This window comes from Legionella sp. W10-070, from assembly GCF_900640175.1.
Taxonomy (GTDB): domain Bacteria; phylum Pseudomonadota; class Gammaproteobacteria; order Legionellales; family Legionellaceae; genus Tatlockia.
On record NZ_CAAAJC010000014.1, the window covers coordinates 1 to 57,671 of the forward strand.

The following is a 57,671-nucleotide window of genomic DNA, read 5'->3' on the forward strand; positions in this document are numbered from 1 at the left end:
ACACACATAACCCTTATAGTAGATAATGTATGCATTTGATCATAATTTTAAACAAATGTCGATCTGTTTAAATTTTAATCGATCGCTGCTCTAGTAGCTTAGCAACAATCAATTTGGCTTTAAAAATTTTCATTAGTTAATATTTGCTTAAGCTTGGTACTATAAAGTAGTGTCCAGAAATTGTGCTTTATTCTGGGGTTTCAATGGTAAAAGTCGCTGGTAACTATACTTCTTTTGTAGAGAGTGAACTAGGCAAAATTTTCTCTGGATTTGAGGAGATTGTCAGTAAGTATCAAGCGTCATTCAAGACGTTGAATTCTTCTGATGAAGCAACATTATTTGCCAAAGAACAGGTGGAAGCGCTTTCTGCCCTGATTAAGATGGCCAAAGGAATCATACCTCATTTTGATAACGGTAAGACATTAGGGATTGGTACAGCAAAAAGCTTATGGGGCTTGAGAGAGGTTATTGAGAATTCTGTTAAAACCTTGTTTCCTCCGAAGCTTAGTTTAATTCTTTTAGTTAAGCAATCATTGGGCGACTTAATTGCTGAAAGTTTAAAAATTACAGAGGGATACAAGCAATTAGAAAAAAAATCACCTGGATTTATTCAAGAACAGTTTAAAAAAGCATTAAGAAGCGGACTAAGCAATCGAAGGCAGTCTTATCTGGATCTTACTGGTTATAGGGCACTTTTTACAGAAGAGATGGAAGCGCTGGAAAAAGACATTGGAACGCTTATCGATGACTATGATTTTACTCATTATTTTTCTGTTGATGGTAAGAAAGGATTAAAAGTAGACTTAAAAAATTTAGAGAATGACTTTAAAAAGGTTCTTCTTACTCTGAATATCGACTTTGAAGTTAAAATAGCTCATCCACTGTCATATCAATTGATGATGGAAGTTTTGGCTTTAATTGAGCAGGTACCTGAGGAACTGCAAAGCCTTATTTCTTTTTTTAATCCAGATTCTATTACGTTATCTATACCCTTTCTTATAGACATAACGCGTGATGGTTATCGTTATAAAATCGATAATAAAATCGAAATAGATGCTGAGCAATTATATAAGGAATATAAAGGAGAGCGATTTCAGGTATTTCTTGAAAGCCTGGCAAATTATTTTAATGACTATACAGATGCCGATCATGTGCAACAAGAACTTGCTAAAATGGCTCTGCCTCAGCAATTTGTTGATTTAGAGAAGAAACTTATTGACGCACGAATCGAAGAAATCCGGCAGCAACAGCAAGAGGTTAAAGACGTACTTGCCAATAGTGTGAATCTGACTTCTATTGAGAATGCCAGACAGCAACTTAATCAAATTCACGGGTTACTTGAAGAAATAGAGAAAAGGGGTAACTCCTACACAACTGAACCATTTAGCAAATTGCTTCAAGCGCACGCCTCTATTGATAAAATGAATGTTAAGGTTGATTTTGATCTTGAAAAGCCGTTGCCAGCCAGGGTAATTATTAAAACAGAATCAATCTGTGGATTTGGATTTGCACAGGAAATTATTCGTGAAAATTGGAACTGGCAACAGCTAGCGCTTAAGGAATTAAGAGCAGTCGAAGCGCAGTTATCCCTAGAATATAATGAAGCGTTGATTTCCCTACATCTCAAAAATGGTGAAGAACTCTTTTCAAACTTTGAGAAACTGCATGATAATATAAACGATCTGGGGGCAATTGAAGTAATTGAAGATTCGCCTAATAAGCTCGAACAACTTGAAGAGCAATTACAGCGCCTGGCTAAAGACGATGAAGCGTTAACCCAGTTGCAAGCAGAGGCGGAAGCGCAACAAGAATATCTGGCTCAGCTTGTCTCATTCCCGACTTTGCTGAGCGAACACCGAGAACATGCCAAGATAACCAAAGAGGCTGTAAGTAACTGTTATGCTGAAAGTGAGGATAAAATTAAGCAGTGCATGCAGTTAATACCCAAAAAACGACAAGAATTAGCAGAAATAACAAAGCAGTTGACTCTAAGTTTGCAGAAAGAAAAAGAAGCACAAGCTTATGCTGAGATAATGAAATCAGCTAATCCAGAGGTCATCAGAGAACAGTTGATTGCAACTGAAGAAAAAATTAAAGAGGCTGAGGTAAAATTAAATGACTTTAGGGTATTACTGAGTACTAAAAAGGAAAATGGCTATCTGGAACCACGTCCTTTGAGTGAGGATCCGTTACTGAAGTTAGAGGAAGAGCAAGGTTTATTAATCAATAAAATTCAGGAAATTGCAGGAGCTGAAAGCGATATTCTAAGTCTGGTTGTTCAGCAAATGGAGGTGGATTTATTATTTTCTTCAGATTTGAAAATTTCATCGAACATTGAATTGATTTTATCAACAGTAACTAATTTGATGGATACGAAAGGGGAATTGCCAGAAAATATCTTCGAGGAGGCCGAGCTTAAACAAATTCTTCAAGCGTTAGAAGCTTCTAAAGCACTCATACAAACTGCTTTAAATGAAATGGATAAAAGGGGAGATAAGAAGATTAACTTTCCTTTTAAATCAATGGATGAACTTAAAGCGTTACACGATTTAAAGACTATTAAAGGACTAGAGTTAACCGAAAAGGAAAAAGGTTTAGAAATTTTATTAAGATTAGTGGATCAGGAAGAAATATTAGCTGACTGGAAAAAATTAAATAGTTTGATTTTATTTCAAGAAGAGAGACAAAAGCTTACAATTCGCACTGAAGTTTTGAAACTTGACCTTGAAGAAAAAATAAGAGGGTATGCTTATCTGATTGCAAGGCCAAAATTAATTGAAATTCAGGAGTTTTTAGGCAAATTAAAAGTAATCAATTTGGATATTAAATACGAAAAAAATAAGCGTCAAAAATTGGCTGAAGAATGTGAAGAGTTAGCACCTCAGATCAAGGAAAAAGAGGAAAAAATTGCAGAACTAAACCAAACAGCCAGAAATTTAGCGATTAATATCCAGGTTCTTGAAGCGATTAACGCATTGCTTGAAGCAAATAAGGAGTTAAGTGGTACGCTTGACTCTTTAGAAATCAGTACAGCAGAGGAAAAATACGAAGGGTTGCTCGATAATTTATCTGAACTAAAGGAGTTAATGGTCAAATTACCTGCTTCAACTTATGCAGAAACCCTTGAGTCGATTATTTCGCAACAAGCAGCAATTGGTCAGAGGATGTCAAACCTCATTAAAACAGATTTTAAAAATCGATTCGATGCTGTTATTGAGGATGTAGACTCAATAGAATTAGATAATTTAAATATGCGATTGGATGATTACACAAACATAAGCGGGGCAATTGCCCCTGCTTTCCAAAATGTTAATCGTTTGCGAAACAGATTAAAAGAGCTTGCCGAATCAGAAATTGATGTCACTTCCGATAATGAAACAAGTTTAAGGGTAACCCAAAAGGCGCATCAAGATAAGTTATTAGAGAGATATAAAAGAGATCTGGATAAGCAATTAAAATTACTGCCTTCAAAGTATGACGAGAGTCAAGATAATCTGGTGCAATGCAGTGTAGCTTATAACAATGGATCAGCTTATTTGCAAGCGCTTCCTTTAGATAAGCTAAGGGTTTTACCCGATGAGACAAATCAGTCTATTGAAAGTTTGGAAAATGATTTACGGAATCGTATTAAATCATTAAACGAGATCCAGCAAGGCCAAAAGGAGCGATTTGATGCCAGAAAAGAGTTGGCAGAAAAATTTGAATCAGCACTTGACCGTTATCTTGAACAGCGCAAGAAAAAATACCCGGTTAAGGACAGTATCAGTCGAAGTGATTTGATTAAACGAGCGCAATTTATTACTCGGTTACAAAACGAATTGGCAACCTACATTAATACAGGTAATAGTCAGCCGATATTGGAATTAATAACTGCTAATAAAACACAGTTTTGTGGATTGCATCTCCGGCCAATTCTTAACAGGCTAGTAGTGGCAATTAAGGCATTAGATGCCCAAATCCCGCAGGACAAAGCAACTTATATTACGGAAGAAAAAGTAATTCATGATCAAGATTTACATGATGAAGCATTAGCAGTTTTGGAAACGCTTAACGATAGGCCTCAATTTGTTTCGGCAATGAAAAATTTATACGCAAGAATTGAGAAATTAAAAGCCCATGATGGTGATGAAGGAAAAATCGCACAAGACTTGGCAGACTGTTTATGTGCCAGGGCGGATAAGTTTGTCATCGATTCAAGCCAAGCAGACAATTTCTCTGATAAAGAGGCATTTAAGGCATTTCATAGTGATTTCATGACAGAACTGCATAGTCAGGATGATGTAATGAGCGAGGATAAAACATGGAAATCTTTTATTCTCAATCTTGCCATTGGTCTCTGCACGGTTGGGATTGCCTTGGGCATCAAACTTGCTGTGTCCAAGATTTCGACAGGTTATGCTACTTTCTTCGGTGAAACCAGGCTATTTAAGCAAGTGAAAGAAGTAGATGAAGCACTCTTAGATTTGACTGCTGCAGCGCCTGCCGCCTAAAAATTCAATTAGCTGGCAAGGCCGCCTACGCTTGTAAACCAATTTATAGATTAGGAAGAGGGGAGTTAAGCTTAACCTCTCCTGGGTCCGAATAAGTCGCGGGAGGCTGGCTGTAAGGATGAACTGAATATGCCCATAAAAAATAGATACTGCCTAATATCATAATAACTGTATAATTAATCCAGGTTTGAATTAGGTTCTGTGCACTTATCTACTATCTTGGCCAAAAAGCCTTGATTTTCTGTGCTCCGATGCTCACATACTTCTATGTATGCTCCGCTTCGGTGCTCGCCAATCAAGGCTTTTTGATTCAAACTAGCGATAAGTGCACAGAACCTAGGGCGTGTTTTCATTCATTGAAGCGAAAATGTGGGCAGCTGAGCGCCAAAAGCGAATAGCCGGTTTTATTGAACGAATTCATAACTATTTTGGTGCCAATTAATCGCATTTGCAAAGACACGCCATGAAATAAGAGAAGTATTAATGGCTAAAAGACGTCAAAGGGTACCTGCTGAAGCGCAATTTGCAGTGATAGAAAAGTTCAGTCATGATGGTCGCGGTATAGCTCGGATTAATGGGAAAACGACCTTTATCCAGGGTGCATTGCCCAATGAGGAAGTTTCTTTTCAATACACACGAATAAAAAGTGATTTTGATGAAGGGAGAATTCTTTCTGTACTTTCCCCCTCCACATCGCGTGTCGAGCCACATTGCCCGCATTATACGCTGTGTGGCGGATGCTCATTGCAGCATTTAGAGGCTCACTCACAGATTCATGAGAAACAGTTGCTGTTATTAGATCTGCTAAAACGGGTTGGTCATTGTGAACCCCAAACAATCCTGGCACCACTTACAAGTGATAGTTGGCATTACCGTAATAAAGCAAGGCTCAGTGTAAGGTTTGTGGAGAAGAAAAAAAGCAGTCTGGTTGGATTCAGAGAGAAGAATAACGGTCGTTTTATTGCAGAAATTAATCAATGTTCAATTATAAATAAACAGATTGATGAGCAGATATCCAATTTGCGTGCACTTATCGATTCATTCGATAATCCTGATATCATTGCGCAAATTGAGGTGGCTGCTGGCGATCAGGATGTGGCGTTAATTTTTCGCAACCTAAGTGCCCTGAGTGATGCAGATAAAGAGAAACTTCGTGAATTCGGCAAACAGACTAATTTTCGCTTATTTCTCCAACCTGGTGGTGTTCAGAGTGTCGAACTGTTCTACCCCGAAGAGGCATCTGAATTTTTAACCTATACTTTACCAAGGGAGAACCTGGCATTTCAGTTTCATCCGACAGATTTTACACAAGTCAATGCAGGTTTAAATCAACGTATGGTTGCCCTTGCTCTTGATTTGATGGAGTTGACATCCGACGATGTAGTGCTGGATTTGTTTTGTGGTTTAGGTAATTTTTCATTACCCCTCGCCAAATATTGCGCCAAGGTAGTTGGCATAGAGGGTAGTGAAGCAATGGTAGAGAGAGCCTATATGAATGCTAAGGCAAATGCTCTGACTAATGTGGAATTTTTTTGCGCCAATCTTGAAAAAATTGAAGAAGTACATTCTAAGTTGACCCCTTACAGTTTTACCAAGATGCTCCTTGACCCACCACGCTCTGGGGCATTGGAAATAGTAAAACACATCGATAGATATGATCCCAGGCTAATTGTTTACGTTTCATGCAATCCGGCTACTTTGGCAAGGGATAGTGATATTCTGGTAAACCACAAGGGGTATAAATTAATAGCTGCTGGTGTTATGGATATGTTCCCACATACTGCTCATGTTGAATCCATTGCTTTATTTAAAAAAGGATAAACAACAATGGTCAAAGTTAAAGAAAATACTCCCTGGGCTGCTGATGGTACCATTGATGTCGAGCAGTGGTTACATCAGTTAGGAAGCAAAGGCTATTTTCAGGATCTGGGACTAATTCGTCATGCCTGTAATTTAAGCCAGCTGGCAGGGCAGGAGCATGCCACAGAAACAGGTGTTTCCTGTTTGCAGCAAGGATTGTCAATGGCTGATGTGTTAGCTGACCTGGAGGTTGACCAGGAAACTTTGGCTGCTGCAATAGTCTTTGAAAGCGTTCACTATGCTGAATTATCATTAGATGATGTAGAAGAACAATTAGGCAACTCTATTGCCAAACTGGTCAGGGGTATTGAAAAAATGAGTGCCATGCACAATTTGCAGGCACTTAACAAATATCCTCAGAATAAACATCAGATTGATAACATCCGTAAAATGCTGTTAGCGATGGTTGATGATGTACGCGTTGTACTCATTAAATTGGCAGAGCGACTCTGTGTGTTACGTACTGCATCTCAGCTTCCAGAAGCTATACGGCAACAAATTGCTACAGAAGCGATGGAAATTTATGCCCCTTTGGCAAACCGTTTGGGGATTGGTGCAATTAAATGGGAGATGGAGGATCTGGCATTTCGCTACTTGCATCCAGACGATTATAAAGCGATAGCCAAGGGGTTAAAAGCTAAGCGTCTTGAACGTGATCGCTATGTGGATTTTATTGTCGAGGAGCTAAATAATCGAATCAAGGCGGCAGGTATTCACCATTTTGCTGTTTATGGACGGTCGAAGCATATTCATAGCATCTATCGCAAAATGACACGTAAAAATGTATCCCTTGAAGAGATCTATGATGCGACAGCAGTAAGAATCCTGGTAGAAACCCAGGAGCAATGCTACGAAGTGTTGAGTATGGTTCATTCTCTCTGGAAGCAGATTCCTGCTGAGTTTGATGATTATATTACTAACCCTAAGGCCAATGGTTACCAATCATTGCATTCTGCGGTGGAGGGGCCTGAAGGGCGCGTTTTCGAGGTTCAGATTCGGACTTTTCAAATGCATGATCTTGCTGAAATGGGGGTTGCCGCTCATTGGAAATACAAAGAAGGTGGTTTAACCCATAAAGAAAGTCATGAGCGCAAAATTGAATGGTTGCGGGATGTATTGGCCTGGCATCGGGAAATGGCGACCTCCAGTGGTGTTTCTGAAGCGATAGAAACTGAATTTCTCGAGGATCGGGTATATGTTTTCACACCAGATGGTGATGTGCTGGACTTGCCTCAGGGGGTTACTCCTTTGGATTTTGCTTATCATGTTCACAGTCAGGTAGGCCATCGTTGCCGTGGAGCCAAGGTTAATGGCTCTATTGTTCCTTTAACCTATCAATTAAAAACGGGTGATAAAGTTGAAGTGTTAACTGGCAAGAACGAGCGTCCCTCAAGAGACTGGATTAATCCTCACCTGAGTTATTTAAAAACATCTCGTGCTAAAGCGAAGGTTTTGCATTGGTTCAAAATGCAGGATTATGATAAAAACAGGAATGATGGCTTTGATATTCTTGATAAAGAGTTAAAGAACCTTGGTATTAAAACCGAGCGTCTGAGCGAGGTACTTGCTACTTTTAATTTTAAACGCCTGGATGATTTATATGCGGCCCTTGGGCGGGGTGATATTAAGTTAGGCCAACTGCTTAATAAGTTGTCTCCCGCTGAGGCAGAGTCTGCTACCATTCAAAATATTGTAAAGCCTTTGGTCAAGCCAGAAATCACAGGGAGCGATTTACGTATTGAGGGGGTAGGAAATCTTCTGACCCATATGGCACGTTGCTGCCAACCCGTGCCCGGTGATGAAGTAGTGGGGTATATTACGGTAGGCAGGGGAGTCTCTGTCCACAAGCAAGACTGTCCTAATATCATTCATGCAGGCGAGAAGCAGCGACAACGTTTTTTACAAGTCAGCTGGGGAAATTCCACCAAAGAGCATTATGCAGTAGATATACTTATTAAAGCGTTTGACCGCTCAGGTCTTTTAAGGGACGTTACCTCCTTACTTGCCAATGAAAGGGCGCATGTTTACGCACTTCAAACCCAATGTAATAAACAGGATAATACCGCTTTTATTAAATTGACTGTTGAAATCGACGGCTTGAACAGCCTGTCACGATTATTAAGCAAAATAGAGCAAGTCCCTAACGTATTAGAAGCAAGACGTCAGGTCTAGTACTCGGTTTCTGAAAATTGTTAGAGTCTGTTGACATTTCAACTTAAACTGCCCACTTCCCGCGCTTTATGCGCGGGATCTACGCAAACCACACGAAACTGACCATCCTCTTGACAAGGTTTGAGAGTAGATACCGCGCATAAAGCGCGGAACGTAGGCTCTGGCTCCAATTGTCAACAAACCCTGGATATTGGTAAGAAAAAGGCATATTTTCAAAAAATAGAATATGCTAATAGATACCGATGTTGACAAGGACCGGTTAATGAAAAAAAGGGTGCTGCTGATTGCAATTACTTTATTATTAGATAGCAATCTTATCATGGCGGCGAATAATAATACAGATAGGGAGATTAAAGAACTTGTTCGTTTTCTCATTTCAGATAAGTTACTGACACCAGGTAAGGGTTCTCAGTTAATCCCTTTAAGTTATTATGTAGGTGATAGTGAGGATGTTGCCCGCTATTTTGGTGATTATATTTGTGCTGCTGATGATACCTGTTCTGTCATTGATAGCTTATATGTAAGTCCTTACTCATTCTTAGCCAGTCCCTATGTTATCTTAGGTCGCGGCCTTCCACCCCAACAAGGGAGTGTGCAGGAATGGTTTCAAGCACAGGCCCAAATTGAACGTACTAATTTGAAGTATGGTATGGATATTTATCAGGCATCTACCTGGCAAATTGCGCTGGCGCTGGCAGCCAGGAATGATTATTTGAGCTTGGGCACTGCCCAGGGATTAATAGCAAATCAACTGCAGTCGATCTTAAATCCAGCCAATAGGGCAACAAGTACTTTATTCAGTTATGGTTATCAACAACCGGTTAATAATCCGCGGAAGGCATTCGTTTTTCGCTCTATTGCAACTGATTATTACAATAAAGATCCCTTTTTTCGAGGCAGGTATCAGAATTTCATCAGTTGGGATTATGATCCTTATCATTTAGCACAGAATGATCCTGAAAATCATCCTGCGGATTTTTTTAAATATGTGACTACCTGGCCTGACTGGCAACCATTAACTGGGGAAAACGCCTGGGCTCAGCTTATCGGCCCTCTTCAAGCTGAATATCTATTGACAGAAGGAAGGATCACAGCAAACTCATTGCCACTTATCAATGCTATAAATAGCCTTCATGCATTCTCTGCGATGCAAACTGGAATTGGTGCATTTTATTATGCCCCCGGCGGCACATTAGGTAGTCAAGGATTGCTTCCTGTAGGAGAAATTTCCTTGGAAGATAATTTTTCCATGCTGGCTGGGCTGCAAATTTTGAAAAATATACTTGAGCGTGTTGAACAAAGCCCGATAGTGATTGAAGCGTTAAATACCATCCATATTATGTTAAATGGCGGCATGACTGTGAATGGTTATGAAACGCTTGGTTTGCTGAGTTTTCTTTATAATGGGGCTTTCTCTACATCAAAAAGTGTATTTTATACCCGCGGCATCGCTGATATGCCTTCGTCTCAAAATGACTGGGATCCCGATATTTCTGATGAATTAAGTGCAATGTCTGTAAAGGTGAATCTATGGGGTATCGCAGCTTTAGGCGCAGAGACAGTTGATAACTGGTATGGAGAAGGCACTGCCCTTAATATTTGGCGAGTTGTTCGCAGGCAAGGAGGGTATTTTGAAAATGATCATTTATGGGGGGTAGGTTATACATTGAACAATAATGCCAATTTCCAACCTGAACATGTTATCTCAACCGATAATACCGCCAGTGCAATTAATACATTGCATATGTTAATTGATTATTATTCCCAAAGAGAAGTTGATACTACCGAGTTAGAAGCTGATTTGGGCAGTATGCAGAGCAATATCAGTCGTTTACGTAATGATGAATATCTCAATACGCCATTTTTTGGCGCAACGCCTAAAGAATTTTTTGTGGTATTACCTCCGGAGAATGGACAGGCATACCTTTATTCAAGCCGGCGTTTGGCGCTTGCCTCTTTGTGGAATGCGAACACCTTATCGGCAACCAGTTCGACCTCCTGGTTATTGATTAATAAATTCTTTTTTAATCCTTTTCAATATCAGGGAAAACACTCAGGAGAAGATTATCTCACGCCAGCAAGCATTGATATCTTTCTGAATAATAATCAACCTAAAGGGCGGGCATTACCAAGAACGTTAAGGGTAAAATTTACTGCCGGTAATTTGGGAAATATTAAAAAATTAATTCTAAGTTATAATCTTGATGGTTCACAATCGAGCTGGGTTGTTGCGGCTGTGGCTGAAAGGCAGCAAGGAGTAGCCTCTTTACCTGGAGGAGCAAGAGCCATACTTGTCAGTTTTTATAATGGCGGATGGGCTGAGGCCTGCCAGATTGAGCCTGCTGAAAAAATATGCAAGGATGCTGCCTGTATGACCACTTTCACCATCAGAGCTCGCTGGAACTCTGATGGAAAAGGGCAGTGTGATTTAATCGATTGATTTGTATATTTTCTCTCTGCTTTATAAAACTCACTGAATTTGCCATTACCAACAAGTATGCCTGCTAACTCGAACAGCTCATCATGGTTTTTTGGTTCTCAGTATATTCATTTATATAGCGCTCACACTCCTTTTGCTCATCCAGAGGTACTGGAATAGGTATCTCTTCATCCGAAGATATAATTTTGTTAAGTTCATCGATGGTTGCTTTGAAGGATGGCATGCCCACTAATTTGGAATTAGCATCAGCATTAAAGTGAATCTTCCTTGCTTTAAATGTACGCCAATAATAAGCATTGTTTAAAAAAGAATTCCCTTGTACCCGCTCAATTTCGACTGCAGCCAGTATATTTTGGGGGAGAATGGTTTTATCGGTAATGATTTCTTTAACCCATCCTAGTCTCACTGCTCCAATTATCTCCTGTTTTGTGAGTGTCTTAACCCCATGATCGAAGACATCAAATCCATTTTCCATATAAACAAGATAAATATAAGTATTTTTAATTTTTTTGAAAGGAAAGAAAGCTGCCGATTTAAAGTTATCGGATGCGCAGATAACATTTTTTTCATCGGAGACAAAAGGTGAGGTGACACGATTTTTACCATTGGAGCGAGGTTTAAGCCCCTCGGAAAATATAACGTCAGGTTTTCTGCTATCACCGCGAAAGCAAAGCTTTTCGAGAGGTTTTTCAGTATAGCTTTTAGTGTCCACCCTTACAGGGGTGAGTAGCAGGTCAATGTTCATGCCTAATTTTTTTGCCAAAAGAATATAACATTCGTCCGTTAATTTATCTTTAGTATTCATATCTCTAAAGGAGTTTCGCATTCTTTCCAGACGTAAAAGGATACATTTCTTTAATATCTCTTTATGGTCCGAAGTTAAATCTCCATCTTTAATGTTTTTCTGTAAGTAATTATAGATCGCTGTTAACTGTATAATTCCTTTTGATGCATCAAATCCGCTACTGTTTTTAGTAAAAAAGCCAGCTAATTTTCTTACCTTACCTTTTCTTTTATGATAGTTATCAATAATCTCTTTAATATCTTTGATGTTCATTGGTGACTTTATATTAACTGCTTGTGATTAAAATATACACAAATTTCCTTAAGAAAATATGAATTCAGAGTGAACGAATTGTATTTAGAGTTTTCTAAAGTCATTGTGGAAGTTGGATTTGTCCCTTTCTACTTAAGTCAATAACTATCATTAATTGACATATATTTTTTCATGAGCTGGACAATAAAAATAACAAACAAAGCCGCTAGCCAACTTACGTCTATTGTTGGGAAGTTGTCGATAAACAAATAAAAATTGTTGAGGTATATTATGTCGGAACACATGAAAAAGCCCCATCTTGAAGATATTGCTTTAGCTTTGACCAAAGCTTGTCATTGAGCATCAGTCTAGCCATAGCAAACTCGTTTTTATTTTGATGTTAGAATCATTGAATTACGATTTTTCTTATAAATCAATTGGATAGGTGGGTTTGTCGAGTTCATCTTTAATTCGATCATTTTCTGGATACCGCGAACAAGTCGCAGCACGTAGGCCGTGGGAATGAATTGTAAGCACACCTTAAAAAGACTATTACAATTATTTTTAGGGTTATTTAAAAGTGAAGTGATCCATTTGCACTCATATCCTTATTTTCCCCGAAGATGCCTAAGTCCAAGCATTCTTGAAGTAAATTGGGTTTAAGGATATCCGACTAAAAAACTTAATCTAGAAGACTTGACTGGTGAACAAAAGACGATTCCCAGTAACCTTTAATACTAATCCATATCGTGTAGATACTACAGTCGCAGGGTAAACGCATCTAAAAGAAAGATATATAACCAAAATGTCTGCGCTCCAATCTTTATGCATATAATCTATGTGCTTGCTTTGGTACAAATCATATGGATACCGTGCATAAAGCACGGCAAGTAGGCAAGATGAAGCAAATTTATGTTCAAAGAGTAGATGCGTTTACCCTGCTATAGTCGTAATTTAACAAATTGGGCTTCACTCCTTAAATTACAACTGTAGTTCTAGGTTCTGTGCACTTATCGCTAGCTTGAATTAAAAAGCCTTGATTGGCGAGCATCGAAGCGGAGCATACATAGAAGTATGTGAGCATCGGAGCGCAGAAAATCGAGGCTTTTTGGCCAAGATAGTAGATAAGTGCACAGAATCTAATATCTATTGAGTCAATACGGAGGTAACTTCAATTACACCTGCTGTACTACTTGCTTTCAAGTCAGGATTGTACATGGACTCAGCAAAAATTGGCGGCACCGTATATTCTCCGATATTAGTTGCTTTTATCCGATAATGAAGTTGTCTGACCCTTGGTTCAATGCTGGTAAAAAATACAATGCGATCTTCCCGTATATCCACGTAATCGATACTCTCAGCACTCACTGAATCCTGTACTACTTCAAATCCGCCAGGTAATAAATCAACAATAGCCACATTATCAAGGTAAAGATCGTCCAACGACCGTACCTGAATATGAACTTCAACTTCACTGCCAAGAGGGATAGCCTTAATCTTATTGCCTTGACTATCACGATACTCACGATAGATTGTCAAACCTTGTTTTATTTCTTTTTCAGGCAGTTCTTTATCAAAGCCTGCCTCAATTAATTGATAAAAATACGTTTGCTTATTGAGATTATCGTAAGTGATTTGTCTGGCCTCCTCATCAATACTTACTTTTCCGTAAGCGTTATCGAACGTTGCCAGTAATTTTTGACTGTTATCAGCAAGTAGCTCACTGATTGAGAAACCTTTTGCTTTATCCATCGGTGTTACCTCTCCATAGGCACCCAGCGCCAAGCTAATGTAACCGGAAAAAATGGTATTCATTTGCTCAGTATTGATGGCCGATATTAATTGCATTACTAGCGAAGGACCAACGGTTGGCAAATAATCAGGAAAATGGCGTGCAATTAAATATAAATATTGCGCATTGGCACTATTGTTATCATAAAAATTCATCGAAACTTGATCTTTGCTGCGTATTTTATATTGCCTGATTAATTGATTGGCAACCCTGTCACTTTTTAATAGTTGATAAGTTGCGGCAATATAGGCGCCTGCAATGTCTTGTTGCCAGGATTTTGGAAAGTGATTTTCTAAATATAATTGTAGGTTAGTCAGATAATTGGTAGTAACAATTTCGTTTCGCGTCAGAATATAAATAGCATAGGCCTGGATTCGAGCAGCTTCTAATGAAGTCGGGTTTTGCGCAGACAAGTCTCGAAGGTAACCAAGTCCCAGACTAAACATTTCGCCAGGTACATTATAACCTTGCATTTTTGCCTCTGTTAAAAATTGCATGGCATAAACAGAAGCGAAATTATTACTATAGCTATCACCAGTCCCTGGCCAATAACTAAAGCTACCGTTTGACATTTGGCGCTGTCCGATGAGTCTAATAGTCGTTAGAATTTTTTCATTAATTTGCGGTTGTTCATTGGCAAACCAGGGTTGTCTGCTCATGGCTAATAATGGCAATGCTTTGCTGGTTAGCTGCTCAGTACAGCCATAAGGAAAATTCTCAAGATATCGCTGTAAACCGGGCAGCAAAATAAGCGGACTTGAGGAGATAGAAGCATCTACTTTCCGATAGTCAGGATACAATCTACGTTCGATAGGCAATGTTTTACTGGCGTTACTACTGCCGCTAGTGATTGATGTTATATAAGTTGTTGCAGGGCGAATACTAAGCGTTGTGTCCATGGTACTGGATTTTTCTTCAGTATTCGCAATGATTGTAACCTTGGCTGATCCTAAAGAAGCGTTGGCTTTTAATTTAAACCGGACAGTCTTCTCCTGTCCTTCACTGATAGTTAACGATTCATTGGCAGATCCAATGATCTCCAGATCAGGTGTCACATTAAGCTGAACAGCGATTTTTGCATCAGTACCAGAGCCAGTTACGTTATTAGCAATACTGGCTGATATTTCAAATATATCACCAGGCGCAATGAAGGTAGGAACATTGGGATTGATTACAAAATTACCGCGAATCTCGGATTTTTTATCCCTCGACCCTACCGCATTATCAGCTACGGCAACAGCCATCACTTTTAATGTCCCATTAAAATAATCGGGAATATTATAAACTAACTGGCGCGGAGTTGAGTCGGTATCAACAATACCAGACCAATAAGCTACTGGTAAATCAGTTTTTCGTTTAAAGGGATTAAGATGTTTCGACAATAAGGCTTCCCCTCCGTCTCCACCCACAGCGGAAAGCTCTCTTTCTCTGATAAACTGCGGCAAAATCTGATCAACAGTTTGTTGTGTTAACACCTCCAGGGCTTTTTTCTGGAAGAAAAAAGCAAGTGGATCAGGGGCTGCATAATTAGCGACTTGCAATATTCCTTCATCGACTGCAAAGATAATGATTTTTCCTGGTTTATCGCTACTGTATTCAATGGAGAAGGGTTCTCCGGGATGGGCTAAACTGGCGGTGTTTAAATTGATATTAATGTTATGCTTCTCATCATCCACTTTAAACGCAGCGATGCTGTAGCTTAGCGGGCTGATGAAAATGTCCGGTGAACTCCAGTCACGAACAAATGTCACGTTGACATAACCATTGCCTTGAAAATCTTCAGGAATATGAATTCGCTGTGTGGAACTGGTAGCACTGGTTTTAAACCATTGGACTGAATAGAGTTTGTCACGTTCGATGGTGATTAATCCTGAGCCAGTATAGGGGGCTGTAATTTGCAACTCGATATCATCGCCAGCATGATATTCAATCTTGTTTAATTTTATATTCAACTCAGCATTGTGGGCGAGAGGCTGTTGACTATCCCCCACAATACTAAATTTAAACTGGCTTAACTCCGTATTGTTTTGATCTAAAATTTTAACTGAGAAATCACCAATTTGCTGAGTAGGTAATGCAAAATCAGTTCCTTGCTCGTTAACATTAAAGGGTTGAGTATTAATTACTGTTGTTTGAATTACCGATTGATATTCATAGGTGCCATTTGGTTTTTTAACCAATGTCGTTATGGGGTGTAAAGAAAGTAGCTGTAATCTTAAATCCGCTACTGTTTGTTGGTTTAGTTGTGGGTTAACCGCGATAAAATTCACATTTCGCTGGCTATTTTGTTTTACATAGTTTAAATCACCGTTTGGCTTGTAACCTATAAAATAGGGTAGAGGACTGACCAATGCAGTTGATTGAGTCATTACACTGCGTCCGCTTTCTGCTTCAAAACCTTCAGCAAAGAAAGTGAGACGATAGGTTGCTTTATCGAAACGCTCAAGATTTAAATCGAAGGTGGCTTCTCCTTGTTCATTAGTTTTGACATCAGCCAGGGTATCACTAAACACCTTGGCTGGCTTGTCGGAGGAAGTCAGCGGGTCAGCAAAAATATAATCAGGATATTTATTAAATTCGACACGTTGGGGCGCAAGCAGAATTTTTCCACCCACTCGTCGATTGGCAGCAGGTGCGCCATATAAATTCCACAATTGAATATTTGCATGAAGGTTAGCTGGTGAAATCCAACCTTCTGCAGGTCCTTGAGAAAAATTTGATTTAATCCGCATTCGATCGGGCTGAAACTCAGCAACGCGTATGGAGGTTGAGCCTAAGAAACTCTCAGGGTGTTTATCTTTGACAAGGTACAGGTTAACAAAATATTGGCCGGTTGGTGAATCGGGATTGGTTTGAAAATCAAAACTCAGATAACCTGTAGCATCCAGAGTGAATTTATGATCTTCAATAGTGGTCCCGCGAGGATCAGTCACTGTTGCTTCAACCATTAACCCTGGAGTCTGGGGCTGGAGGTAGGCTTGCTTGATAATCGCACCAAGATGTACCAAGTCACCAGGGCGATAGAGTCCTCTATCAGAAAAAAGATAAGCACTTAAACTATACTGCTCTGGATTTGTGTATAGACCCCCCACATCATAGCGGGAGTAGTTTAACTGCCGGTTAAAATTATTGTAAGGAATAAAGGATACATCATCATTAAGATTTGCCAGGTAAACAACAGGCTCACGCTCGTCGACAAAGTCACTTAATGAAGGAAAACTGGCATGCCCTTGTTCGTCTGTGGCGTAAGTTAAGAGTGGGAGGCCATTTTTTCCCAGGACAGTTACCTTAACATGGGGTACTGGAGTGCCCTTGGTGATTGATTGCACAAATACATCATGACTGCCGTTACGATTATCCTTAACAATCATGCCTAAATCAGTGATTAAAATTAATCGATTTGCTTTAATATCCTCTAAAGGAAGATTATTCTCGATATCCCAGCCTCTGGCCTGTAGTAAAAATAAACCTTGTGGTCCTCCGGTATTGGTTGCAGCAGATAAATATTTAGCAAAATCAAGTGCGGTATACTGCGGCCTGGTAAAGTCAGAAGCAGCAAATTGCTGTACTTCAGAGAATATCTGGCTGATATTCTGCTCGTTGAAACTCTGGTTTATAAAGTAAGGATTATTGAAATCTCCTTGAGTCTGAGTGACTAAGTGATTTATATTTGCGGGTAAAATGCGAGCGAAATCAAACTTTACCGCAGCCAATCCCTGTACAAGAACCGATAATTTTTTTTCACCGCTTAAAGCGAGCAATGCCCCTTTATGAATAAAACTGATTTCTTTAGGATATTCCGGCACTTTTATAATTGCGGCATAATCATTACTTAAAATAAAGTCCCCAAATCCACGCATTCCTTTATCTAGTTTCAGGTAAATATAACGCGGGGTCTGCGCCGTAAATTTATAACTATGCAACGTCGCATAATTACGGTCAGCCGGAATTGCTTGTAATGGAAGAGGGGTCGCAAGTGTTAATATATTTGCTGTAACCTCTCCAGGGTTTTGCCAATCGTAATTCTTTTTTTCACTCTCATAGGTGGTTGCCGGATAATTTTGTGGCAATAAATAAACATGAAGCGATTTCTTAAGCTGCGCCTCTGTAACGCCAAGCGTGGTTTCCAAGGCTAACACTTGTTCTGGTCTATCCTGTTCATTACGGACAATTGAAGCGGTAGCTGTAGTAACTTTAAAGTAATTTGCAATGTCAGGGATAAAGAGATTTTTTGTTATTTTAGTGCTTGTTTTACCGGGGCCTGTTGATGCTTTGATGCCTTCATTTAGTGTTATAACCAGGTAACGAGGCACTTCTAATAAGGAAAGTGGTTCAGAATGAAGGTAGGCTATACGCTTATTTTGATCATAAGTCAGATTAAATTTAAAAGGCTGTGCTTTAACGCCTGTCTTGGCTTCAATGCTTTGCAATGACAAAGACGTTTTGTTTTCAAGACTGCCGGGATCCACAGGAAAATTAAAGCTGATAGTTGCAATCGCTTCTCGGTGTTTTGCATTAACCGGATCCTGATAAAATTTAAATTCAGTAATTTTTGCTTCAAAAGGTTGGGTTGAAAAAGAGTAAGTATGACCCTCCATTATTGCATCAGATACAAAAAAATTTTTCTCAAAATGAATATTATAAGATTGTCCCGCAGGCCAATCTGTTGCTGGAGTGAAGATTAAGCGGCTATCATTGTCCCATACCCATTTACCTTCTATAGAAGGGGTGATTGTTACTCCTTTATGAACCTCCTGACCAATTTGGTTTAAGGGTGCAACTGATTTAGGTGTAAAGTTATTTTCAGGATTCGCTTGAGGCTGGCTAATTCCAAAATTAATAATAAGGGGCTCGGGCTTCAGTTTATCGTCTTCAACAAGGCTCGGTTTGGGTGCGCTAATAAGGGCTGTTATCAGTTGAGGTTTAGGGAGGTTTTTATACCAGTAATAGCTATATCCAATGGCAGTAGAGAACAATAGAAAACCGGCAATACTTGACCAAAACATTCCTGGTCTGGTAATAGCTTGACGACGAACCCAGACTGTCCAAGGGGGACTTGTCCAGTTAAGGCGTCCAAATAGCAGGATAAAAAAAGCGCTAATGGTGGAGTAAATTGGTTTTTTGCTCATATTTTATCCGGGTTAGCCTTGACATGGATCGGATGTGGTCATAGAGTAACTTTCTATAAGCCTGCCATAAAGGCTCTATATTAGCGATCATGAGAAAACTTTTAAAGCGACTTGTTGCCATTCTGGTTCTTTTTTTTGCCAGTGGATGGCTGTTGTTATTTCTTCTTCCAAAGCCGCCGTTACTAAGCGGTATTAGTTTTTCAACTGCTGTGTATGATGAGAATGCTCACCTGTTAAGATTGACGCTCAGCGATGATGAAAAATACCGTTTGTTTACCCCATTATCTCAAATATCACCGCAATTGATTTCAGCGACTTTATTACAGGAAGATCAATATTTTTATAAACATTACGGCGTTAACCCTTTGGCAATAGTTAAGGCTGGTTGGCAAACTTATGTCAAAAAATCACGACGGATAGGGGCTTCAACGATCACCATGCAGGTGGCACGCATTCGCTACAGGATCAATTCCAAAACATTATCCGGGAAAATCTGGCAAATCATTTACGCTTTGCAGTTGGAAATGCACTACAGTAAAAAACAAATTTTAGAAGCTTATTTAAATTTTGCGCCATATGGAAGTAATATTGAAGGAGTTGGTGCTGCGAGCTTAACCTATTTTAATAAACAGGCAGGGAAGATTAACTTGCCAGAAGCCCTTCTTTTAAGTGTGATTCCTCAAAATCCTGCCAAACGTATTCCGGGCAATGATGACCTCAAAAAAATAAGGAGCAGATTGTTTGTACGGTGGTTAAAAGAGCATCCGGAGGATAAAAATAAAGAAGCAGCAATCAATTTACCTTTACAAATGCGTACCTCTCGTGACCTGCCCTTTGCTGCTCCACATTTGGTCAATTCAGTATTGGAGGAACAGTCATCCAAATCCCGAAATATAACGACTACAATAGATATTCGCCTGCAGGATGTACTTTCTCGAGTGACGAGAAATTATATTGCTCGAAAAAGGGATAGAGGGGTTAATAATGCAGCCGTTCTTTTAGTTGATACCCGTGATATGAGTGTAAAGAGCCTTATCGGATCGGCTCATTTTTTCAATCAGGAGATTGAAGGACAAATCAATGGAACTGAGGCAAAACGTTCACCTGGTTCTACCTTAAAGCCTTTTATTTATGGTTTGGCATTTGATCAGGGATTGATTCATCCAGGTACTGTTTTAAAAGATGTGCCTCATCGTTTTGGCAGTTATAACCCTGAAAATTTTGATTATGATTTTATGGGACCTGTCAAAGCAAAAGATGCCTTAATTCTGAGCCGTAATATTCCTGCTATCGATCTTGCTAACCAGCTGACAGAGCCCAATTTATACCAATTACTTGAAAAAGCCCAGATTAGTCATCTGAAGCCAGAGTCTTATTATGGATTAGCATTGGCACTAGGTGGGGCTGAGCTTAGCATGCAAGAGTTAACAACTTTATACGCCATGCTGGTTAATGGAGGGATGTGGCATCCATTACGTCTGCGTAAAGATGCACCTTTTGAAGAAGGAAGACGTTTATTAAGCCCCGAGGCAAGTTTTCTGGTGTTGGATTGTCTTAAACATACATCACGACCCGACATTGATTTTCTTGACCGAGGAGTTCAACCATTTTACGTGGCATGGAAAACAGGAACTTCCTCCGGTTATCGGGATGCCTGGTCTATAGGTTCTTTTGGTCCCTACGTTTTAGCGGTATGGATTGGTAATTTTAATAATAAAGCAAATCGGGCTTTTGTCGGCAAAGATATAGCTGCTCCTTTGTTTTTTGAATTAATTGGTGCTATCAAGCAGGCGAAGGGAGCGTTGCCAGTTATTACTCCGCCTTCAGAATCCCTTAATTTACGGCAGGTTGAGGTTTGCAAAAGCTCAGGAATGCTACCAACACGTTACTGTCAGGATAGAGAAATGACCTGGTTTATTCCAGGTAAATCACCTATCAAAAGCGATACTATATATCGCGAAATAGCCATTAATAAAAATACTGGTCTGCGGACTTGTCATTTTGATAACAATACCCGTTTTGAAGTGTATGAATTCTGGACAACTGATTTGCTTGGAATTTTTAAAAAGGCTGGTATCCAACGGCGTGTTCCACCTCCCTATGAAAAGGGCTGCACAGCAATTGGCAATGGCGCTTTAACGCCGCAGATTACCTCTCCTCAAAGTGAGTTAAGTTATATTATCCCTGTTGATGCGCCTCAAAAAACAAGAATTCCATTAATGGCAGTAGCCGATGCTGATGTAACGACGCTCTATTGGTTTATTAATGACAGCTTCTTAGCCAAAACTCCTCCTGACAGACCGTTGTTATGGACAGCAAAATCAGGAAAATTCATTGTGAGGGTTGTTGATGATCATGGCCTGTCTGATGCCAGGGAAATCAATATTAGAGTCTGTTGATAATTCACCTTCCGGCTACGTGCCGCGGCTTGCTTTCAATTAGCCTTAAGTTTTGCTTGACAGCCTTAAAGCCCGACGTGCCACGGCTTGTCCGCGGCATCCAGCTTTAATTTATCAAATCTTCTAGGCTCTTGAACGAGTGATTTGAATATGGCCATTAATTTGCCTGTTTATACCTGATGTTAGAACCATTATATTATGAGTTCGCTCTCATTAATCAATGAATTATATAGCGCAGTTTTTAATTTGACCATCTACTGGATGCCGCGGGACAAGCCGCGGCACGTAGCCGTAAATCTGAACGTAATCCAGATGCCAACCCGAAAATTCAATCTTGACGAGGGATGATTAATTATTTACAGGATGATCCCCAAAACAACCTCACGTTGTTCACTTAAGAGAACATTAAACGTCCGGCAGGCTGCTCCAATGGACATCACTTCAAGGGCTATTTGTTGCCTGGCGAGCGATTGTACAACAGGCATAGGAGCAAAATACTCCCGGGTTTTATGACCGAGCAAGATAATCCTGGGCTGATATTTCAACAAGAAAAGTAGTGATTCATGATTAAGATCATGAATGGTGCTGACTGGCCAGTCAGTAATAATTTCCTGATTACTGACAATCAAACTATTTTGATAGACGAGCGAATTAATTTTGACTTCGTTTTCATTATAAGCCTGAATAGTATGTCGGTCACTCGCTTCCAGATTAATATGCATGGTGTTTAACAGGGTAATAATTTATACTCGTTTCTTCAGTATACCACAGGGGGAAAAACATGAGTCAATTTCCACGTATCAAGCGCTTGCCGCCTTATGTATTCAATACATTAGCTCAGCTCAAATCTGAGGCGCGAGCGCGAGGCGAGGATATTATTGACTTTGGGATGGGGAACCCCGATCAGCCTACCCCTCAACATATAGTTGATAAACTGGTTGAAACAGTCCAACGTCCTGATACCCATCGTTATTCCATGTCGAAAGGGATCCCCCGTTTGCGTCGTGCGATGGCTAACTGGTATAAGCGAAATTATGATGTAATCCTCGACAGTGAAAAACAAATTCTTGCAACCATCGGATCGAAAGAAGGCTTGGCACATCTTGCCTTGGCTATCAGCGGTCCCGGTGACACAGTGCTTGTTCCTGATCCTGCCTATCCGATTCATACTTATGGGTTTATTATTGCGGGTGCCAATGTAAAGCAAATTCCTTTGATCGATGAAAACCAATTTCTGCAAGCGGTCGAAACTGCTATTGAGCAAACCTGGCCAAGACCCAAGGCGCTGGTTATTAATTTCCCTGCCAACCCCAGCACGCATTGTGTAGAGTATGAATTTTTTGAAAGGGTGGTCGATTTGGCCAAGCGTCATTGTATCTGGATTATTCACGATTTGGCTTATGCAGATATCGTTTTCGACAATTATAAAGCGCCCTCGATATTACAAGTCCCCGGAGCAACTGACATAGCAATTGAAACGTACTCGCTCTCCAAATCCTATAACATGCCGGGCTGGAGGGTTGGATTTGCCTGCGGTAATGAGGAGTTGGTGGGGGCATTGACCCGAATCAAATCTTATCTGGATTATGGTACTTTCACGCCAATTCAGGTGGCGGCTATTGCTGCTCTTGAAGGTTCTGATGCCTGTGTTGACGAAATTAAAGCCTTATATGAACAACGGCGTAATATTCTCTGTGATGGTTTGCAAGAGCTGGGTTGGTATGTAGAAAAGCCAAAAGCCACGATGTTTGTATGGGCTCCAATCCCTGCTACTTATAAACATATGGGGTCACTGGAATTCTCTAAATATTTGCTTCAAGAGGCTTCTGTTGCAGTATCTCCAGGGATTGGATTTGGTCAACAAGGAGATGGTTATGTTCGTTTTGGTTTAATTGAAAATCATCAACGAATAAGGCAGGCTTTGCGTAATTTAAAAACATTATTTAAACGAGATGGCTATTTGCAGGCAGTTTAGTCATGCAGGTAGTTATAAACAAGACAATAAATAGACCTGCTAATAGTGAGCCACTCGTCAGTCGGGGTGATTTTTATAGTAATACACTGTTTTGTCTGGGGTTTGATGAATCAAATCCTCCCCTTGCTGATTTATTCCGTCTTTATTATCAATTGGAAGGACAATGGTTGATTGCCTCTCCTGTTCATTGGGAAGCCACTCATAATGATGCCATGATTGTAGCGGTTGATGAGACACTTGATCTAACTGAAAAAGAATCCCGTTTATGGTTTTCTGAAGTAGCTCAATTTCTCAAGCCTTATGGTTTGGATTGCCTTTACCATGATCCGTATACCTGGCTATTAAAAGTGGATAATCAGCCAACGATTTCCAGCCGTTCAGTCTATGCCATGTTACATCAATCTACCATGCCCGTTCTTAATGCTTTGGATAAAACACTCTTTTGGCAACGACTGGTCACAGAATTGCAGATGTACTTAAATTCACATCCCCTGAATAGCAATCGTTTTCAGCAGAAAACTATTAACGGTTTATGGTTTTGGGGAGAGGGGCATTTTAAGCTGCCAACAAAAAAAATAATCACCGATGATGAGATTTTCCTTAAAGTGCTTATTGATGTTGAGCGTCTGGCTGCCAGTTCTGTTTTTAGGAAGGACAGCTTAATTTGTATCAAGCATTCCGAGCATGCAGACCTTGCCAATCTTCAGGAAAAAACACAGCAATATGCAGTCGAATGGTACTGGAATAATCTCGCTTATTTAAAACCGGCCATCAATTGGTGGTCAAGATTATGGAGATAACAGGTCGTGCGGATTAAACAACGAGAAATACCTACTTCACTCTCTGAATTATTAGATTATCCGCCTATCCTTCAACGCATCTATGCTGCACGTGGTATTGATGCGCAGACGCAATTGGATAAAAGCCTGCAGGCACTCTTGCCTTTTGGTTCATTAATGGATATTGATACCGCTTGTATCCGGTTAGAGCAAGCCTTAAGAGATAAACAGCGGATTTTGATTGTTGGTGATTTTGATGCGGATGGTGCCACATCTACCGCATTGGCAGTTTCCGCTTTACGTTTAATGGGCGCTTCGTCGGTGGAGTTTTTAGTTCCTAATCGTTTTGACTTTGGTTATGGCCTAACGCCAGCTATCGTAGACATTGCCAAAAAATGGCAGCCTCATTTAATTATTACCGTAGATAATGGAATTGCCAGTGTAGATGGCGTTGATGCTGCAAATACAGCAGGTATTGATGTCTTGATTACGGATCATCATTTACCTGGTGAGATATTGCCTGAAGCCTGTGCCATCGTTAACCCCAATCAGGCTGGAGATTTATTCCCTAGTAAATCAATTGCCGGCGTTGGCGTTATCTTCTATGTCATGCTTGCGCTGAGACGACATCTGATGAATACCGACTGGTTTGAATCTCAGGGTTTAACACCACCGAATATGGCTCAATTTCTTGATTTGGTTGCGCTTGGGACAGTAGCCGATGTCGTTGCTTTGGATCAAAATAATCGTATTATGGTAAATCAAGGGCTGGCACGGATTCGTCAAGGGCTTTGTCGCCCAGGGATTAGTGCTTTAATTGAGGTATCCGGACGTAATTGCCTGCGTTTACGCGAAAATGATCTGGGTTTTGCGGTAGGACCAAGATTAAATGCCGCAGGAAGGTTGGATGATATGTCGCTTGGTATAGAGTGCCTGCTAAGTGATGATCTAGAGAAAGCACGTAAATTTGCTGTCCATTTGGATGAACTCAATCAGGAGCGGCGTGTTATCGAAGCAGAAATGAAAGACCAGGCGATGTTGGCGATTGAACAATTGACTAAAAAAATGGAAAACAGTCACCAATTGCCTGCTGCTTTATGCCTGGTTGATCCCTCATGGCATCAGGGGGTAATTGGCATTCTCGCCGGTCGGCTAAAAGAGCGTTATCATCGACCGGTTATTGCTTTTGCAGCTGTTAGTGACAGCGAGTTAAAAGGTTCTGCCCGTTCAATAACTGGCTTGAATATACGGGATGCCCTGGCGGCAGTTGATAAAGACAATCCAGGGTTAATTACCAAATTTGGCGGCCATGCCATGGCAGCTGGTTTAAGTATCGCCCCTGAAGCGTTTGCCAGTTTCCGGCAAGCTTTTATCAATGAAGTCGCCAGACAGATTGATGTTTCCCAACTTGAAGGCGAAATCTGGACGGATGGCTCTTTGCAATCAAAAGAACTCACATTGGAAACAGCAACGTTGTTGCAGCAGGCAGGCCCTTGGGGGCAACAATTCCCAGAACCTTGCTTTGATAATATTTTTGAATTAATTGATCAACGTTTGGTAGGACAGAACCATTTGAAGCTATCGTTGGCTCATCCTGATGGCGGCATATTTGATGCTATTGCGTTTAATATTAATCAACAGCAATGGCCAAATTATCGTGCAAGACAGGTTCATGCTGTTTATAAACTGGATATCAATATTTATCAGGGTAAAACAAAACTGCAGTTGGTTATTGATGCGTTGCAGGTGTATAATTAACCCCGAGTGAATACCCTGGAATTTTGGAAGTTTTATAATTTGTCATCTGCAGCATTAATTTCCCCACTGTCCATCGCCCCAATGATTGATTGGACTTATACTCATTTTCGTGTACTGATGCGTCTTATCGCGCCGCATGCGCTTTTGTATACTGATATGCAAACGACCGGTGCGATAGAGAATAACCCCTCTCGGGCTTTATTTTTCTCCCCAGTTGAGCATCCTTTAGCCCTGCAGATTGGTGGTGCAGAGAAAGAAAGATTAGTAAATTGCGCTCAATTAGCGCAAGAGAAGGGCTTTGATGAGGTTAATTTAAATCTGGGTTGCCCCAGTGATAAAGTGCAAGCGGGGCGATTTGGTGCTTGTCTAATGGCTGAGCCTGCAAAAGTAGCTGAGTGCATTGCCGCAATGAAAAAAACAGCTTCAATTCCGGTGACTGCAAAAACACGAATTGGAATAGATGATCAGGATAGCTATCAATTTTTCTCAGCGTTTATTCATCGGTTAATTGATGCTGGATGTGATAAGCTAATTGTCCATGCACGCAAGGCATGGCTTCATGGATTAAACCCCAAGCAAAATCGGACAATTCCCCCCCTGCATTACGATTATGTTTATCGAATCAAGGAGGAGCTGCCAACTATTCCAGTTATTATTAATGGTAATATCAACTCTATCGAGGATATCAATCAACATATGCAGTATGTCGATGGCGTTATGCTTGGACGGCTCGCCTGTCAAAATCCTTATGCTATAAGCCTGATACATAAGTATTTTTTCCCTGAAATTCCAATTACTCCTCGCCATAGGATTTTGAAGAAATATATAGGCTATATCCAATTGCAGTTTGAGCAGGGTGTTCCTTTAAGTGTATTACTTAAACCTGTTTTGAATTTGGCTCACGGGCTACCTGGCTCAAAACGCTGGAAGGAGCGCTTAATTCAAATACAGCAGAACAAACAGGCAGACAGACTGGATGATGCTGTAATCAGTTTGGAAGAAATGGAACAAAATTTATTGATATTAAATGAATAAACAGAGAAAACATCTTATCTGCCAATAACCTTTAGTGAATTACATGAGAAGCATCTTAACCAGCATTCTACTTCTAATCGGCTCTAATACCTTTATGCTTTATGCATGGTATGCGCACCTTAAGGAATTCTCCAGCAAACCGCTCCTTTTCGTCATTATCATCAGTTGGTCGATTGCTTTTTTCGAGTATCTTTTACAGGTGCCTGCTAATCGTATCGGTTTTAGTGAGGCTCATTTGAGTCTGGCGCAGCTTAAAATTCTTCAGGAAGTCATTACCCTTGGTGTTTTTTTACCATTTGCTGTGTATTATATGGGGCAAAAAGTCACGCTTAACTTTTTATGGGCTGGCTTATGTTTGCTCGGTGCTGTTTATTTTATTTTTAAACCTGTTATAGAATAAAGCAGGATATAAGGAGATAATAAATTGAAAAGGATTTCAGGTTTGGTTTTCTTGATGCTAGGCATGCTTCCAACAGCAAATGCTTATCTTTGTTTATCTGGTTATCATTACAGTCAAAACTACGTGTTTGAAATTACCTGCGATATTGATCGTTCCAGAGACTTAGTTCATAAAAAGACCTATAATTGGGCATGTTATAAAGGTTTATCGTACTATTATTATTGTATAAAAAATTAATTTCAGAGCTTTAAGTTCTTTTTTGAAACTTACTTTGCCAGATTTTTTCCAGCTATCCGTTGGTTTATCGATGCTGTGTATGGTTTTACGTGGCATTTTTAGGAAATTTCTAGTAAATTAAGCAGTTTTAAAGCTTCGACTGTCTAGAGGATTATCAAGGCAATGCTAAATACCCTGATGAAAAAAATGTTTGGTAGCCGCAATGAACGTACCTTGCGGCGTATGGATAAAACAGTGCAAGCCATCAATGCCTTTGAATCCCAAATGCAGGCACTCACTGATAAAGAGTTGGCTGATAAGACCAGGCATTTTAAATCGCGTTTGGCTGAAGGTGAAAGCCTCGATGAGCTGTTGGCGGAAGCTTTTGCAACAGTACGCGAAGTAGCTTTCCGTACATTAGGTTTAAGACACTTTGATGTACAGTTGATTGGCGGCGTTGTCTTGCATGAGGGAAACATTGCTGAAATGCGTACCGGTGAAGGTAAAACGCTGGTAGCAACCCTTCCTGCCTATCTGAATGCACTTACTGGCCGTGGTGTTCACATTGTTACTGTTAATGATTATCTTGCTAAACGGGATAGCCAATGGATGAAACCTATCTATGAATTTTTAGGTCTGACAGTGGGGGTTATTTACCCTGACATGCCTCATCCTGAAAAACAGGCCGCCTACAAAGCGGATATTGTTTATGGAACCAACAATGAATTTGGTTTTGATTATTTACGTGACAATATGGCGTTTAGCCTGGAAGATAAAGTGCAGGGTGATTTGAATTTTGCAATTGTAGACGAGGTGGACTCCATTTTAATTGATGAAGCCCGTACTCCGTTAATTATATCGGGCGCTGCGGAAGGCAGTTCTGAATTATATATCAAAGTTAATGAGTTAATTCCCCATCTAAAGAAACAGGAAGAAGAGGGGGATGGCGGCGACTATACTATTGATGAGAAACAAAAACAGGCACACCTTACTGAATCAGGACATCAACATGTTGAAGAGCTTCTGGTGCAGAAAAATTTGCTGGATCCGGGAGAAAGCCTGTATCACGCCAGTAATATTATATTAATGCATCATGTCAACGCCGCTTTAAAAGCCCATGCTATGTTCCATCGTGATGTGGATTACATTGTAAAAGATAATCAGGTGGTTATTGTAGATGAACATACCGGCCGTACGATGCCAGGAAGACGCTGGTCAGAAGGATTGCATCAGGCAGTAGAAGCAAAAGAAAAAGTAGCTATTCAACAGGAAAATCAGACACTGGCGTCGATTACCTTCCAGAATTACTTCAGGCTATATAATAAATTGTCCGGGATGACAGGAACCGCTGATACAGAAGCCTATGAATTCCAGCAAATTTATAACCTTGAAGTTGTGGTTATGCCAACCAATAAGCCCATGCGCCGTCAAGATCAACCCGATTTGGTTTATCTCAGTCAACAGGATAAATATCAAGCAATTATTGAAGATGTAAGGGAGTGTGTAGCTCGTAAACAACCTGTTTTGGTTGGTACCGCATCCATTGAGTCGTCTGAGTTATTAAGTCATTTACTGAAAAAAGCAGGCATTAAGCATCAGGTTTTGAATGCTAAATTCCATGAAAAGGAAGCGCAGATTATCGCGGAAGCAGGTCGTCCCGCTGCAGTGACTATTGCTACCAATATGGCCGGACGGGGAACTGATATTGTATTAGGAGGGAGTTTATCTGCAGAACTGGCTCAACTGCCAGAAGATGCAACGGATATAGAGCGTCAAGCAGTGAAGGCGGATTGGCAAAAACGCCATGAAGAAGTACTTCAGGCTGGTGGCTTGAGGATTATTGGTTCAGAGCGCCATGAATCGCGTCGAATTGATAACCAGTTACGAGGCCGTTCAGGTCGTCAGGGCGATGTAGGAAGCAGCCGTTTTTATTTATCATTAGATGATAATTTAATGCGAATTTTTGCCTCCGAACGTGTGGCATCGATGATGCGTCGATTGGGGATGAAACCCGGCGAGCCTATCGAGCATAATTTAGTTACCAAAGCAATAGAAAATGCTCAACGCAAACTGGAAGGCTATCACTTTGATGTAAGGAAGCAGCTGCTTGATTATGATAATGTAGCGAATGAGCAGCGTAAGGTGATTTATAAACAACGTGCAGCAATCATGGCAGTTGATGATCCACAGGAAGCAGTGGAAGCGATGAGAGAAGACGTGATTCACACCTTGGTCGATAATTTTATTCCACCTCAGAGCCTGGAAGACCAATGGAATTTGCCAGGGCTTTCACAAACCCTGCAGGATGATTTCAAAGTTAAGGCTGATGTGCAAAGCTGGGTTGAAGCTGACCACAGCCTGCAACCGGAGCAAATTCGCGAAAAAATCCTTAGGCTTTGTGTCGAGCGATATAAAGAAAAAGAAAAAATAACCGGTAGAGAAGTTCTCTCCAGTTTTGAAAAATCTGTCATTTTGCAAACTTTGGATAATCAATGGCGAGAACATTTGGCATCCATGGATCATTTGCGACAGGGGATTCATCTGCGGGGTTATGCTCAGAAAGATCCTAAGCAGGAATATAAGCGCGAAGCGTTTACTTTATTCTCTATGATGCTTGATAACTTAAAATACGACATTATTCGCTTGCTTTCTTCAGTTGAAGTTCAAACTGAAGAAGATGTTAATGCGGTTGAAGAGCAGCGCCGTGCGGATCAGGCTTATAAAATGCAATTTATTCATGAAGAGGCGCTAGGCAATGCTACCGATGCTGAACAGGAGAGCAGAGATACAACGTTCAGACGTACTGAAAAGAAGGTAGGGCGCAATGATCCCTGCCCTTGTGGCTCGGGTAAAAAATACAAGGCTTGCCACGGAAGCTTGGTGTGAAGGTAGCTGTCGGGGTAATTTTTAATGACGCAGGAGAAGTGTTAATTACCCGGCGCCCACTTGATGCCCCACATGGAGGCATGTGGGAATTTCCAGGGGGAAAGCTCGAAGCAAATGAGCTCCCTGAAACTGCCCTCATTCGAGAAATCAAGGAAGAAGTTGGTATTGACATACTAGATTACCGTTTTTTAGGGGATATCAGCCACAGTTACGGAATGAAATCTGTCAATCTGCTGGTGTTCAGCATTAATCGCTATTGCGGAGATGCAAGCTGCCAGGAAGGTCAACTGGATTTACGGTGGGTGACTTTAGATAAGCTGAGTGACTATGAGTTTCCGGAAGCAAACAGCAAAATTATTGCTCTTATGCAGGGGACTTTCGCTTAGGACTTATAGGAATCCAAGTTCGGCCATGAGCTGTTCTCCTTATTCTCAGCGGAGGAACCCGTTCATGGCCATTTGCTTCATTTAAAAAATTTTAGAATAAGTGTCTTGCTACATTATTTTGATTAACTGGGTGCGGATTATTTAGCTTATCTATCATTTTGCTTGCTGAATCCAGAGGCAGAGATCTAGATCTTGGGGGGCGCATGGAATTCAAAAGTTCCTGCTCATCGTTAATAAATTGAGTTAGTGCCTCTATTTTATCGTTATCATTCTGAATTTTAGAAATTTCTTTTAAATTTTTCATTCTTGCATTGCAATTGTATTCTACATTGTAAAATATAAAGTCTCTCTGTTCAAAAAAAGTTAATTATCCATGGCAATAATTTTTTGTCAAGTGTCTTTTTAGGGATATGATAAAAAATCTGTCATCCCTGCGAAGGCAGGGATCCATGTGCAATGCACATCCTAAGCTTCAGGATATTCTATCCTGCCAACTTTGCAACAAAACGATGAAAACAATATCATGCTTCTATTCTTGAATAAGGTGGCTTTACCAGCAAATCTACGAACATAGGGAAAATTAACTTAATGGGGTGAAACAATCTTCAGTGCATGGCTGCGATTTTAATTGCGGTTTTTCCTTGAAAGTCGAGTCGTAACCTGGATGGAGCGTCAGCGAAATCCAGGGGTATAGGTTTATTATCAAGCTCCGATCCCGGATTTCGCTAGCGCTCCATCCAGGCTACTATTAATAACACCAACCGCAGTTTTAATCGCACCCTCAGTGTATTAATTTGAGTGACGAACTTTTTTGATCGATGGATCCCTGCCTTCGCAGGGATGACAGAATACAGAGTCGTTTAAAATTTAAAAACAGCCTTTCTCCTCAAAGATCAGGTATTATCTGCTGGAGATCCTTCGTTCAGGGTGTTTATATTGTAGCCAAGTATGATTTGCCTTGTGGTTTTCAGTATTTACTGTTGTTTTTGGGTTAACAAAGCAAGCAATGCACCGGTTAGAAGAGTAGCTACTCCGGCTGCCTGAATGAAATTAATTTTTTCTCCTAAAAGGAGAATACCGAAAATAACAACAAAAACAGGTTCCAGAACTGACAAAATAGAAGCTTGTACAGCACTGATATGTTTTAAGCCGTTTAATAATAAGACAATAGGCAAAGCGGTACAAATAATACCAATCCCCAGGATATTAAACCAAACATGGTAGTCTAGTGGCACAAGAAAAGAATGCTCTGCCAGCGCAGCAAATAAGCATATTAACATGGCACCAATAGATACCAGCAAAGTAGATAGCAGGGCAGGAACTGGACTATTTTTACTGCTTATTATATAGAGTGCATACAAAAGAGAGGCTAGCAAACTCAAACCAATTCCCATAAAGTTAAAATGAAATTCACTGCCGTTGACTAGTCCTGCCATGCCAATAAAGATGATAACCAGTGCCAGATAATAATAGTTGTTAACTTTTTGTTTGTAAAAAATAAAATTGATTAACATGACTATAGCAGGGTAGGTAAAAAATATAACCATGGCTAATCCTGAACCGATGTATTTTGTAGCGATGAAATAAAGGATAGAGCAAGTGCCATAAAAAGCAGCGCCATCGAATACTACCTTAATTGTTTCTTTAGATGAAAAGTATGGTTGACTGCCTCTAAATCGGGGCAGGAGTAGGAAAACCATGAATAGACCAGAGATAAAAAAACGCCAGAATAGCATGGTATAAACAGAAATACCGGCATTCATGACGCTTACACCAAAATAGCCAATTAGGCCAAAAAATAAACCCGAGAGGGCAGCGTATAAGGCTCCGTAGTTTTTATATGGCAAACGATACCTCGCTTTTTATTATCGGAATATTTTACCAGAATAACAGAAAAACATAGGAGAAGAATTTTGAGAAAAAGCAGTTTACTGCCGGGTGAGGGAAATTAGTAATAGCCAATTCTCCTCAAACTGTGTTCCCACTCATCATTTGAGGATCAAATCTAATCTCCCATCGAAATAGGTTGTAAATAGGAAATGATGAACGCCCAATTTGCATAGGTTAATGCCATCCATGCAAAAAATTATCCGCCAGGATAAGATGAATTTTTTAGCAGAAATGGCTAATGATGCTCAATTTCAAGTGGCGGCATTTAAGCAGGTTAATATTTTAATGTTGGTCAGATGATACTGGCCTGTTTGTTTAGATTGGAAGAAATTTGCGACATAACCTTTACCCCCTCAATTTTTTTCGACTATGCTTTTAATAGTGCTAAAATGATGAAAAAAAATGTTTACATTAATAAATCAGCTTTCCGTTCAGCACATCGATGAAATTAATCGGGTACTGGGGTTAACTCTAAGCTCTCAGAATGTGAGTAAAATTTCTGGTGGCGATGTCAATCAAGTTTATAAATTATCTGATGGAGTGAACGCCTATTTTTTGAAACTTATTAATGAGAAAGAATATGCCAAAAGGTTTAAAATTAATCATGACGGGTTAATAAAACATTTAAATTTCAGTGAGCATATTGTCAGACAGCTAAAAGAGAAAATGGATATTATAAGTGCATTGGCTATTGATAATAATTGTGTTGTCAGAATAAAACCCTATCTGATAACGGTAACTCCCTGGCTCAATGCGGTAACCATTGATGCAAAGAAGTTAGGTTTATCACATATCACTAAAGCCGCACAAACACTGAATCTTATTCATCATTTTGAGTTTACATATGATAGAGAACTTGCTGTTGAAAAATTTGAACTGTTTAAGAACATTGGCAGATATGTGTTACATCATAAACTTTGGAAATTAATTCATCTGTTCACTCATAAAAGATATATTTTTCCTGATCTTCATCGAGTAGCCCACTATATTTCTGATAAAAAAAACACGCTTCTGGAAAGTCTGGAAAGACTTGATGCGAATACTCTCTGTCATAATGACTTAAAACCTAAAAATGTTATGTGGGGGAGGGCGATGCAATTTTATTTGGTCGACTGGGAAACGGTCGGCCTATTCAATAAAGAAGCAGATCATTTAGACAGTTTAATCGCTTGGTGCACGGTCTTAAATGAAGAAAATACTATTCAGATCGATATGCAGCGAACCCAGTGTTTTTTAAAAAATTATCCGCTGGCTGACCCGTCAACTTTATCAAATTCCCTTGATATTGTACTTATCAAATCAGTTTATTGGCTTGCTTTTTGCTTGGATTCGTTGATTAAATCACCCTTTAATTTGAAACAATATCAGGCACACATAAAAGAATCAATCAAACTTTGCTTAATGCTTTTTGAAGGCAGTACAGTTGAATTGATTCAAAGCATTCAGAATAATCTTGATGATGAATAGTTTACTGATCGTTATTTTTTCGATTTCCTTAAGTTCCAGCATTATTAATCCATTAATTGGACCGATTATTTTTTCCGAATCAGGTTTTTTTAAATTCATGTCTCTGGATTATAAAATGAACATGTATGCTTTAATTGTGGGTATTTATCCCTTAGGTGCTATTATAGGAAACCCTCTTTTAGGCTTCTTATCAGATAAGATCAATAAAAAAAAAGCCTTATTAATTGCTATTTTGGGTACGATAATCGCTCATAACATATGCTCTATGAGTTTCCTTCTGTCCATGTTTTCCTTATTGGTCGTCGGTCGATTTCTGGATGGGGTAATGTCTGGTAGACGAGCCATTGCCTTATCTTTATTGGCCGATAAACATTCCGACATGAACAATGTTTTTCGGAAAAGTGAAACGGCCAATGCATTGGGGCTTTTATCAGGTCCTTTACTCAGCGGTTTAATCGCATCTCAACTCGCAAGTATGGGTTTTGCTTATTATGCATTGATTTTTGCGCTACTGTTAGTCATTAGTTTAATCAATATGATTTTTATTGTTAACAGTTCAACCGCTCCAATGATATCTTTTCCAGACAAAGTTGGAGCTAATAAAAATCGAGTGAGGTCTTATCCATTTTTTTTATATTTTATATATTTTCTGATTCAATTAAGTTTCTATATCTATATTATTTCCCTGCCTCCACTATTGATTGTCCATTGGTCATTTAGCCCTATGGCTGTAGGATTGACTTTTTCGATATTGGTTTTAAGTTATATGCTAAGCCTTGTCTTTTTTCACCCGCTTATAAATCGCACCTTTAGTTATCGAACTATTATATATAGTGCCTTGCTCTTGGGGGGATTCTTTCTAATGTTATTATCGGTTACAGACATGCAATTGCATTTTTTCTTATTCATCAATTTTGCAATCGTAATTAGCCTCAGTTTTATTATCCCATTAATCATGGTTAAAGTCTTTGAGGAAAATAAGGATAATCCAGGACTGGCATTAGGTATTCAAAATGGCATTATAGGGTTTGCCTGGTTACTGGCATCGATAATGATAACTCTTTTGCCTCTGGCTTATTATATGGGGCTTTTCGCCATTGCCGGTGCCTGTTTACTGCTGACTATATGTGGTTTAATGACCAGCGAGAGTTATTTGAAGAAACGGTAAAGGCTTGTTCCGATGCATTCAATATTTCTCTATCTTCTTCACTGTTTATCTTGGGTAAAATCGATGAGGGTGAATATTATTCCATCGAAATCATGCTATTTCCCCCATTTTTCGTCTAACTCGAGTAAGTGGGGTATATACCAGCTTTAAATCAGCTATAAAAAGAGAGGCCACCGTTATTAAAACACCTAACTGCCCAAAGTCGCTGACTTTGGTTCATCGGGTGCTCGGGGTTCTATTTTTACAATTTCTCCCTGAATCTGCGTCAATTGGGAGCGTAAGCTTTCCGCAGCTTTTCCTATTTGGTTTTCTGTACGGTTAGCAAAAAAGTGAGGACGATAAACTTCCCCTCTGAAATCTTTGATTAGTGAATGAAGTGGTTCCAGTATACTACGGATAAATTTTTTAAAGGGGTTAATCACCTCATTGGATAACTGCTGGAGTTTCTCTGAGGTGAGGTTGTTTTGCAAGGTATTTAACGATCCCTTAATTAGTTCATTTGTCGCGTCCTTATTCAACTCTTTGTTTAGAGATAAGTAAGCCGATAAATTATGTTCCAAACCTGATTGAATGGTTGTAAGAAGGTTAACCCTTGTATCTTGAGACCCATGAGATTTTATTCTTGTAATTTCTGTATCAAGAGTATTTATCATCGATTGAATTGCCAGAGCTTCCTTACTGTTTTTTCGTTTTTTTATCTCAGCGAGATATTTGTTAGCAAGTTCTTCTCGCTCTATTACTTGCTTTTCCAGAGAAATTAATCTTTCATGACTCTCCAGATCTATGATTTCGCTTGAATAGGAAGGGTGAAGGGGTAATTTTTTTAAACCAGTTTGTATATCATTTACAGAAAACTGCGTTACACTCGATAAATCAGTGTTTTTTTCTAGCGCCTCCACTCTTTGGATTAATTTTTCTTTTTTATCCCAAAGTTCATTATTTCTATCTTTAATAGCTTCTTTTAGAGGTTCGATAGCTTGTTGTATACTTTTAAGACCAATTTTCTTTTCTTGTTCAATTAATGCGAGCGTACGCTGAGGATCTTTTGATTCAAATAGTCTAATTATTTCATTTACACTGCTAAGTAACTCAGGCTTTAAATTAAAATTCTTTATTAAATCAATATCATTATAAACAGAGCTATTCTTGACTTTTTTTACGTCATCGGCAACGTCCTTTAATTCAGAGCGCAATAAAAAAGCTACTGCTTCGGCTCTCTCCTTTCTTTTTTTTTCTGCAATTTCAATGGCTTTGTTAAGCTCCAAGACATTATCGGCTATCTCTTCCTTCAAATTCCCTAGAGCAGTGTTTGCTTGATTGTTATTTTTTATTCGCTCACTGTCTCTATCTTTTTCTAAAGGAATTGCAAGATAGGAGCTAGCTGATGTAAGTTCGGTTTCTTTTGCATCCCTGACCTTCACAAGTTCATCGAATTGTTTTTTGAGTTCTTGATGAGTATTCAATAATTCGCTTACTTGTTCTTTGACAAAGGGAGCAGCCTTGTATGATGCGATGCTTTCTTCAATTGATGATTTCAGTTGATTGTATTTTGCCTCACTATCGCTTAATTCCTTCTTTATCTTTACTAGCGCAGACTCATAAGCTTTGTTGGTTGCTATCTGTGCTATTTGTTCTATCTCTGCAATTCGGTCTGTGATCAAATTAGTTGCATTATTTATTTCTGTAATAAAATGACTAATTTTTTCATCTTGTGCAGCTAATAATTTTCCATTCTCTAGCCTGATTGTGATCATTTCCTTATATTTTTCCAGGTTATTAGTGGTTGATATCTCTTTAAAGTAGGTTTCAGATAATATTTTTCGATAATCAATCATCTCGTTTAAGAGGGTGCTGATATTCTCAATTTTTAATAATTGCTGATTAATAAGGCTATCTGATTTTAAGCGTTCGCTTAGCATTTCCTTCCGTTGTTGTTGAATTTTAATTAACTGATTAAGCTGTTCTTTTTTTTCATCTATCTGCTGTATTAATTGTTCTCGCATGTTAGTAGGGGGTTGAATCTCAACAACCCGTCTTTTTGCTTTTCTGTGGGGTTTCTTAGGGATTTCGGCTATTATTTTTGCTGGCGGGAACTGGCCGTATTCCTCATTATGAAACTTTCGATACTCAATCATGAAAGCTATCATTTTCTTTTCAGAAAAGATTAGACTTGGTTTTGCAAATTGTTTTTTGGATTTTTCCAGCTCGGTTCTAAGTTTGGGGGGAGCAACGTCAGGCAATGGAGAAAGTGTATAAATCATTGAATCCAATATTCTGCCCTGCACAGATTTAGTGAGGAAAGCAATCTCATTATTTAATTGGCTTAGCTTTTTATCTTCAATACTTTGTAGTTTTTTTTCTGCTGTTTCTATATCGTTTAAAAACTTATCAATTACGCCTGTATCATTTGATTCTGTCGTCATGGAGCTATCTACGTAGGTTTCATAAGCTTGAATAATACGCTTGAGTTCATCCAGACGATTTTGAATATCTTTTTTAATCATACTGCACCTGGCAATAAACGAATTGGTTAACTCCTATACTTTCAATTGTAATCTATTAATCCTTAGTGTTTTATTAAAAGACAATGCGTGGGGTTTTCTTTTCGATTTTTTAACACTAACAAAATGAAGCCAAGAAAATCAGCAGACTGAGCTTATTAAGAATAAATAAGATACTATTTATTCAAATAACCCTTGCGAATATTAACTATTCACGATAAATTTCAAAAATTTTTTATATTAGTTGAGTTATTAATAATCACTTAATATTTCTCGGGTATATTAATACAAAAAAAATCAATAACTGTATAAAAATCAATTATTAGTATCCGAGTAACGGGATCATCAGCATTTATGACAATCACTAGAGTTCAGCTACAAGAAAAGGTCTCTAAGCTTCTGCAAGCAGCAGATGATTGTGAAAAAAAATATGCAACTGCCCAAAATGCTAAGTTATTTCCTCAAGACGACAGAATCAAACAAATCAAACTATCCATTATTAATCTTCAGCAAAGAATTGAAAAATTACCTGAAAAGCAACTGAGTATAGGAGAAATTAATACTTTAGAGGCTGATAGAAAGGAATTTGACCGATTAATAGCGATTCATATTCAATTCAAACAATATGACCAATTATTAAAGGAATATTCGCGAGTAATTAGTAAAGCCAATGATAAGCTTAAGAAGTCAGGGGTTACTGATGAGCAACTCTCTGTTCTGGAAGCTATTCAAAAGCGAAAAAATGAGTATGAAGAACTTAGAGATAGTATTCTGAAAGATTTAACCAGCACCTATGAACCATCCTTATTAAAAGATCCTTACTTAATTAAGCTTGTAGAGAATATTAATGAGCAAACCCAAAATCTAATGGGAAGGCTCCCCAGAGTGGAGCAAAAAATAAATCAATGTAAGGATGAGGAAAAAATAGGGGTTTATGCTGAAGAGATATTTAACCTTAGAAGATTTTATCAGAGTTTAAAAAAGGACAAAGATAAGCTGGATGAATTTTATGCTGTTTTAAAATGTGAATACAAGCAGTACGAAAAAAGCCTTGAGGAAAAGAAAATATTAACAGCGAGGGTATTAGAACTCTTGTCAACCGCCAGGGAATTTAATATTACTCAAGGCATTAACGAAATTGGATTATCAGTAAAGAGGATAAACCAAAACCAATATCTGGAAATTAATAAAGAGATTTCTTTTATAGATAGCGTCAGACTTGCCCGTAAGCAATGTCAGAACGATCTCGGGTCTTTAAATGAAAAGATAGAGAGTTTAACTAATAAGCTCCAACCATTCAGTGAAGAAATAAAGAAAAAAAACAGAGTCCAAAAAGAGCTTGAGCAACAGATTTTGACAGAAAAACAAGGAATTCATGAGCAGTTAATAGAATTTGATGCTGTCTATATAAAAATCACTAAAGCGTTAACCAGTCATGGATTAAATAAGAAAGCAGTTGAGGCTATAAAATATGCCCTTGATTTGGAACACTCAATAAAACCTGAGGAAGGTGACCTGGAAATAAAGCTTAAATTTTGGCAAACCAGATTAAAGGCGTTTAAGGAAATTACTGAAAAGATAATCAGACTGGCAGAACAGCAACTGAAGATTATTGATAATATTGAAGAAAGCAAAATCAAAATCAGCAAGCAATTGGCGATTTTTGATAAGCTATATCATGAAATAACGAAGAAATCAGAAGATCATAAAATTGATACCGGGATTATTAAGAGAATAAAAATTAATTTTAACGAAGAATTCTTAACGGCTCTTGATACGAATGAACCGGATACACGATTGACCTTTCTGCAAACCAAGCTCATGAGGCTAGAAGAAATTACGGAAGAGTTGAGTAATCAAGAGGGAATTATTCGCAATAAAATCAGCAAAGAAATTAGTGAGGCGATAAGCGCCATTGATAAAAAGCGTGAGAAATTTGTTAGTGAGATTAATGCTGGTAATGAGCATGCCGAGGGTAAAAAATTTAAATTCACCACCGAAGAAAATAAATTATTAGAAGAATTAATTACCATTCAATTAGCTCCTCCAAATTACAAGGAATGCGCGCTCTGCTCCTTGGAACTTATTCTTGAGACTGTCAAAAATCAAACAAAACTTGTTGATCAGCATATAGCTTCGTTGAGAAATATAATCAAGACTCACAAGGAAGCACAGATTAATCTACAAAAAAACAATCAAGAGTTAATAGATATTATTAATTGTTATAAAGATAAGTATGCAATAACGCTACTGGAAACAATGTGGCGATATGACAATAAACTTTTAAAACGGTTCGATTACTATTTTTTATCTAAATTAAGTCCTGAAGGCTTAAATAAAATTAACTTATTAGCTAGTAAGTACAGGGTTCATGAGGATGCAGCAGAAGTTATTAAACGATTAGACTTTCTGGACTTACTCGCTAAAAATGGAATTGGCTTTAATGATTTCCTCAAAAACCCTTCTCTTATTCATGCATTAGAAATTTTAAAGAAGCATAAGATCGAATTTACAAAAGAAATTCTTGGGGTATTAAATGCTAGCGAAGAAAAATGTAGATTGATAATTCATTTTGAAAATAATAACTTAGATAAAAAAGAATCTCTAAAGGGCCGGGTCGAGGACCAATCCGTACTCAGAGAACGTATACGGGAGATGTCTGAGGGTAATAGCAAAGAACGATCTCGCCAAGATCTTCGTTACGTTGGTGCTGAAATCAAAAAATTAACAACCCAGGTACTTTCGGACATACAATTTAAGCAGTTGGCAGACAAACATGTTATTCCTTTGGATCAGCAATTAGCCAAAGCACTCTTTACGATGAACCACAAATCACCTGAGATGCCTCAACCCTGGTTATTACTGCTTGCAGAAAATAACGAGAATATGAAACAGCTATTACTTCTCGAGAAAGTGAAACAGAATGTTCAATTTTTACAAGCGATATTTCCTTACAATGATCATATGGCTCAATTAGTTACTCAATGTTTAGCTGGTTCAGGGAATTTCGACAATTATTTGAAGAATAAGCGGCCATCATTAAAAAATCAGGAAGGAAGTCAATTGAGTTATGAAGATGTCTTGCAATTATTGATCAAAGCTAACAATAATCCTCTTTGTGAACTTGATAAGATGGCTACAATTATTTCTACGATTGATGACTTTATTATCAGAAAATCGAATAGTGAAGACGTAGATGATAGCATTAAACGAAATCTAATGAGTTTTCGTCTTGCCACTATTCCTATTCTACTTTCAGATAACTCGCTTAATGAAAAAAGAGTTAAACTGAACAAATGTGCCAGAGACTACTTACCTTCTGGAAATTTCCTTGACTCACTCTTAAATTGCATTAACAACGTTTTTAATTATGTTGCGAGTAAGATTATTGGTAATCAATATAGGTTATTCTTAGGTGAGCGCGAGGTCGTAAAGAGGGCTTTTGAAGCTGAAAACATATCGTATACAAGCTAACTTACTTCATGCTGATATATTGGATAAATAAAACCAAGACTGACTCTATCAAGTACAGTCTTTATAAAAGTGAATTGAAGGGAAAAAATAGTATTTCTGAAATAACAAAAGGCTTATCGTTTAGAGATACAAGAGCTAATTAGTAGACAGCAAACTCCTCCTGCTAAATAATGCTACTTTGTCTACTGTTGAAGAAATTTGCCGTTGATTTAGATCGCCTGGATGCCGCGAACAAGTCGCGGCACGTAGGCTGTGGGAATGAATTGTAAACACGCCCTAATTAAATTAAGTTATACAAATAGAAATAGGCTTATTGCTATATAGTTAATTAATTAATAGACATTAGGTGAGGAATGGAAATCTATACATCAGAAACACTGCTTGGCGGCTTTTCTTTTCCTGAATCTGCGCGCTGGCATGATTCCTCCTTATGGTTTTGTGATATTTGGGGGCACTCAATTTATCGCCTGCGCTTTGATGGGACAGTTATTCAAAGTTGGAATCTGACAGGAAAGCCTGCAGGTCTTGCCTGGCTTTCAGATAATACGTTATTAGTCACTTCTTTGTTTGAACGTAAGTTACTGGCACTACACAATGACGACTTTAAGATTTTTTGTGATTTAGAGAATATTGCTCGGCCGGGTTACTGTCATGATATGACTGTGAGCAGCGAAGATACCGTTTACATTAGTAATTCCGGGTTTTATCCGGCTCCAGGCGTCACTCCAATCAAATCAGCAATAATCAGTATTAAATCAGGCAGTTTACCTGAAATTGCTGCAAATGATATTGGTTACCCTAATGGCATCGTTATCAATCGCCAAAAGCAATTATTGGTAGCAGAAACCTTTGCTGCTAACATCCTTTCTTTTAATCTTGATCAGTATGGCAATTTGACTAACCGCCAGGATTGGGCTTCTCTGGATAATATAGGATTTAAAGTTGAATTTGATGAGCAAGGGGCTCCGCGAGATTTAAGCCGTCATACACCAGATGGCATGTGTTTGGATAATCAAGGGCGCCTCTGGTTTGCTTCCCCGGCTCGGAAACAAGTGGTTTGTGTCGCGCAAGGCGGTGAAATCCAGGCAGTTGTTAATACTCAAGCCTTGCCATTTGATTGTGTTTGGGGTGGTCCTGAAGGGAATATCTTATATATTATGAGCTGCAGGGTAATCCCTAACGAAAAATCAGGAATGATCGAACAGTATATTAGTCCTGTATCATTAGCGTACTAGTGATAAGCTGTAGCCTACAACTGGCAGATCGCCAGATCCAGTTTTGCGTTGGTTTCACGTACCTCACGCATTGTACTGATTTCGCATAGTCGAAGACTGAGACCATAATGCCCTAACTGCATTCGTGGTGCTACTCCAAACGACTTATCAATTCTGAGTAAGATAAGATGACAGATGTTTTTGGGCGGTAAAGAACGCTGATAAAAACCATTTGGCATATCAATCTGATTAAATTGAGCTGTATCACGTAATAAAGATAAATATAGAGCTACAGTAGAGTATAAAGTGTCCAGATTATCCAGCCAATTGTTAAGATCACGCTTACGAAGCTCTGTCCCTGACTCCAGCCATAGCAGAAGTTGTGGTGAATACATCTCACATTCGGCATGTTGTGGAGCTGAAGACAATCTTACGGATTGCAAAAAAGAGGAATGATGAATCGCTCCACCAAAACGACCTACTGTTTGGGTTAAAGTTTGAATTTGTGCATGCAGTTCTTCATATAACTTCGCCGAAATTTTTGTATTACTCTTGGTTAGTGCATGTTCTATGCGCATTAATTCTTTAAGAAAACGACTTTTTAATTCTGGTTTTTCAATTAACTTAATAATTTCAATAGTATTTTTTAAAGCAGAGTAGTGAATAACCGGATGACTTTCCTCACAGGCTTGCTTAATTGTCTGGCACAGGGATTCCAGCCTTAAGGCAATCTTAGGTAAATAATGAGTAGCCAACTGAAACGTAATGGTATTTTGGTACATATTTAAGTTGCTTTCCTTAGCGGCCTTTTATCTCAGTCTATCATAAAATTACAATTCAAATCAAAATCTTATACTAACAGAGGGGTACTTTATTTATGGCTATAATCTTAAGTTGACAAAATTAACTATCATTATTTTTCCTCGCTAATCGTAGATATTGTTTGTGTAATTTTTCAATTTTTTCAATTAGCTCTGCCAGAGAACCATTATTAGTAATAATATCATCAGCAAAATGTTGTCGCTTTATGTCCTCATACTGGGTTGCCAATATCGCTATGGCTTGCTCCCTGGGTATCTTATCTCTTTCCATAACGCGTCTGATTTTCTGCTCGCGTTCGGCTGTAATTAATAATACCCGTGCCAGATAAGGGTAGTCCTGGCGGTTATTTAACAGGGGAATTTCAACTACTGTATAGGGCGTTTGGCTTTGTTTCACTTTATCAAGAATACGTTGTCTTATCATCGGATGCAGAAGTTGTTCTAACCATAGTCGCTCACCGGGGTTATTGAAAATTATTTGGCGAAGAGCGGAACGATTCAGCTTGTCTGAGGAAGTAATTACAGTATTGCCAAAGTGATTTTTTATCTTATAGTAAGCAGGTTGTTGGGGGGAAGTGAGTTCTCGAGCTATTTCATCAGCACTTATTACGGTAATTCCATGCCCCTTAAAAAATGAAGCAATGGTGGATTTTCCACTAGCAATCGATCCTGTTAACCCTACACAATACATTAATATAAATTCCGAACATTTAAGTTTCTGCAGGTAAACAGGTAAACATAGCAAGTTTCTGGCAGGATACTGTTAGCCTGACAGTAAGCCTTGGCTGCCACAGCCGCATCACTGGCATTTCTGTAAATATTGCTCGCCCAAGGGGCGGCAGACTCATCTAGTGCAACACATCGCCACATCGGGCTGGTGGTCATGCCGTCTACAATCTGTTCACAGCTTTCTTTAGAGGTTTGACAGCTTTCAGGAACCCGGCTTTGCCTCTTGCAAGCTTCATAAGCGCGATTAATTGAAGTCAGCTGATAACTGCTATGACCAGTCCATTCTTTATGCTCAGCATCATGAGCTGTGCATTTCCAATAGTTAGTGTCTGCTATTGTAGCAGCGGTTGCTTGCGGCAAAAAAAGAGAATAACTTAAAAGAATAGGCGCCCATTTCTTATTCATTTCCAACCCCATTGATTATCCTGATTAATTGTTTATAGGGTACTGCTCTTCCAAAATACCAACCTTGCATAAATTTTACCTGATATTGCTGTAAAAAACTCAATTGCTCTTTAGTTTCTATTCCTTCAGCAATTACTTCAAGATTTAAAAAACTGGCCATCTGTATAATAGCCTTATTCAGACTCTCAGTAATAGCCCCGGTTCCAATAGCATGTACAAATATTTTGTCAATCTTCAGATAGTTAAAAGGAAAATGCTGTAAGTAGGTAATGCTTGCATGTCCTGTCCCAAAATCATCTACTGCCAGTGAATAGCCTTGTTCTCTTAAATCATGCATTCTGGTAACAAGCTGCGTTTCGTTTTGATCTAACAATTCTCTTTCGGTTAGTTCTATCATGATTTGACTTGGGAGAATCTTATAATCCTTGCATAATTTATAAAATTCAAGAAAAAAGTGAGTATCGCGAAAATGACTTGCGGACATATTAAATGCTAAATGAAAGTCAGGTCGGTTCTTAAGAAGATCCTGACATTCCTGAAAAGCTTTTTTAATAATCTGCAGAGTAATTGGTATTATCAACCTGGATTGTTCTGCCTCATCAATAAATACATCAGGCATTATTTCATAGTTATCTGTCTGCCATCGCAATAATACTTCCGCACCACAATAGTTATTTTCACTAATGTTCATGATTGGTTGATAGGCTGGATGGAAATTCTTGTTTTTTATTGCTGAATTTAAAGCATAATTTAAAGAAAAGCGTTTGTTTAGAAGGTTGCGCAGTTGAAAATAAATCAGAAAAGAAACCAACATGACAAATAAAGCTATCATCAGTAGAGGGTATAGCAGCCCCTGCTTATATTGTCCCGGATCAGTTGCTGCCATAATGACGAAATGGTTCAAATTTTGCAGTTGAGACTGGGCTATCTGAGGAGAGCTATAAGAAGGGGAGTCTAATAAAGGATTGGTGCCTGTTTTTAGTACAAACTCTCCTTGCTCTGTATTATAAAACCCCAGGAAATTTATCGCAGGAATATCCGATTCAAGCAGACTCTCAATTACTTCATGGATAATATAAATTCCAAGGTAGTACTGTCCTAATTTTTGCTGTAATAAAAAAGCGTTTTCTCCAACATTATCTATTTTGAAGGGTCCAAGGAGCGCGGGGGTTTTTGAAGCCAGCGAAGGGAGCCTATTTTTTTGATCCAGGGTTGAACAGATAATCGTGTTATTTTCATCAGCAATAACTATTCCAGAAATAAAAGGATTATTGAAAGTGATATTTTTGAGTTGCGGTAACAATTCATGTTGACAGCTCTTAAACTCTCTACCATACAGAGGCAGAGAGTAAACGGAATGCAATATGCCTTCAATTAAATCATCGACTCTGACTTTAACTTTATCGACAGCTAATTGTATCTGTTGCTGTTTTTGGGTACGGTAATGCTGCCATTGATAGTACATTGCAATAATCAGAAATAAAACAGTAAGTAACATCCAGATAATATTCAATATCTGTTGGGCTGTTGCAGCATTGTTGGCTGTGTTTTTCATATTTTATGAGTAAATAGCCTCTATAGAGTTTAGGGTTATTTCTGTCAATTTCTCAATAGTTTGTTTGTCAGTATTCAATGGCGGCATCCAATAGAGTGTGTTCCCTAAAGGTCTTAACAGCGCCCCTCGATTAAGAGCCTCCTGATACAGCTGATAACCAATCCGATTGTTTCCAGATTCAACCAAATCAGCGGCCACCATTGCGCCTATTGATCTAACTTGACTTAATTTACCTGTAATCGAGGCAATTTCCTGAAGCTGTTGCTGCATAAATCGGCCAAGATTTTGCGCTTGCTCATTGATTCCTTCCTCATCAATGATTTTTAGGGTAGCAAGCGCTGCACTTAAAGCCAGCGCATTGCCAGCGTAAGTATGAGAGTGCAAAAAAGAGTTGCCTTTCTCGTAATCACCATAGAAAATTTGATAGATAGAGTTATTAACCAATACACAGCTTAATGGCAGGGCACCTGAAGTTAAGCCTTTGGATAGGCATATTAAATCTGCAGTTACCCCCGCATGATGGCAAGCAAGCCATTTTCCTGTTCTCCCTATGCCAGTCATAATCTCATCAGCGATAAAATAAATATCATTGCGCTTTGCCCAGTCAGCTAATTTTTTTAAAAAATCAGCGCTGTAGCATTGCATTCCTCCAGCCCCTTGAATAATAGGCTCTACAATAACGGCGCAAGCATTTTCCTTTACTTGTTCAAGTTGCTCGAGGATAGTTGGCCAGTAATTGTCAGCAGAAGTCCACAATGATCCTTTATCATCTTCCACATAGGGCAGTGGATGAAGAAAGTGGCATTTTACTCCCAGGTCGGAATAAGGTTTTTTATACAACCCTAGATCACTGACACTTAAAGTACCCAGTGTTTCGCCATGATAACTATTTTCCAGCGCAATGAACTCTCGGCAGTGTTCTTTTCCTTTTAGTTGTGAGGCATGCAAGGCCATTTTCATGGCAATTTCAACTGCACTGGAACCGTCACTTGCGAAAAAAACATGCTGATTATTGCTAATTTCAGCAAGTTTTTCTCCCAATGCTACTAACAAGGGATGAGTCGTATTGGCAGCAATTATGTGCTCGAAGCTATCCAACTGATGTTTAATTGCTGAAATAACAGCAGGATGCCCATGACCTAATGATTTACACCACCAGCTTGATATAGCATCAATAACCGGGCCTTGATGGGTGTATAAATAACTTCCTTTTGCATGCGTTACAACCAAAGGCGGGCAAGTTTCAAAATCTTTCATTTGAGAACAAGGATGCCAAATATGTTTCAGGTCCTGGTTTATCAATTGTTTGACGTTAACCATAATTAAACTTTTTGGTTGACAATGGATTGGCTAACTTTATCATGTACAGCATATTACATGGTAGTCTTACCGAAGGAGATTTAAATGAGTAATAGTCGCTGGAGTTTAAATGAGGTTACTAAAATTTATGAACAACCATTTAATAATTTGCTCTATACAGCACATAAAACCCACAGGGAAAATCATCCAGCCAATACGTTGCAGCCTGCTAAATTATTAAGTATCAAAACGGGTGCTTGCCCTGAAGATTGCGGATATTGCTCACAAAGCGGTCATCATAAGACCCATGTTGAGAAAGAGAAATTAATGGCGACAGAGGAGGTTCTGGCAAAGGCCAAAGAGGCGAAGGAGAATGGTGCCAAACGTTTTTGTATGGGAGCTGCCTGGCGCTGTCCTCCCGAAAAAGTGATGCCCCAGTTAAAAGAAATGATTGCTGGTGTGAAAGCAATGGGGCTGGAAACCTGCATGACTCTAGGCATGCTTAGTCTTGAACAAGCCAGTACATTAAAAGAGGCTGGGTTGGATTACTATAACCATAATATAGATACCTCACCTTCCTACTACGATAAAGTTGTCACAACGAGACAATTTAGTGATCGTTTGGAGACAATAGAAAATGTTCGTCAGGCAGGAATCAATGTTTGCTGTGGTGGCATTTTGGGGCTAGGTGAAACACGCGAGGATCGGATTGAATTTTTACTGACTCTGGCAAATATGGAAACGCCTCCTGAAAGCGTTCCTATTAATCGATTGATTCCGGTAGAAGGCACCCCATTGGCAAAGGCCCAACCTGTTGAAGGCATCGAATTAGTGCGAACCATTGCCACTGCTCGAATCCTGATGCCTGTCAGCGCGATTCGATTGACCGCCGGAAGAACAGCCATGAGTGATGAGCTGCAGGCGCTTTGCTATTTTGCAGGTGCTAACTCTATTTTTATTGGTGATAAATTACTAACGGAAGCTAATCCGCAACAAGATAAAGATAAACAGCTATTTGAAAAACTAGGGTTGAGCACCTTTGCCGAAGCATGATAAACCAATTAATTGTTGATTATTCACATCGACTTCTACAACAAGGATTATATCGACAGCGGAGCGTAGTCAGTTGGGATGCTGAACTATTAAATTTCAGTTCTAATGATTACCTGTCATTAAAACAGGATAAGCGAGTTGGTAAAGCCTACCAGACCGGTTTTGAGAAATACCCATCAGGTAGTAGTGGTTCCATGGTTGTTTGTGGTTATCACCCAGTTCATAAAAAATTGGAAGAAGCGTTTTCAAAGGCGTTGCAAGTTGATGATGCACTGTTATTCAGCTCGGGATATGCGGCAAATCTGGGCGTGGTTTCCCTGTTGGCTGGTGCAGGGGGGCATTTGCTTATAGATAAAGCGCTACATGCTTCATTATATGACGGCATTAAACTGGCTGATGCCCGGTATACCCGTTTTATGCACAATGAGGCTGATAGTTTATCCAGTAAATTAGCAAAAAACATCCTTAATCCAGTTGTTTTGACGGAGGGTATTTTCAGTATGAGTGGCCAGATGGCGCCTCTGGCTCAAATAAGCCAGGTAGCAAAACAATTTGAGGCAGCCCTTGTTGTTGATGAGGCGCATGCTTTTGGTATCTGTGGGGAGCAGGGGTTAGGTGCTGTGGTTTGTGATGAGCTAACACAAGAGGAAGTACCGTTAAGGATTATACCTTTTGGTAAATCCTTTGCCTCCCAGGGAGCTGTCGTCGCTGGTCAAAAAGTCTGGATTGATGCCTTGCTTCAATCAGCAAGGTCGTATATCTATTCAACGGCAATAAGTCCTGCAATGAGTTACGGGGTATTGGAAACGCTCACTATTATCAGAGAATCTGACGACAGGCGAAGGAAACTTTTTCAATTAATTGACTATTTTCGGAAAGCAATTGAAAATTCTCCGTTAAAATGGCAAAACTCAACGACTCCTATCCAGCAACTTAAACTAGGTTGTCCACACAAGGCGCTTGATTATACAAAAAAATTAAGAAATCAGGGAATTTTTTGCCAAGCCATACGTGAACCGACTGTTAGCAAAAAAAATACCGGATTAAGAATAATTTTAAACTGCCATCATGAACCAGAAGATATTGATAAACTGCTTTCAGCATTAAGCGTGATTTATGAAACTGAATATTGAAATAAGAGGACGGGGACCTGCTTTAGTTTTATTTCATGGATGGGGTTTTGACCATAAAATATGGCTGCCTTTAGCTAACCAGATGGACTCCTGCTATTCTTTGTTTCTGGTTGATTTGCCAGGTTTTGGAGCAAGTTCTTTAATGAACTGGACGGATTTTAAGCAAAATTTGCTACAACAATTACCGGATTGTTTTGCCAGTATTGGTTGGTCAATGGGCGGGTTGTTTGCTACTCGACTGGCACTTGAGGCATCAGAGCGCGTAAGTCATCTGGTCAATATTGCTTCCTCCCCGCGATTCATTCGTGAGGACAATTGGCCAGGGGTTGATAAAATCATATTTAACAATTTTCTTAATAACTTAACCGGGAATCCCAGACAAACTCTTTCACAGTTTATTCGGCTGCAATCCAATAATCAGGATTATATATACCCTGATGAATCGATACCTGAAGTAGACAGTTTGCAGGCTGGATTGGAAATCCTTGCCAATTGGGATCTTCGTCAATCATTGGCTGGCTTTAACAAACCCACTTGCTATATGTTTGGTAACCTGGATGCGATTACACCACGCCTGACAATGCCTGCGATGCAAAAAACATATCCGGATTTCCATTACATCCTATTTAAAAAGGCCGCCCATATGCCTTTTCTGTCGCATCAGGATGAGTTTATTAACCAATTAAAGCAGGTATTGGAATGAGACGTTTCTTTATTACGGGTACTGATACTGATTGCGGGAAAACTTATGTAACATGTCAGTTACTTGAATTTCTGATTAGTCATGATAATGATGCTCTTGCTATAAAACCGGTAGCAAGCGGTTGTTTTGAAAGAGATGGACAATGGCAGAATGAGGATTTAATTCATTTGCAAAAATATAATGTTCATTCGCGTTATTCAATTAATGGTTGGCAATTTCCTTCTCCTGTTTCACCACATCTTGCGGCAAAGGAAACAGGTTATAAGTTATCAATCAAAGAAATTGCCGCCTTTTGCCAAAAGGAAGAGTTCGACAATCTTGATTACCTGCTTATTGAAGGAGCAGGGGGTTTATTAGTTCCATTAAATGAGCAGGAAACCTGGTTGGATTTTTTACAACTTACTCAAATACCAGTTATTTTAGTGGTTGGCATGCGGCTTGGCTGTATAAACCATGCGTTACTTACTGATGTGGTGCTTCAGATAAACCACATTCCTTGCGCAGGGTGGATAGCTAATTGCCTGGATCCGAATATGCTCGCCCTGGCTGACAATATCGCTACCCTAAAGCAAAAGTTACACATGCCTTTGCTTGCTACAATCCCACATCAAGGAGCGCTGGATTTTAATCTGTCTGGCATTGGTTGCCATCTCAATAAGGAGTACTTAGCGTCTCTTTCAGAAAAGTAATAAATGCCGCAATTTTAGGGGAGCTGTACTTTAGCCCAGGGTAAACTGCATAGATTGGCATGCTTGTTGTTTTATATGCCTCAAAAAGCACTGTTAACTGTCCCTGCTGAATGCCTTTGCGAACGATATAATCTGGCAACATTGCAATTCCTTTTCCTGCCAATAATGCCTCATAAATTACAACGTCATTATTGCAGAATAAATTTCCGGTAACGTTAAATTTCTTTTCTAATCCATTCAAGCTAAGGCTCCAGGTCAGATGACCTGGATCGGCTGAATAAAATAGGCAATTTTTATCGATTAACTCTTCTGGTGTTGCTGGAATCCCGTAAGTACTCAAGTATTTTGGCGAGGCGCAGACAATAAATTTAAATTCACCAATTTTTCTTGCAATTAATCTTTCATCCGGGTCTGCTGTAATTCTAATTGCAATATCAATATTCTCCTGTATTAAATCCACAATACGTGGTGTTGCCTCCAATTCGATAGATACCTCAGGGTATTTTTCCATGAAAAGAGGTAATACAGGGGCTAAACATCGGGTACACATTGAAGGGGAAGCGGTAATCGATAAACGCCCGACAGGTGCTTGTTTCATACTTTCAACAACCGATCTGGCAATATTTTTTTCACGTATTATCTTGGCGCAGGACAGATAAAATTCTGATCCTGCCTCAGTGAGGTTAAGTCGCCTTGTTGTCCTGTGTAATAATTTTGCGCCCAGTGTTTGTTCAAGATTAGTAATCTGCATGCTGACATAGCTTTTTGAAAGATTTAGTTTTTTGGCTGCTTTAGAAAAACTGTTTTCAGTAGCCACATAATAAAAAACTTCCATTTCATTTAAGAAACTCATGAGATGCCAAACCTGATTGTTCAATACAATGAATTATTAATTCGATTTTAGGGTAATTATCAATTTACATCAAACAATATAGACTTTTCCTCGTTAAAGATAATCAAAACAATGAGGAAATGAAATGAAAATAGACAAAGCAGAATTAGCTAAAAATGCAGAAAAAATGACTGAAAATATTCAAGCCAAGCAAAACCTGATGAAAGAAATTGACAACTTTAACCTCAATGCAGGAAAGGAAAAAAAGCGAATAAAATATAATCCAAATAACGTTTTGATGATTGAAAAAATAAACGAAAAAATAATTTTCCTCGAGCGAGGAGATAGCGCTGGAAAATCTGGATATAAACATGTTCTGAAGCATGCAGATGACTTTAAAAAAGGACAGGGAATTATGGTGTCAAAAATACCTCAAACACTCTTTAATACACTAAGGAAAAATGAGATTCGAAGATACCAGGGAAAGGGAACTGGACGTCCAGTTTATAATGGAGAGCAGGGGGCAATTGCAATTACTGTCGCAGATAATGGTTATATCGTTGGAGCTAACCCGACTAAATAATATCAGCATCTAAAAAACAGGGATGTTTCTACCTACCTGAAGAAAATGATTTACCACTAAGTAGTATTCAATTCCAAAATGACCCCCTAGAATGGCAACAGTAATAACTTGATGCGGATTTTTTATTATGATAGGCATTTTTACTGAGGTTGCTCTTGCATAAACAATCAAATATTATTCAATTCAAAACAAGTTAAAGCAGGTCCAAATGGAAAAATTTAATTTTTTTCTCTTTATTTTAAATTTAATAGTTTCTTTTAATAGTATCGCTGGTAATTGTAAGCATGTTTATACCCTCGGAGCATATGATGAAGCTTTTTCAAAACATATGACTATTACAAAATTAGGCCCAATTGCTGCTGTAAATGTTCCGCCAATGATTCCCAAATCATTCCTGGAGAAAGATGGTAGTTATGGTGGTGGAGAAGCATTATGTACCGTTAAGCAAGCCTGTCGTGCGTTAAAAAAGCAATTGGTATCAGGTGAACTTCCCAAAAATGAAAACTGGCATATTTATCTTCTTGATGCTGATTGGAATCGGGATACTTATAAATTGCATGCAGATGATTTTCGTATCAAACACCCAGTGAAAGTTTTAAAGCTTGTTAGAGAGAATTGCTAAGTTCTGCTTATCTTTTATCTGAAGTAAAAATTGAGCTGATTCAGCTCAATTTTTACTTCAGATAATCTCATGGTGACTTCTAAATTGTTTCAGGAAAGCAAACTGAAATTTAGCTGTAGTTGCCAACTGCTTTTTACGAAAGCATAGGGGCTATCTATGGTTTGCATCAAGTGTTAATAAGCCATTTTGTGCATTGGCAGAAATGTCTTTGACGGGTTGCATGCCTGTCATTGGGATAGATTTAAGTTCTTTACTATTTAAATCAAAAGCACTAAGGGATATCATTTTGATATTTTGATCATCATAGGTTTTGAAATAGTAATTAAGACCTTGCGGATCTTTTACTGTTGTTGCAAGTGTTCTATCAACGGTAGCTTTGCCATTGGTTTTAGAGCCTACCGCACCGGGTGGTATGTCAAATTGATTGAGCAAATGAAAGGCTTCATATATGGTTGGGGTTGCGGTACTGACTGGTGTGGCTGCCGATGAAAATATAGCTGCTCTTACGAAGCGTGATGGAGGAGAAAAATCACCAGGTAATCCATGTAGGCCTGAACCTTGACCAAATGAATTTAGCTTGTATCCATCAATAATTTTGCTGGGTGCATTCATTGGAGAGAGATTGAGATAGTTGGATAAGTTTGTTAAATGCCAGTCAAATGTTGGTGAATTGGTAATCACACCAATTGGATTGTCATTGACAACCAGTTTGCCATTGATTGGTTCAATCACAATGCTTTTACCCGTTTTATCATAAACCACATAATGAAAAGGAGGAGTGATACCCCATCCAGCAGGAGAAGTAGGCACAATAATAGCCGAATTAATATTTTGTTTAACTTCATCAACGGTTGCAAATTGAGTCAAAATCCAGTTGGGAAACTCTGTAGGTGACAAAGCTATATTTTTATTTTGAGGGGTCACTTCTGTATAAGTGGCATAACCTGGGAAATAAAATGCGGCAGATACCAAACCCTTTTCATTTATACCGTCTACAATCGCGGCTTCACCAAAAGCATTTGCACCAACAACAGCATATTGAGCCTTATAAGCTAATCCTTTTGTACCATCAGGTAATGTGCCGCTGAATGCATAATTTCTAGGAATAATTAACCCATTCAATGGTATTGGTGAGGCGAATTCAACAGTACGCCCATTAACAACAGAGCCGTCTTTTGCCTTTAGTTGTAGTCCTGTACAAGCAAGTGTGACTGTACTTACAATAGTGCTCACCAGTATGAATAATAATCGTAGCGTTTGTGTCATGAAAATCCTTTTCACTATAGTCTCCTAAGAGATTGTCCATTAAAATACCATTCCGCTCCGAGAGATCAATGTGAGCCGATAATAGATTACGCTATTTTTTAAACTCACGTATTTTTTTATCAGTATTATATTGAGAAAGGGAGTATACAGCCCATAACGCAGCGGGTATCCATCCAATAAGTGTTATTTGCAGTATCAAGCATATGATACCTGCTAATGGGCGTCTAATTGTAAAAAATACAGTAAAGGGTAAGAATATAGCCAAGAGCAAACGCATTTGAATTCCAACACTTAAATAAAAATTCTTTTGATTGTATTCGTTTGAAATTTTATAATCAATAGAGTCTTTGCTACGGATGTACTCCAATACAAACTTTGATGGATAGCAAACAAATCTGGATGGAAAAATTTATAAACTAAATTTGACCTTCTGAAAAACCGGCAACTGTCAGATCAGGTTTGAACTACTACAGATCCCTTATAGTCAGGTGCAAGGGAAACCACGTCAGTTACCGGCCAACTGTATTTGAACCGATCATCGCTCTGGAGCAGATATATGCCGCTGTTCCTCTTCTTGAGAAGGGGTTTGAGCTTTCATCCCTTGCAGTGCTCCCTTAATATCTTTAGTTGCTGCTATTCTTTCACGTATTTCCTGAGTTCGGTGTTCAATCTCATCCATACTTTCATCAATAGCCATAGAGTTATAACTACCAGCACCCAAGGTATCTTCGCTTATAGCGCCATAACTGAAAGTTGCTTTAACAGCACCATATAGGGTATGTGCCCAGTGTCCTACCCCGGCTGCTGCAGCCTGTTTTCTGATAGGCTCCATGGCCTCCTCATCTAATCCAACCTCAGCAGCAATTTTTCCTTGCTCCATAATCTCACTTTTCTCACGTCCGAACGATTTGGCGATTAAAGTTTCGGATGCCAAATCAAACCCCGGGGAAAAACGACTCTGCCTATACTTACCATGCTCAGCCTGCATCACAAAAAGAGCAAGCTCTGTCGGATTTAAACCAACCCCATATTCGTTCAATGCTCGATTAACACCCCTGACTTCAGGAGGTGGTTCTATGGCATCAAGCATTTCTCTGTTTTCATCTTGCCATTTTTCAGGAGGAGGCTGAGGTGTAGTAACTCCTCGACCCACCGCCCAGGTCGCTTGCATGTAATCCCATATTCTAGGCTGATAAGGCTGGCGAAATGTTTCGTATGATGCATAGGCTCCGCCAACCAATCCACTGGCTACAGCCATTCGTTGCATTGCCTTTATTACCCTGGATGAAACAGCCATGTCATCTCCTATTATTTATCCATTATGAATATAGTTCATTTGTGCGAAATATGGCGTTTACAGGGAAAAATTAATCAGAGATAAGGGTCATCTACTTTTAGCGATACTGGCATCCATATTTTCTTTCTCTGGATAAGTGCGCGCTATTATTTTTGCCATAAAGGAATGAACCTTCTTACAATCTTCCGTGACAAGACCGCCAGGGAAGTCGGCATCAAAAAAACGGCAAGTATCGCCTTCCTTGATAAGACCAACCATATGAGACGTATGATGTTCGGTAGGCACTGAGAACATTGTGTATTTTGAATTCCCACATAATTTGCTAATGTTATCAGGGTCAGTTACCTGGGAACGAGAAGCCTTTTCTATGGAATAGGCAGTTTTTGTACTTTCAAAAGCAGGATAACGGAAGTTTGGATTTCCTTCATCAAGCATTTTTCTTTGAATTCCGGCTTGCTCAATTGCTCGCTGATAAAACAATCGCCCATCATTAATCAATGTATTCGGAGCTTCTTTGGCAATATCACTCGCTATAAAAGCATTGGTTAACTGATTACAAAGTCCTGGTTCTATCAAGCCATGCTGCCGCAGCATATTGGTTTGAGTAGTGAATTTTTCCTTAGTTTCATTTGGACTTACTTTCTCCGTATCCTCTTTTTTTCGGTGACTTGCAAACCATTGGAACATAGGATATCTCCTTTTGTTGTTACAATATTGTACATTTTTGAATGGTATTATACAATGGTTCTGTTATCCATTTAATTCTGTTAGTTGTTAAGTTAAAGCTTTTATTGTTCAAGATTAGCTTGTTAGCTATAATTCAACATTACCTGAATGGCTTATAACAGATGAGTTTTTGGAGATAACTGATGCCAATTTATGAATATGAGTGTAAAAGTTGCCATCACCATTTTGATTTGATGCAAAAAATTAGCGATACCCCTGCTAAACAATGCCCGCAGTGCTTTGAAGACAAAGCCGTACGTCTGGTTTCGGCGGCAGGGTTCCAATTAAAAGGGACAGGGTGGTATGCAACGGATTTTAAAAATAAAGACACCCAAAAGAAAACAGATACTACAGAAATAAAAGCAGGCGATAAAAAAGCAGCTGATTCATCGCCCGTTAAAACCGAAACAAAAGGTGATAAAGATTGAAGTCAAAAATATTTCGCCGCTATTTACTTGCCGGGTTAGTTGTTTGGTTACCTATAGTTGTTACTTTTATCGTAATACGTTTCCTTATTGAACTACTCGATAAAACAATGGCCTTACTCCCGGATGCTTATCAACCTGACCGTTTGGTAGGTATGCATATCCCGGGATTAGGTGTCATTCTTTCGCTCGTGATTATTTTGGTAACCGGGATTATAGCGACTAATTATCTGGGGCAACGCCTGGTTAGTTTTGGCGAGAGAATCCTTGCTAAAATTCCTTTGGTGCGATCCGTTTATAATGCGGCCAAACAAGTTATTCATGCATTATTCGCTACTAACAGTCAAGCCTTTCGCAAAGTGCTGCTGATAGAGTATCCCCGCAAAGGAATCTTTAGCATTGCTTTCCAGACAGGAACTAATAATGCCCGCATCTCAAAACATACCGGGGAAGAAATGCTATCGCTTTTCATACCAACGACACCTAATCCTACCTCCGGTTTTTTGGTAATGATACCTAAAAAAGATGCTATTGAAATATCAATGACAGTAGATGAAGCGCTAAAATTCATCATCTCTTTAGGGGTTATGCCACCCTCAGCAGAAACCTCTCCGGAAATTAAAAATTTAATGATATAAACAGGCGGTTTTATGAGATCACATTATTGCACTAGTGTAAATGAAACAATGATTGGGCAATCCGTTAATATTTGCGGCTGGGTTCATAATCGCCGGGATCATGGAGGGGTTATTTTTCTTGATATACGCGATCAGTCTGGACTGGTTCAGGTGGTATATGAGCCAGAATTAAAAGAAGTATTCGCCATTGCGGAAAAATTACGTCATGAATATGTAATACTAATAAAAGGAACCGTCCGCCATCGTCCTCAAGGTATGGTCAATGAAAAAATGGCTACTGGCCGCATTGAAATTCTTGGTATGGAACTTGAAATATTAAACCAGTCTCAAACCCCTCCATTTTTACCTGACGATCATCAAACTACCAGTGACGATCTACGTTACCGCTATCGCTACCTGGATCTAAGGCGTAACGAAATGCAGCATAA

General features: G+C 39.1%; 41 protein-coding genes (1 of these 41 running past the window's edge). 25 read left to right on the forward strand and 16 right to left on the reverse strand.

Going from position 1 to position 57,671, the window contains the following annotated elements; genetic code table 11:
• Window positions 1-203 precede the first annotated feature (203 nt).
• The 4 genes from E1O65_RS07490 (at window position 204) to E1O65_RS07505 (ending at window position 10,962) form a co-directional block, all read left to right on the forward strand.
• The gene (locus E1O65_RS07490) at window positions 204-4,490 is read left to right on the forward strand and encodes a hypothetical protein (RefSeq protein WP_133132982.1); all 4,287 of its coding nucleotides are present in this window, start codon (window positions 204-206) and stop codon (window positions 4,488-4,490) included.
• A 483-nt stretch (window positions 4,491-4,973) separates the two neighbouring features.
• Window positions 4,974-6,311, forward strand: coding sequence for a 23S rRNA (uracil(1939)-C(5))-methyltransferase RlmD (rlmD, locus tag E1O65_RS07495; protein WP_133132983.1), 1,338 nt, complete (start codon window positions 4,974-4,976; stop codon window positions 6,309-6,311).
• A 6-nt stretch (window positions 6,312-6,317) separates the two neighbouring features.
• The gene (relA, locus tag E1O65_RS07500) at window positions 6,318-8,522 is read left to right on the forward strand and encodes a GTP diphosphokinase (protein WP_133132984.1); all 2,205 of its coding nucleotides are present in this window, start codon (window positions 6,318-6,320) and stop codon (window positions 8,520-8,522) included.
• A 262-nt stretch (window positions 8,523-8,784) separates the two neighbouring features.
• Window positions 8,785-10,962: a hypothetical protein gene (locus E1O65_RS07505; RefSeq protein WP_133132985.1), complete on the forward strand. Its 2,178-nt coding sequence runs from the start codon at window positions 8,785-8,787 to the stop codon at window positions 10,960-10,962.
• 64 nt (window positions 10,963-11,026) lie between these two features.
• Here E1O65_RS07505 and E1O65_RS07510 read toward each other — a convergent pair whose 3' ends face one another.
• On the reverse strand, window positions 11,027-12,019 hold the full coding sequence (locus tag E1O65_RS07510) for a hypothetical protein (RefSeq protein WP_133132986.1): 993 nt from the start codon (window positions 12,017-12,019) through the stop codon (window positions 11,027-11,029).
• Between the two features lie 1,125 nt (window positions 12,020-13,144).
• On the reverse strand, window positions 13,145-18,919 hold the full coding sequence (locus tag E1O65_RS07520) for an alpha-2-macroglobulin (RefSeq protein WP_133132987.1): 5,775 nt from the start codon (window positions 18,917-18,919) through the stop codon (window positions 13,145-13,147).
• A gap of 89 nt (window positions 18,920-19,008) precedes the next feature.
• Between E1O65_RS07520 and pbpC the strand changes: the two genes are divergently transcribed.
• Window positions 19,009-21,318 (forward strand): penicillin-binding protein 1C, encoded by a 2,310-nt coding sequence (gene pbpC / locus E1O65_RS07525; RefSeq protein WP_133132988.1) that lies wholly within the window; start codon window positions 19,009-19,011, stop codon window positions 21,316-21,318.
• Window positions 21,319-21,674: 356 nt separating this feature from the next.
• Here the strand turns inward: pbpC and E1O65_RS07530 are convergent, their stop codons facing one another.
• On the reverse strand, window positions 21,675-22,040 hold the full coding sequence (locus E1O65_RS07530; RefSeq protein WP_133132989.1) for an MTH938/NDUFAF3 family protein: 366 nt from the start codon (window positions 22,038-22,040) through the stop codon (window positions 21,675-21,677).
• 59 nt (window positions 22,041-22,099) lie between these two features.
• Between E1O65_RS07530 and alaC the strand changes: the two genes are divergently transcribed.
• The 7 genes from alaC to mutT all read left to right on the forward strand — a co-directional run bounded on the left by alaC (window position 22,100) and on the right by mutT (window position 30,753).
• Window positions 22,100-23,293 (forward strand): alanine transaminase, encoded by a 1,194-nt coding sequence (gene alaC, locus E1O65_RS07535; protein WP_133132990.1) that lies wholly within the window; start codon window positions 22,100-22,102, stop codon window positions 23,291-23,293.
• Between the two features lie 2 nt (window positions 23,294-23,295).
• Complete coding sequence (locus E1O65_RS07540; protein ID WP_133132991.1) at window positions 23,296-24,093, forward strand: hypothetical protein; 798 nt, start codon at window positions 23,296-23,298, stop codon at window positions 24,091-24,093.
• 6 nt (window positions 24,094-24,099) lie between these two features.
• Window positions 24,100-25,830 (forward strand): single-stranded-DNA-specific exonuclease RecJ, encoded by a 1,731-nt coding sequence (recJ, locus tag E1O65_RS07545; RefSeq protein WP_133132992.1) that lies wholly within the window; start codon window positions 24,100-24,102, stop codon window positions 25,828-25,830.
• Between the two features lie 39 nt (window positions 25,831-25,869).
• Window positions 25,870-26,865, forward strand: coding sequence for a tRNA dihydrouridine(20/20a) synthase DusA (dusA, locus tag E1O65_RS07550; protein ID WP_278043645.1), 996 nt, complete (start codon window positions 25,870-25,872; stop codon window positions 26,863-26,865).
• A 43-nt stretch (window positions 26,866-26,908) separates the two neighbouring features.
• A complete protein-coding gene (locus tag E1O65_RS07555; RefSeq protein WP_133132993.1) occupies window positions 26,909-27,265 on the forward strand; it encodes a DMT family protein in 357 nt (118 codons plus the stop codon).
• Between the two features lie 399 nt (window positions 27,266-27,664).
• Window positions 27,665-30,367, forward strand: coding sequence for a preprotein translocase subunit SecA (secA, locus tag E1O65_RS07560; protein WP_133132994.1), 2,703 nt, complete (start codon window positions 27,665-27,667; stop codon window positions 30,365-30,367).
• Window positions 30,364-30,753: an 8-oxo-dGTP diphosphatase MutT gene (gene mutT / locus E1O65_RS07565; RefSeq protein ID WP_133132995.1), complete on the forward strand. Its 390-nt coding sequence runs from the start codon at window positions 30,364-30,366 to the stop codon at window positions 30,751-30,753. The genes secA and mutT overlap by 4 nt, the downstream gene beginning before the upstream one ends.
• A gap of 91 nt (window positions 30,754-30,844) precedes the next feature.
• Here mutT and E1O65_RS07570 read toward each other — a convergent pair whose 3' ends face one another.
• Both E1O65_RS07570 and E1O65_RS07575 read right to left on the reverse strand, forming a co-directional pair.
• Window positions 30,845-31,057, reverse strand: coding sequence for a hypothetical protein (locus E1O65_RS07570; RefSeq protein WP_133132996.1), 213 nt, complete (start codon window positions 31,055-31,057; stop codon window positions 30,845-30,847).
• A 670-nt stretch (window positions 31,058-31,727) separates the two neighbouring features.
• Window positions 31,728-32,600: a DMT family transporter gene (locus tag E1O65_RS07575; protein WP_242601559.1), complete on the reverse strand. Its 873-nt coding sequence runs from the start codon at window positions 32,598-32,600 to the stop codon at window positions 31,728-31,730.
• Between the two features lie 445 nt (window positions 32,601-33,045).
• Here E1O65_RS07575 and E1O65_RS07580 point away from each other — a divergent pair, with 445 nt between their 5' ends.
• Both E1O65_RS07580 and E1O65_RS07585 read left to right on the forward strand, forming a co-directional pair.
• Window positions 33,046-34,110: a phosphotransferase gene (locus E1O65_RS07580; protein ID WP_133132997.1), complete on the forward strand. Its 1,065-nt coding sequence runs from the start codon at window positions 33,046-33,048 to the stop codon at window positions 34,108-34,110.
• Complete coding sequence (locus E1O65_RS07585; protein WP_242601562.1) at window positions 34,103-35,278, forward strand: MFS transporter; 1,176 nt, start codon at window positions 34,103-34,105, stop codon at window positions 35,276-35,278. Before E1O65_RS07580 ends, E1O65_RS07585 begins: the two co-directional genes overlap by 8 nt.
• A gap of 188 nt (window positions 35,279-35,466) precedes the next feature.
• Here the strand turns inward: E1O65_RS07585 and E1O65_RS07590 are convergent, their stop codons facing one another.
• Complete coding sequence (locus E1O65_RS07590) at window positions 35,467-37,782, reverse strand: hypothetical protein (RefSeq protein ID WP_133132999.1); 2,316 nt, start codon at window positions 37,780-37,782, stop codon at window positions 35,467-35,469.
• Between the two features lie 351 nt (window positions 37,783-38,133).
• On the opposite strand from E1O65_RS07590, the gene E1O65_RS07595 reads away from it, so the two are divergent.
• Together E1O65_RS07595 and E1O65_RS07600 are read left to right on the forward strand one after the other, a co-directional pair.
• Complete coding sequence (locus tag E1O65_RS07595) at window positions 38,134-41,253, forward strand: hypothetical protein (protein ID WP_133133000.1); 3,120 nt, start codon at window positions 38,134-38,136, stop codon at window positions 41,251-41,253.
• 353 nt (window positions 41,254-41,606) lie between these two features.
• Window positions 41,607-42,488 carry an SMP-30/gluconolactonase/LRE family protein gene (locus E1O65_RS07600; RefSeq protein ID WP_133133001.1) on the forward strand — a complete coding sequence of 294 codons (882 nt, stop codon included), beginning with the start codon at window positions 41,607-41,609 and terminating at the stop codon, window positions 42,486-42,488.
• A gap of 14 nt (window positions 42,489-42,502) precedes the next feature.
• Here E1O65_RS07600 and zapD read toward each other — a convergent pair whose 3' ends face one another.
• The 5 genes from zapD to bioA form a co-directional block, all read right to left on the reverse strand.
• Window positions 42,503-43,249 (reverse strand): cell division protein ZapD, encoded by a 747-nt coding sequence (gene zapD / locus E1O65_RS07605; RefSeq protein ID WP_133133002.1) that lies wholly within the window; start codon window positions 43,247-43,249, stop codon window positions 42,503-42,505.
• Window positions 43,250-43,370: 121 nt separating this feature from the next.
• Entirely contained in the window at window positions 43,371-43,979 is a 609-nt protein-coding gene (coaE, locus tag E1O65_RS07610) for a dephospho-CoA kinase (RefSeq protein WP_133133003.1), read from the reverse strand.
• Window positions 43,979-44,422, reverse strand: a complete 444-nt coding sequence (locus E1O65_RS07615) for a hypothetical protein (RefSeq protein WP_133133004.1) — start codon at window positions 44,420-44,422, stop codon at window positions 43,979-43,981. The genes coaE and E1O65_RS07615 overlap by 1 nt, the downstream gene beginning before the upstream one ends.
• Window positions 44,415-45,977: an EAL domain-containing protein gene (locus E1O65_RS07620; RefSeq protein WP_133133005.1), complete on the reverse strand. Its 1,563-nt coding sequence runs from the start codon at window positions 45,975-45,977 to the stop codon at window positions 44,415-44,417. Before E1O65_RS07620 ends, E1O65_RS07615 begins: the two co-directional genes overlap by 8 nt.
• A 3-nt stretch (window positions 45,978-45,980) precedes the next feature.
• Window positions 45,981-47,297, reverse strand: coding sequence for an adenosylmethionine--8-amino-7-oxononanoate transaminase (gene bioA, locus E1O65_RS07625; RefSeq protein WP_133133006.1), 1,317 nt, complete (start codon window positions 47,295-47,297; stop codon window positions 45,981-45,983).
• Between the two features lie 84 nt (window positions 47,298-47,381).
• Between bioA and bioB the strand changes: the two genes are divergently transcribed.
• The 4 genes from bioB to bioD are packed head-to-tail and all read left to right on the forward strand — an operon-like array spanning window position 47,382 to window position 50,854.
• A complete protein-coding gene (gene bioB / locus E1O65_RS07630) occupies window positions 47,382-48,329 on the forward strand; it encodes a biotin synthase BioB (protein ID WP_133133007.1) in 948 nt (315 codons plus the stop codon).
• Entirely contained in the window at window positions 48,326-49,462 is a 1,137-nt protein-coding gene (locus E1O65_RS07635) for an 8-amino-7-oxononanoate synthase (RefSeq protein WP_133133008.1), read from the forward strand. The genes bioB and E1O65_RS07635 overlap by 4 nt, the downstream gene beginning before the upstream one ends.
• On the forward strand, window positions 49,446-50,165 hold the full coding sequence (locus E1O65_RS07640; RefSeq protein WP_133133009.1) for an alpha/beta fold hydrolase: 720 nt from the start codon (window positions 49,446-49,448) through the stop codon (window positions 50,163-50,165). The genes E1O65_RS07635 and E1O65_RS07640 overlap by 17 nt, the downstream gene beginning before the upstream one ends.
• Window positions 50,162-50,854, forward strand: coding sequence for a dethiobiotin synthase (gene bioD, locus E1O65_RS07645; protein WP_133133010.1), 693 nt, complete (start codon window positions 50,162-50,164; stop codon window positions 50,852-50,854). The genes E1O65_RS07640 and bioD overlap by 4 nt, the downstream gene beginning before the upstream one ends.
• Here the strand turns inward: bioD and E1O65_RS07650 are convergent.
• Entirely contained in the window at window positions 50,817-51,707 is an 891-nt protein-coding gene (locus E1O65_RS07650) for a LysR family transcriptional regulator (protein WP_133133011.1), read from the reverse strand. The genes bioD and E1O65_RS07650 overlap by 38 nt on opposite strands.
• 124 nt (window positions 51,708-51,831) lie before the next feature.
• Between E1O65_RS07650 and E1O65_RS07655 the strand changes: the two genes are divergently transcribed.
• Entirely contained in the window at window positions 51,832-52,269 is a 438-nt protein-coding gene (locus E1O65_RS07655; RefSeq protein ID WP_133133012.1) for a hypothetical protein, read from the forward strand.
• 208 nt (window positions 52,270-52,477) lie between these two features.
• Window positions 52,478-52,891: a DVU_2496 family lipoprotein gene (locus tag E1O65_RS07660; protein ID WP_133133013.1), complete on the forward strand. Its 414-nt coding sequence runs from the start codon at window positions 52,478-52,480 to the stop codon at window positions 52,889-52,891.
• A 150-nt stretch (window positions 52,892-53,041) separates the two neighbouring features.
• Here the strand turns inward: E1O65_RS07660 and E1O65_RS07665 are convergent, their stop codons facing one another.
• The 4 genes from E1O65_RS07665 to E1O65_RS07680 form a co-directional block, all read right to left on the reverse strand.
• Window positions 53,042-54,157, reverse strand: coding sequence for a choloylglycine hydrolase family protein (locus E1O65_RS07665; RefSeq protein WP_133133014.1), 1,116 nt, complete (start codon window positions 54,155-54,157; stop codon window positions 53,042-53,044).
• Window positions 54,158-54,248: 91 nt separating this feature from the next.
• Window positions 54,249-54,434 (reverse strand): YqaE/Pmp3 family membrane protein, encoded by a 186-nt coding sequence (locus E1O65_RS07670; RefSeq protein WP_133133035.1) that lies wholly within the window; start codon window positions 54,432-54,434, stop codon window positions 54,249-54,251.
• A gap of 258 nt (window positions 54,435-54,692) precedes the next feature.
• Window positions 54,693-55,454 (reverse strand): hypothetical protein, encoded by a 762-nt coding sequence (locus tag E1O65_RS07675; RefSeq protein WP_133133015.1) that lies wholly within the window; start codon window positions 55,452-55,454, stop codon window positions 54,693-54,695.
• 87 nt (window positions 55,455-55,541) lie between these two features.
• Complete coding sequence (locus E1O65_RS07680) at window positions 55,542-56,141, reverse strand: hypothetical protein (RefSeq protein ID WP_133133016.1); 600 nt, start codon at window positions 56,139-56,141, stop codon at window positions 55,542-55,544.
• A gap of 182 nt (window positions 56,142-56,323) precedes the next feature.
• Between E1O65_RS07680 and E1O65_RS07685 the strand changes: the two genes are divergently transcribed.
• The 3 genes in view from E1O65_RS07685 to aspS are tightly spaced (at most 12 nt apart) and all read left to right on the forward strand, a layout consistent with a single transcriptional unit that may run on beyond the window.
• Window positions 56,324-56,608, forward strand: coding sequence for a zinc ribbon domain-containing protein (locus E1O65_RS07685; protein ID WP_133133017.1), 285 nt, complete (start codon window positions 56,324-56,326; stop codon window positions 56,606-56,608).
• A complete protein-coding gene (locus tag E1O65_RS07690) occupies window positions 56,605-57,243 on the forward strand; it encodes a DUF502 domain-containing protein (protein ID WP_133133018.1) in 639 nt (212 codons plus the stop codon). Before E1O65_RS07685 ends, E1O65_RS07690 begins: the two co-directional genes overlap by 4 nt.
• A gap of 12 nt (window positions 57,244-57,255) precedes the next feature.
• Window positions 57,256-57,671, forward strand: partial view of an aspartate--tRNA ligase gene (aspS, locus tag E1O65_RS07695; protein ID WP_133133019.1) — the start only. 1,363 nt of this gene lie beyond the right edge of the window; the window shows 416 of its 1,779 coding nt (coding positions 1-416); the start codon lies at window positions 57,256-57,258; its stop codon lies off the right edge, out of view.

Bases quoted from the DNA above. Each gene is read 5' to 3' on its own strand.
- E1O65_RS07490 (WP_133132982.1), top strand. From the start codon at position 204: ATGGTAAAAGTCGCTGGTAACTATACTTCTTTTGTAGAGAGTGAACTA.
- rlmD (WP_133132983.1), top strand. From the start codon at position 4,974: ATGGCTAAAAGACGTCAAAGGGTACCTGCTGAAGCGCAATTTGCAGTG.
- relA (WP_133132984.1), top strand. From the start codon at position 6,318: ATGGTCAAAGTTAAAGAAAATACTCCCTGGGCTGCTGATGGTACCATT.
- E1O65_RS07505 (WP_133132985.1), top strand. From the start codon at position 8,785: ATGAAAAAAAGGGTGCTGCTGATTGCAATTACTTTATTATTAGATAGC.
- E1O65_RS07510 (WP_133132986.1), bottom strand. From the start codon at position 12,019: ATGAACATCAAAGATATTAAAGAGATTATTGATAACTATCATAAAAGA.
- E1O65_RS07520 (WP_133132987.1), bottom strand. From the start codon at position 18,919: ATGAGCAAAAAACCAATTTACTCCACCATTAGCGCTTTTTTTATCCTG.
- pbpC (WP_133132988.1), top strand. From the start codon at position 19,009: ATGAGAAAACTTTTAAAGCGACTTGTTGCCATTCTGGTTCTTTTTTTT.
- E1O65_RS07530 (WP_133132989.1), bottom strand. From the start codon at position 22,040: ATGCATATTAATCTGGAAGCGAGTGACCGACATACTATTCAGGCTTAT.
- alaC (WP_133132990.1), top strand. From the start codon at position 22,100: ATGAGTCAATTTCCACGTATCAAGCGCTTGCCGCCTTATGTATTCAAT.
- E1O65_RS07540 (WP_133132991.1), top strand. From the start codon at position 23,296: ATGCAGGTAGTTATAAACAAGACAATAAATAGACCTGCTAATAGTGAG.
- E1O65_RS07555 (WP_133132993.1), top strand. From the start codon at position 26,909: ATGAGAAGCATCTTAACCAGCATTCTACTTCTAATCGGCTCTAATACC.
- secA (WP_133132994.1), top strand. From the start codon at position 27,665: ATGCTAAATACCCTGATGAAAAAAATGTTTGGTAGCCGCAATGAACGT.
- E1O65_RS07570 (WP_133132996.1), bottom strand. From the start codon at position 31,057: ATGAAAAATTTAAAAGAAATTTCTAAAATTCAGAATGATAACGATAAA.
- E1O65_RS07580 (WP_133132997.1), top strand. From the start codon at position 33,046: ATGTTTACATTAATAAATCAGCTTTCCGTTCAGCACATCGATGAAATT.
- E1O65_RS07585 (WP_242601562.1), top strand. From the start codon at position 34,103: ATGAATAGTTTACTGATCGTTATTTTTTCGATTTCCTTAAGTTCCAGC.
- E1O65_RS07590 (WP_133132999.1), bottom strand. From the start codon at position 37,782: ATGATTAAAAAAGATATTCAAAATCGTCTGGATGAACTCAAGCGTATT.
- E1O65_RS07595 (WP_133133000.1), top strand. From the start codon at position 38,134: ATGACAATCACTAGAGTTCAGCTACAAGAAAAGGTCTCTAAGCTTCTG.
- E1O65_RS07600 (WP_133133001.1), top strand. From the start codon at position 41,607: ATGGAAATCTATACATCAGAAACACTGCTTGGCGGCTTTTCTTTTCCT.
- zapD (WP_133133002.1), bottom strand. From the start codon at position 43,249: ATGTACCAAAATACCATTACGTTTCAGTTGGCTACTCATTATTTACCT.
- coaE (WP_133133003.1), bottom strand. From the start codon at position 43,979: ATGTATTGTGTAGGGTTAACAGGATCGATTGCTAGTGGAAAATCCACC.
- E1O65_RS07615 (WP_133133004.1), bottom strand. From the start codon at position 44,422: ATGAATAAGAAATGGGCGCCTATTCTTTTAAGTTATTCTCTTTTTTTG.
- E1O65_RS07620 (WP_133133005.1), bottom strand. From the start codon at position 45,977: ATGAAAAACACAGCCAACAATGCTGCAACAGCCCAACAGATATTGAAT.
- bioA (WP_133133006.1), bottom strand. From the start codon at position 47,297: ATGGTTAACGTCAAACAATTGATAAACCAGGACCTGAAACATATTTGG.
- bioB (WP_133133007.1), top strand. From the start codon at position 47,382: ATGAGTAATAGTCGCTGGAGTTTAAATGAGGTTACTAAAATTTATGAA.
- E1O65_RS07635 (WP_133133008.1), top strand. From the start codon at position 48,326: ATGATAAACCAATTAATTGTTGATTATTCACATCGACTTCTACAACAA.
- E1O65_RS07640 (WP_133133009.1), top strand. From the start codon at position 49,446: ATGAAACTGAATATTGAAATAAGAGGACGGGGACCTGCTTTAGTTTTA.
- bioD (WP_133133010.1), top strand. From the start codon at position 50,162: ATGAGACGTTTCTTTATTACGGGTACTGATACTGATTGCGGGAAAACT.
- E1O65_RS07650 (WP_133133011.1), bottom strand. From the start codon at position 51,707: ATGAGTTTCTTAAATGAAATGGAAGTTTTTTATTATGTGGCTACTGAA.
- E1O65_RS07655 (WP_133133012.1), top strand. From the start codon at position 51,832: ATGAAAATAGACAAAGCAGAATTAGCTAAAAATGCAGAAAAAATGACT.
- E1O65_RS07660 (WP_133133013.1), top strand. From the start codon at position 52,478: ATGGAAAAATTTAATTTTTTTCTCTTTATTTTAAATTTAATAGTTTCT.
- E1O65_RS07665 (WP_133133014.1), bottom strand. From the start codon at position 54,157: ATGACACAAACGCTACGATTATTATTCATACTGGTGAGCACTATTGTA.
- E1O65_RS07670 (WP_133133035.1), bottom strand. From the start codon at position 54,434: ATGCGTTTGCTCTTGGCTATATTCTTACCCTTTACTGTATTTTTTACA.
- E1O65_RS07675 (WP_133133015.1), bottom strand. From the start codon at position 55,454: ATGGCTGTTTCATCCAGGGTAATAAAGGCAATGCAACGAATGGCTGTA.
- E1O65_RS07680 (WP_133133016.1), bottom strand. From the start codon at position 56,141: ATGTTCCAATGGTTTGCAAGTCACCGAAAAAAAGAGGATACGGAGAAA.
- E1O65_RS07685 (WP_133133017.1), top strand. From the start codon at position 56,324: ATGCCAATTTATGAATATGAGTGTAAAAGTTGCCATCACCATTTTGAT.